This window comes from Martelella endophytica, assembly GCF_000960975.1.
GTDB lineage: Bacteria > Pseudomonadota > Alphaproteobacteria > Rhizobiales > Rhizobiaceae > Martelella > Martelella endophytica.
The window spans coordinates 1,030,001-1,086,691 of sequence record NZ_CP010803.1; the positions used below are offsets into that span (position 1 = coordinate 1,030,001).

Annotated in this window: 55 protein-coding genes (2 of these 55 only partly in view); 34 read left to right on the top strand and 21 right to left on the bottom strand. The window is 62.8% G+C overall.

All coding sequences use genetic code 11. The annotated features are described in order from the left end of the window. Positions 1–2,304: the 3' portion of an ATP-dependent helicase HrpB gene (hrpB, locus tag TM49_RS04705; protein WP_045679746.1), read on the top strand. The gene continues 150 nt to the left of window position 1, outside the view; the window shows 2,304 of its 2,454 coding nt (coding positions 151–2,454); the start codon falls outside the window, past its left edge; it ends in the stop codon at positions 2,302–2,304. Positions 2,305–2,358: 54 nt separating this feature from the next. Next, the gene (locus tag TM49_RS04710; RefSeq protein ID WP_045679747.1) at positions 2,359–3,633 is read left to right on the top strand and encodes an ActS/PrrB/RegB family redox-sensitive histidine kinase; all 1,275 of its coding nucleotides are present in this window, start codon (positions 2,359–2,361) and stop codon (positions 3,631–3,633) included. Positions 3,634–3,751: 118 nt separating this feature from the next. Here TM49_RS04710 and TM49_RS04715 read toward each other — a convergent pair whose 3' ends face one another. Then, complete coding sequence (locus tag TM49_RS04715) at positions 3,752–5,011, bottom strand: MFS transporter (protein WP_045679748.1); 1,260 nt, start codon at positions 5,009–5,011, stop codon at positions 3,752–3,754. A gap of 282 nt (positions 5,012–5,293) precedes the next feature. Here TM49_RS04715 and TM49_RS04720 point away from each other — a divergent pair, with 282 nt between their 5' ends. Further along, positions 5,294–5,884 carry an ActR/PrrA/RegA family redox response regulator transcription factor gene (locus TM49_RS04720; RefSeq protein ID WP_045679749.1) on the top strand — a complete coding sequence of 197 codons (591 nt, stop codon included), beginning with the start codon at positions 5,294–5,296 and terminating at the stop codon, positions 5,882–5,884. Positions 5,885–5,886: 2 nt separating this feature from the next. On the opposite strand, the gene TM49_RS04725 is transcribed toward TM49_RS04720, so the two are convergent. Continuing rightward, on the bottom strand, positions 5,887–6,375 hold the full coding sequence (locus TM49_RS04725; RefSeq protein ID WP_045679750.1) for an MmcB family DNA repair protein: 489 nt from the start codon (positions 6,373–6,375) through the stop codon (positions 5,887–5,889). A gap of 156 nt (positions 6,376–6,531) precedes the next feature. On the opposite strand from TM49_RS04725, the gene TM49_RS04730 reads away from it, so the two are divergent. After that, positions 6,532–7,176, top strand: a complete 645-nt coding sequence (locus TM49_RS04730) for a L,D-transpeptidase (protein WP_045679751.1) — start codon at positions 6,532–6,534, stop codon at positions 7,174–7,176. A 76-nt stretch (positions 7,177–7,252) separates the two neighbouring features. On the opposite strand, the gene TM49_RS04735 is transcribed toward TM49_RS04730, so the two are convergent. Continuing rightward, positions 7,253–8,026 carry a sulfite exporter TauE/SafE family protein gene (locus TM49_RS04735; RefSeq protein WP_045679752.1) on the bottom strand — a complete coding sequence of 258 codons (774 nt, stop codon included), beginning with the start codon at positions 8,024–8,026 and terminating at the stop codon, positions 7,253–7,255. A gap of 141 nt (positions 8,027–8,167) precedes the next feature. Here TM49_RS04735 and nspC point away from each other — a divergent pair, with 141 nt between their 5' ends. The 3 genes from nspC to coaBC all read left to right on the top strand — a co-directional run bounded on the left by nspC (position 8,168) and on the right by coaBC (position 11,899). Continuing rightward, positions 8,168–9,262 (top strand): carboxynorspermidine decarboxylase, encoded by a 1,095-nt coding sequence (gene nspC, locus TM49_RS04740; RefSeq protein ID WP_045679753.1) that lies wholly within the window; start codon positions 8,168–8,170, stop codon positions 9,260–9,262. An 88-nt stretch (positions 9,263–9,350) separates the two neighbouring features. Further along, positions 9,351–10,595, top strand: a complete 1,245-nt coding sequence (locus tag TM49_RS04745) for a saccharopine dehydrogenase family protein (RefSeq protein ID WP_045679754.1) — start codon at positions 9,351–9,353, stop codon at positions 10,593–10,595. Between the two features lie 104 nt (positions 10,596–10,699). Further along, positions 10,700–11,899: a bifunctional phosphopantothenoylcysteine decarboxylase/phosphopantothenate--cysteine ligase CoaBC gene (gene coaBC, locus TM49_RS04750; RefSeq protein WP_045679755.1), complete on the top strand. Its 1,200-nt coding sequence runs from the start codon at positions 10,700–10,702 to the stop codon at positions 11,897–11,899. Between the two features lie 12 nt (positions 11,900–11,911). Here the strand turns inward: coaBC and TM49_RS04755 are convergent, their stop codons facing one another. Then, positions 11,912–12,241 (bottom strand): chaperone modulator CbpM, encoded by a 330-nt coding sequence (locus TM49_RS04755; RefSeq protein WP_052699715.1) that lies wholly within the window; start codon positions 12,239–12,241, stop codon positions 11,912–11,914. Further along, complete coding sequence (locus tag TM49_RS04760; protein WP_045679756.1) at positions 12,241–13,191, bottom strand: DnaJ C-terminal domain-containing protein; 951 nt, start codon at positions 13,189–13,191, stop codon at positions 12,241–12,243. The genes TM49_RS04755 and TM49_RS04760 overlap by 1 nt, the downstream gene beginning before the upstream one ends. A gap of 184 nt (positions 13,192–13,375) precedes the next feature. Between TM49_RS04760 and TM49_RS04765 the strand changes: the two genes are divergently transcribed. The 6 genes from TM49_RS04765 (at position 13,376) to pyc (ending at position 22,654) form a co-directional block, all read left to right on the top strand. Continuing rightward, positions 13,376–13,576 (top strand): YgaP family membrane protein, encoded by a 201-nt coding sequence (locus TM49_RS04765; protein ID WP_045679757.1) that lies wholly within the window; start codon positions 13,376–13,378, stop codon positions 13,574–13,576. 14 nt (positions 13,577–13,590) lie between these two features. Then, positions 13,591–14,586, top strand: a complete 996-nt coding sequence (locus TM49_RS04770) for an efflux RND transporter periplasmic adaptor subunit (RefSeq protein WP_082074618.1) — start codon at positions 13,591–13,593, stop codon at positions 14,584–14,586. Next, positions 14,583–17,777 (top strand): efflux RND transporter permease subunit, encoded by a 3,195-nt coding sequence (locus TM49_RS04775; protein ID WP_045679758.1) that lies wholly within the window; start codon positions 14,583–14,585, stop codon positions 17,775–17,777. Before TM49_RS04770 ends, TM49_RS04775 begins: the two co-directional genes overlap by 4 nt. A 78-nt stretch (positions 17,778–17,855) precedes the next feature. Continuing rightward, entirely contained in the window at positions 17,856–18,125 is a 270-nt protein-coding gene (locus TM49_RS04780) for a YrhK family protein (RefSeq protein WP_045679759.1), read from the top strand. A 209-nt stretch (positions 18,126–18,334) separates the two neighbouring features. Beyond that, positions 18,335–19,090, top strand: coding sequence for a helix-turn-helix transcriptional regulator (locus tag TM49_RS04785; RefSeq protein ID WP_052699716.1), 756 nt, complete (start codon positions 18,335–18,337; stop codon positions 19,088–19,090). Between the two features lie 105 nt (positions 19,091–19,195). Beyond that, a complete protein-coding gene (gene pyc / locus TM49_RS04790) occupies positions 19,196–22,654 on the top strand; it encodes a pyruvate carboxylase (protein WP_045679760.1) in 3,459 nt (1,152 codons plus the stop codon). Positions 22,655–22,885: 231 nt separating this feature from the next. Here pyc and TM49_RS04795 read toward each other — a convergent pair whose 3' ends face one another. Together TM49_RS04795 and TM49_RS04800 are read right to left on the bottom strand one after the other, a co-directional pair. After that, positions 22,886–23,446 (bottom strand): DUF308 domain-containing protein, encoded by a 561-nt coding sequence (locus tag TM49_RS04795; protein ID WP_045679761.1) that lies wholly within the window; start codon positions 23,444–23,446, stop codon positions 22,886–22,888. Positions 23,447–23,616: 170 nt separating this feature from the next. Then, entirely contained in the window at positions 23,617–24,198 is a 582-nt protein-coding gene (locus TM49_RS04800) for a TetR/AcrR family transcriptional regulator (RefSeq protein ID WP_045679762.1), read from the bottom strand. A gap of 173 nt (positions 24,199–24,371) precedes the next feature. On the opposite strand from TM49_RS04800, the gene TM49_RS04805 reads away from it, so the two are divergent. The 4 genes from TM49_RS04805 to ispG are packed head-to-tail and all read left to right on the top strand — an operon-like array spanning position 24,372 to position 28,056. Beyond that, positions 24,372–25,157, top strand: a complete 786-nt coding sequence (locus tag TM49_RS04805; protein WP_045679763.1) for a DeoR/GlpR family DNA-binding transcription regulator — start codon at positions 24,372–24,374, stop codon at positions 25,155–25,157. After that, complete coding sequence (locus tag TM49_RS04810; RefSeq protein WP_045679764.1) at positions 25,154–25,546, top strand: VOC family protein; 393 nt, start codon at positions 25,154–25,156, stop codon at positions 25,544–25,546. Before TM49_RS04805 ends, TM49_RS04810 begins: the two co-directional genes overlap by 4 nt. Positions 25,547–25,558: 12 nt before the next feature. Then, positions 25,559–26,743, top strand: a complete 1,185-nt coding sequence (locus tag TM49_RS04815; protein WP_045679765.1) for an MFS transporter — start codon at positions 25,559–25,561, stop codon at positions 26,741–26,743. A gap of 53 nt (positions 26,744–26,796) precedes the next feature. Beyond that, positions 26,797–28,056: a flavodoxin-dependent (E)-4-hydroxy-3-methylbut-2-enyl-diphosphate synthase gene (ispG, locus tag TM49_RS04820; protein WP_045679766.1), complete on the top strand. Its 1,260-nt coding sequence runs from the start codon at positions 26,797–26,799 to the stop codon at positions 28,054–28,056. A 213-nt stretch (positions 28,057–28,269) separates the two neighbouring features. On the opposite strand, the gene TM49_RS04825 is transcribed toward ispG, so the two are convergent. Continuing rightward, complete coding sequence (locus TM49_RS04825; protein WP_045679767.1) at positions 28,270–29,397, bottom strand: NADH:flavin oxidoreductase; 1,128 nt, start codon at positions 29,395–29,397, stop codon at positions 28,270–28,272. Positions 29,398–29,511: 114 nt separating this feature from the next. Here TM49_RS04825 and TM49_RS04830 point away from each other — a divergent pair, with 114 nt between their 5' ends. Continuing rightward, positions 29,512–29,874, top strand: coding sequence for a winged helix-turn-helix transcriptional regulator (locus tag TM49_RS04830; RefSeq protein WP_045679768.1), 363 nt, complete (start codon positions 29,512–29,514; stop codon positions 29,872–29,874). 5 nt (positions 29,875–29,879) lie between these two features. On the opposite strand, the gene TM49_RS04835 is transcribed toward TM49_RS04830, so the two are convergent. Further along, complete coding sequence (locus TM49_RS04835; RefSeq protein WP_144409478.1) at positions 29,880–30,200, bottom strand: hypothetical protein; 321 nt, start codon at positions 30,198–30,200, stop codon at positions 29,880–29,882. 88 nt (positions 30,201–30,288) lie between these two features. Then, positions 30,289–30,990 (bottom strand): DUF1013 domain-containing protein, encoded by a 702-nt coding sequence (locus TM49_RS04840; RefSeq protein ID WP_045679770.1) that lies wholly within the window; start codon positions 30,988–30,990, stop codon positions 30,289–30,291. A gap of 201 nt (positions 30,991–31,191) precedes the next feature. Here TM49_RS04840 and acs point away from each other — a divergent pair, with 201 nt between their 5' ends. From acs to TM49_RS04870, 6 genes are all read left to right on the top strand, one after another. After that, a complete protein-coding gene (gene acs, locus TM49_RS04845; RefSeq protein WP_045679771.1) occupies positions 31,192–33,150 on the top strand; it encodes an acetate--CoA ligase in 1,959 nt (652 codons plus the stop codon). Between the two features lie 345 nt (positions 33,151–33,495). Further along, positions 33,496–33,879: a winged helix-turn-helix transcriptional regulator gene (locus tag TM49_RS04850; protein ID WP_045679772.1), complete on the top strand. Its 384-nt coding sequence runs from the start codon at positions 33,496–33,498 to the stop codon at positions 33,877–33,879. A gap of 84 nt (positions 33,880–33,963) precedes the next feature. Next, a complete protein-coding gene (locus TM49_RS04855) occupies positions 33,964–34,539 on the top strand; it encodes an NADPH-dependent FMN reductase (protein WP_045679773.1) in 576 nt (191 codons plus the stop codon). Positions 34,540–34,619: 80 nt separating this feature from the next. Then, entirely contained in the window at positions 34,620–35,396 is a 777-nt protein-coding gene (locus TM49_RS04860; protein ID WP_045684780.1) for a pyrroline-5-carboxylate reductase, read from the top strand. A gap of 21 nt (positions 35,397–35,417) precedes the next feature. Then, positions 35,418–36,050 carry a LysE family translocator gene (locus TM49_RS04865; RefSeq protein ID WP_045679774.1) on the top strand — a complete coding sequence of 211 codons (633 nt, stop codon included), beginning with the start codon at positions 35,418–35,420 and terminating at the stop codon, positions 36,048–36,050. 1 nt (position 36,051) lies between these two features. Then, positions 36,052–36,273 carry a DUF1413 domain-containing protein gene (locus tag TM49_RS04870; RefSeq protein ID WP_045679775.1) on the top strand — a complete coding sequence of 74 codons (222 nt, stop codon included), beginning with the start codon at positions 36,052–36,054 and terminating at the stop codon, positions 36,271–36,273. Between the two features lie 6 nt (positions 36,274–36,279). Here TM49_RS04870 and TM49_RS04875 read toward each other — a convergent pair whose 3' ends face one another. Then, on the bottom strand, positions 36,280–36,951 hold the full coding sequence (locus TM49_RS04875; RefSeq protein ID WP_045679776.1) for a YggS family pyridoxal phosphate-dependent enzyme: 672 nt from the start codon (positions 36,949–36,951) through the stop codon (positions 36,280–36,282). A 177-nt stretch (positions 36,952–37,128) separates the two neighbouring features. On the opposite strand from TM49_RS04875, the gene leuS reads away from it, so the two are divergent. Genes leuS through holA form a run of 3 tightly spaced genes read left to right on the top strand, consistent with a single transcriptional unit; the run spans position 37,129 to position 41,411 of the window. Next, on the top strand, positions 37,129–39,765 hold the full coding sequence (gene leuS / locus TM49_RS04880; RefSeq protein ID WP_045679777.1) for a leucine--tRNA ligase: 2,637 nt from the start codon (positions 37,129–37,131) through the stop codon (positions 39,763–39,765). Then, entirely contained in the window at positions 39,758–40,324 is a 567-nt protein-coding gene (gene lptE / locus TM49_RS04885) for an LPS assembly lipoprotein LptE (protein WP_244464798.1), read from the top strand. The genes leuS and lptE overlap by 8 nt, the downstream gene beginning before the upstream one ends. 40 nt (positions 40,325–40,364) lie before the next feature. Then, on the top strand, positions 40,365–41,411 hold the full coding sequence (holA, locus tag TM49_RS04890) for a DNA polymerase III subunit delta (RefSeq protein WP_045679779.1): 1,047 nt from the start codon (positions 40,365–40,367) through the stop codon (positions 41,409–41,411). A gap of 108 nt (positions 41,412–41,519) precedes the next feature. Here holA and TM49_RS04895 read toward each other — a convergent pair whose 3' ends face one another. The 8 genes from TM49_RS04895 to hemE all read right to left on the bottom strand — a co-directional run bounded on the left by TM49_RS04895 (position 41,520) and on the right by hemE (position 50,317). Next, positions 41,520–42,398, bottom strand: a complete 879-nt coding sequence (locus TM49_RS04895) for a ParB/RepB/Spo0J family partition protein (RefSeq protein WP_045679780.1) — start codon at positions 42,396–42,398, stop codon at positions 41,520–41,522. A 19-nt stretch (positions 42,399–42,417) separates the two neighbouring features. After that, a complete protein-coding gene (locus TM49_RS04900; RefSeq protein ID WP_045679781.1) occupies positions 42,418–43,209 on the bottom strand; it encodes a ParA family protein in 792 nt (263 codons plus the stop codon). 12 nt (positions 43,210–43,221) lie between these two features. Continuing rightward, entirely contained in the window at positions 43,222–43,845 is a 624-nt protein-coding gene (gene rsmG, locus TM49_RS04905) for a 16S rRNA (guanine(527)-N(7))-methyltransferase RsmG (protein WP_045679782.1), read from the bottom strand. 15 nt (positions 43,846–43,860) lie between these two features. Then, positions 43,861–45,723, bottom strand: coding sequence for a tRNA uridine-5-carboxymethylaminomethyl(34) synthesis enzyme MnmG (gene mnmG / locus TM49_RS04910; RefSeq protein WP_045679783.1), 1,863 nt, complete (start codon positions 45,721–45,723; stop codon positions 43,861–43,863). A 104-nt stretch (positions 45,724–45,827) separates the two neighbouring features. Continuing rightward, positions 45,828–47,147 (bottom strand): tRNA uridine-5-carboxymethylaminomethyl(34) synthesis GTPase MnmE, encoded by a 1,320-nt coding sequence (gene mnmE, locus TM49_RS04915; protein WP_045679784.1) that lies wholly within the window; start codon positions 47,145–47,147, stop codon positions 45,828–45,830. Positions 47,148–47,258: 111 nt separating this feature from the next. After that, positions 47,259–48,524 (bottom strand): transcription termination factor Rho, encoded by a 1,266-nt coding sequence (gene rho, locus TM49_RS04920; protein ID WP_144409479.1) that lies wholly within the window; start codon positions 48,522–48,524, stop codon positions 47,259–47,261. A 200-nt stretch (positions 48,525–48,724) separates the two neighbouring features. After that, complete coding sequence (gene hemJ / locus TM49_RS04925) at positions 48,725–49,261, bottom strand: protoporphyrinogen oxidase HemJ (protein ID WP_045679785.1); 537 nt, start codon at positions 49,259–49,261, stop codon at positions 48,725–48,727. A 33-nt stretch (positions 49,262–49,294) separates the two neighbouring features. Then, positions 49,295–50,317 carry a uroporphyrinogen decarboxylase gene (gene hemE / locus TM49_RS04930; RefSeq protein WP_045679786.1) on the bottom strand — a complete coding sequence of 341 codons (1,023 nt, stop codon included), beginning with the start codon at positions 50,315–50,317 and terminating at the stop codon, positions 49,295–49,297. A gap of 410 nt (positions 50,318–50,727) precedes the next feature. On the opposite strand from hemE, the gene TM49_RS04935 reads away from it, so the two are divergent. The 5 genes from TM49_RS04935 to dnaQ are packed head-to-tail and all read left to right on the top strand — an operon-like array spanning position 50,728 to position 54,315. Beyond that, positions 50,728–51,549 carry a pyruvate, water dikinase regulatory protein gene (locus TM49_RS04935; protein WP_045684784.1) on the top strand — a complete coding sequence of 274 codons (822 nt, stop codon included), beginning with the start codon at positions 50,728–50,730 and terminating at the stop codon, positions 51,547–51,549. 22 nt (positions 51,550–51,571) lie between these two features. Continuing rightward, on the top strand, positions 51,572–52,180 hold the full coding sequence (locus tag TM49_RS04940; protein ID WP_045684785.1) for a Maf family protein: 609 nt from the start codon (positions 51,572–51,574) through the stop codon (positions 52,178–52,180). Further along, a complete protein-coding gene (locus TM49_RS04945) occupies positions 52,173–53,021 on the top strand; it encodes a shikimate dehydrogenase (protein ID WP_045679787.1) in 849 nt (282 codons plus the stop codon). The genes TM49_RS04940 and TM49_RS04945 overlap by 8 nt, the downstream gene beginning before the upstream one ends. Further along, positions 53,018–53,611: a dephospho-CoA kinase gene (coaE, locus tag TM49_RS04950; RefSeq protein WP_144409480.1), complete on the top strand. Its 594-nt coding sequence runs from the start codon at positions 53,018–53,020 to the stop codon at positions 53,609–53,611. The genes TM49_RS04945 and coaE overlap by 4 nt, the downstream gene beginning before the upstream one ends. Continuing rightward, complete coding sequence (gene dnaQ, locus TM49_RS04955; RefSeq protein WP_045679788.1) at positions 53,608–54,315, top strand: DNA polymerase III subunit epsilon; 708 nt, start codon at positions 53,608–53,610, stop codon at positions 54,313–54,315. Before coaE ends, dnaQ begins: the two co-directional genes overlap by 4 nt. Before the next feature lie 86 nt (positions 54,316–54,401). Here the strand turns inward: dnaQ and secB are convergent, their stop codons facing one another. Continuing rightward, complete coding sequence (secB, locus tag TM49_RS04960) at positions 54,402–54,884, bottom strand: protein-export chaperone SecB (RefSeq protein ID WP_045679789.1); 483 nt, start codon at positions 54,882–54,884, stop codon at positions 54,402–54,404. A 138-nt stretch (positions 54,885–55,022) separates the two neighbouring features. After that, positions 55,023–55,550 (bottom strand): FxsA family protein, encoded by a 528-nt coding sequence (locus TM49_RS04965; protein ID WP_082074620.1) that lies wholly within the window; start codon positions 55,548–55,550, stop codon positions 55,023–55,025. Positions 55,551–55,686: 136 nt separating this feature from the next. On the opposite strand from TM49_RS04965, the gene TM49_RS04970 reads away from it, so the two are divergent. Together TM49_RS04970 and TM49_RS04975 are read left to right on the top strand one after the other, a co-directional pair. Continuing rightward, positions 55,687–56,388, top strand: a complete 702-nt coding sequence (locus TM49_RS04970; protein ID WP_045679791.1) for a Tim44/TimA family putative adaptor protein — start codon at positions 55,687–55,689, stop codon at positions 56,386–56,388. A 60-nt stretch (positions 56,389–56,448) separates the two neighbouring features. Continuing rightward, positions 56,449–56,691, top strand: partial view of a Smr/MutS family protein gene (locus TM49_RS04975; RefSeq protein WP_045679792.1) — the beginning only. It continues 318 nt past the right edge of the window; 243 of the gene's 561 nt are visible here — the first part of the coding sequence; its start codon is at positions 56,449–56,451; the stop codon falls past the right edge of the window.

Here is a 56,691-nt window from a genome sequence, read left to right on the forward strand (position 1 = left end):
AATGGCAGGATCATCCTGCTTGAACCGCGCCGGCTTGCCGCGAGCGCCGCAGCCTTCCGGATGGCATCGCTTCTCGGCGAGGAACCCGGCGGCACGGTCGGCTATCGCATGCGGCTCGACACGAGGGTCTCGGCAAGAACCCGTATCGAGGTGGTGACCGAAGGCGTGTTCGCGCGCATGGCGCTCGACGACCCGGAGCTTGCCGGCGTATCGACGGTCATCTTCGACGAGTTCCACGAGCGCTCGCTCGATGCCGATTTCGGGCTGGCGCTGGCGCTCGACATTCGCTCCGGCCTGCGCGAAGACCTGAAACTGCTGGTGATGTCGGCAACACTCGATGTCGGACGGATCGCCAGCCTTCTGGGCGATGCGCCGGTGATCGAGAGCGCCGGCCGCGCCTATCCGGTCGACATCCGCCACCGGCCGCGCACCCCGCAGGGCCGGATCGAGGACGATGTCGTCGCCGCCATCCTCGACATGCTGAAGGTGGAAGCCGGCTCGATCCTTGCCTTCCTGCCGGGGCAGGCCGAGATCCGCCGCACGGCGGAGCGGCTCGAGCACCGCATCGGCTCGGATGTGACGCTCGCGCCCCTTTACGGCAACCTGACCCGCGCCGAGCAGGACGCGGCGATCGCGCCGACCCAGCCCGGACGCCGAAAGGTCGTGCTCTCGACCGCGATTGCGGAAACCTCGATCACCATCGACGGTGTCACCATCGTCATCGACAGCGGGCTGCAGCGGCTGCCGGTGTTCGAGCCCGCGACCGGCATTACCCGGCTTGAGACGGTAAAGGTGTCGCGCGCCTCCGCCGACCAGCGAGCCGGCCGCGCCGGGCGAACGGCGCCGGGGATTGCGCTTCGGCTCTGGCACGAGGGGCAGACGGCGGCGCTTGCAGCCTTCACCCGGCCCGAAATCCTGGCAAGCGATCTTTCGGGCCTGGTTCTCGATCTCGCGCATTGGGGCGTCGCCGACCCCGGCCAGCTTGCCTTCCTCGATCCCCCGCCCGGCCCCGCGCTGGCCGAAGCGAAACGGCTGGTCGGCGCGCTTGGTGCACTCGACGACGATGGCCGGCTGACGCCGACGGGCGAGCGTATGCGCGGGCTTTCGCTGCCGCCGCGGCTCGCCGCCATGGTCATCCATGCCGCCGCAGCCGGGACGGCGCGTGATGCCGCAATGCTCGCCGTGCTGCTTTCCGAACAGGGGCTTGGCGGCAACGGCGCCGATCTTTCCGAGCGGCTGCGGCGCTTCCGCCACGAGCGCTCGCCCCGGGCGGACGCCGCGCGCGGACTTGCCGACCGCATCGCCAAGGCCGCCGGCGAAGCGGGTCGTTCGAACACGGCCACGGATGCCGGCGCGCTGCTCATCCATGCCTTTCCCGACCGGATCGCCATGGCGCGCGGCGGGCGCGGACGGTTCCTGATGGCAAACGGGCGGGGGGCGGAGGTGCCGGAAGACGACCCGCTGGCGGGCGAGCCCTTTCTGGTGATCGCCGATCTCACCGGCCAGGCGGCGCGCGGGCGCGTGCTCGCCGCCGCGCCCGTTTCACGTGGAACCATCGAGGCCGAACGCGGCGATCAGATCGAAACCGTCGAAGAATGCGTCTTCGATCGGGCAAGCCTTTCGGTGCGCGCCCGCACGGTCACACGGCTCGGCGCCCTGGTGCTCGCCGAACAGGCAGGCGTCCGGCCGAAGGGCGAAAGGGCGGCAACCGCACTCGCTGAGGGTCTGGCCACCCACGGGCTGTCGCTGATCGACATGCCGAAGGAGGCGGCGCATCTCATCGAGCGCATCGGCTTTCTCCATCGCAAACTTGGCGAACCCTGGCCGAATGTCAGCCCGGAGGGGTTGCTTTTGAGCCTCGACCGCTGGTTCACGCCGTTCCAGTCGGGCGTGACCGCGATTTCGGCGATTACGGCGAAAAGCCTCGTCAGCGGGATTCAGGCGCTTCTGCCCTACCCGCTTGCCGCCGATCTCGATCGGTTGGCGCCGACGCATTTCACCGCCCCCACAGGCGACCGCCTGCCGATCCGCTATGATGGCGACGAGCCGGTGCTGGCGATCCGGGTGCAGATGCTCTACGGGCTGAAGCGCCATCCGGTGATTGCCGGTGGCGTGCCGCTGCTCCTGGAGCTCACCTCACCCGCCGGCCGGCCGATCCAGACGACACGCGACCTCACCGGCTTCTGGGCCGGCTCGTGGAAGGATGTGCGCGCCGACATGCGCGGGCGCTATCCCAAGCATCTCTGGCCGGAGGACCCGGCCAATGCCGAGGCGACGCGGCGCGCCAAACCGCGCGGAACGTGATAGGGCTCAACGGCCACCAACAGGGAGCAAAGCGTGAAACCACCGGTCGCCGAAATGGTCGAGAAGGATCGCCGCCGCAGCCTCAGACTGCAGACGCTGGTGCGGCTCAGATGGCTTGCCGTCGCCGGCCAGACGGCAACGGCGCTTTATGTCGCCTTCGGGCTCGGCTTTCCGATGCCGATCATCCCCGTCTTCGCGCTGATCGCCGCACTTGCCTTCGGCAATCTGGTGCTCACGATCCGGTTTCCGGCGACCCAGCGGGTCGGCCCGCGCATCGCCTTCTCGCTTCTCTGCTTCGACCTGATGCAGCTCACCGCACTGCTCTACCTGACCGGCGGGCTGGCGAACCCGTTTGCGCCGCTGATTTCCGTTCCCGTGATCATCTCGTTCACCGCGCTGCCGCTGCATCACGCGATCGCGCTTCTGGCGCTGGCCGTCTCCGGCGTCTCGGCGCTGGCGCTCAGCCCGTTTCCGCTGCCCTGGCATATGGGGCTTTCGGTGGAGCTGGAACCGGTGCTGCAGTTCGGCGTCTGGATCGCGATCATCTCGATGCTGGCCTTTGCCGCCTTTTATGCCCGCCGCATCTCGCAGGAAGCGCAGCAGATATCCGATGCGCTTGCGGCCACCGAGCTGGTGCTGCAGCGCGAGCAGCATCTCTCGCAGCTCGACGGTCTAGCGGCAGCAGCCGCCCATGAGCTCGGCACGCCGCTTGCGACGATCGCGGTGGTGGCGAAGGAGATGGAACGCAGCCTTGCCGGCGATTCCGATTATGGCGAGGATGTGCAGCTCCTTGTCAGCCAGAGCCAGCGCTGCCGCGATATCCTCGCCCGCCTCACCTCGCTTTCCAAGGATGACGAGGCGCATATGCGCCGCCTGCCGCTGTCGTCGCTGATCGAGGAGGTTGCCGCCCCGCACCGGCCTTTCGTCGCTGAAATGAAGATCGATATTGCCGGCGAGCCAGGCGACGAACCGGTCGGCCAGCGCAATCCCGGCATCCTCTACGGGCTCGGCAATATCATCGAGAACGCCGTCGAACATGCGGCCCGCACCGTCACCGTCAGCGCCCGCTACAGCGAAACGCAGGTGACGATTACCATCGACGACGACGGTATCGGCTATACGCCGGAAATCCTGCCGCGCATCGGCGATCCCTTCGTCTCGCACCGGCAGAAAGGCGAGAGCCGCGCCGGAGGCCTCGGCCTCGGCCTGTTCATCGCCAAGACACTGCTCGAACGCTCAGGCGCGACGCTGACCTTCGAGAATGCCGGCGGCGCCCGCATCACCGTCACCTGGCCGCGCTGGCGGATGGAAACCGGATCAGAAGGCTGAAACGTTGACCTGAGGCTTCAAAGCATTTCCGCGTTTCATGGAAACGCAAAACGCCTTATCTCTTTGTTTTTTCGCAATTCCGGACGGTGAACCGCTATCCACTTCAGTTGGAATTGCTTCAGGCATCCTCCGCCGGCAGGGTTTGCGACAGGAAGATCGCAACCGTGGCAAGCGCGGCAAACAGCGCCAGCAGGAAACCGGGCGCCAGGGTGAAGCCGGTCTGCTGGATGATGAAGGTGGCAGCCAGCGGCGTCAGCCCGCCGACGAGCGCAAAGCCGATATTGTAGACGAAGGCGACGCCCGAATAGCGCACGTCCGTCGGGAAGATCGCGGTCAGCAGCACCGGCCCGAGCCCCCAGGCGAAGGCGCCGATGAGCGAGATCACGATCATCGCCGGCATCAGTTCGCCGACCCCCTGGTGGATCCACACATAGACCGGGATGGCCGCGATCGCGAGGGCGAGTGCGGCGATGAAGGCCGGCACCTTGATGCCGACGAAATCGGAGATCAGCCCGGCCAGCGGCATCGGCAGCGAGAAGAGGATGATGCCGACGAGAACCGCGGTCGAGACCTGATCCGGATCGTATTTGAGGAAATCGGTCAGGTAGGAGTTCATGTAGAGATAGAGCAGCGGAACGGTGGCCGCGCCGAGCCCGGTGACGAACAGGCCGATCCACACGGCGCGGCGATGGTCACGGAAAAGCGCCGCAAGCGGCACCTTGTGGGTGGCGGCCTCCAGCTCGGCGAAGGCAGGGCTTTCGGAAAGGCGCGCACGCAGGACGAAACCGGCAATCGCCACCAGCCCGCCGATGAAGAAGCCGATGCGCCAGCCATAGGACAGGACCGCGGCATCGGAAAGCAAAAGCTCGATTGCCCATTGCACCGCCTGGGCGGCGAGCATGCCGACATTGATGATCATGAACAGGAAGCCGCAGGCAAGGCCGCGGCGTTTCGGCATCGTCTCGGTGATCAGCGTCATCGCGCCGGGGATCTCGCCGCCGAGGCAGAGGCCCTGCACCATGCGCAGCGCCACGAGCGCGATGGTGGCGGAAATGCCCCAGCTGGCATAGCCCGGCATGAAGGCGATGAGGAAGGTGGCACCCGCCATGCCGGCGATCGACACCCTCAGCATCAGCTTGCGGCCGTAGCGATCGCCGAAATGGGAAAACAGGATGCCACCGATCGGGCGGACGAGATAGCCGGCGGCAAAGACGGCAAAGGCGGCAAGAAGTCGGGTTGCCGCGGCTTCGGAAGGAAAGAAGGTCTTGCCGATCTGCGAGGCGAACGAGGCATAGATCACAAAATCATAGAATTCGAGCCCGCCGCCCATGCTGCCGAGAAAGAGCGCGCGGTTGCGCTCGCTGGCCGTGACTGTCATCTGTTCCCCCTGGCATTCACGAAGTTGCGGCGATGACGTTGACCGATTGCGGCCGCCGAGGCAAGAGCAGACAAGGCGCGCCCGCGGGCGGGTTCCGCAGCCCCTGTGACCGTCCTGCGCCGCCGAAACGGCAGCCCTCACGCCTTCTTGTGTTCTTTCGAGGCGATTTGGGCGATTTCTTGCGATTTACGAAGGGGCTAGAGGGTTTACCCGGTGGCGGCGGGGAGTCATAAACGTCCGGACGAAAACAAATAAGCGGCGAAACCCGCAAAGAGCAGGATGATGAGCACACAGGAAACGACCGGTGCGGAGGAAAACCACGAGGTGACAGCGGAGGGTCTGCCGCCCGGCGACCTCAGCCTTTTGATTGTCGATGACGATGCGCCGTTGCTGCGCCGGCTGGCGCGGGCGATGGAAAGCCGTGGCTTCGATGTCGATACCGCCGCCTCCGTTGCCGAGGGCGTCGAGCGCGCCGGCGCCCGGCCGCCGAAATATGCGGTGATCGACCTGCGGCTCGAGGATGGCAGCGGGCTCGACGTCATCGCCGCGATCCGCAAGGCGCGCGACGACACGCGCATCGTGGTGCTCACCGGCTATGGCAATATCGCCACCGCCGTGACGGCCGTGAAGCTCGGCGCGCTCGATTATCTGGCAAAGCCAGCCGATGCCGACGATATCGTGCACGCGCTGACGCAGCAGCCTGGCGAGAAGGTATCCCTGCCCGAAAATCCGATGTCCGCCGACAGGGTCCGCTGGGAGCATATCCAGCGTGTCTACGAGATGTGCGATCGCAACGTCTCCGAAACCGCCCGCCGGCTCAACATGCACCGCCGCACGCTTCAGCGCATCCTGGCCAAGCGCGCGCCGAAATAGGCTCAGCTCTCGTTCTCGAACTTCTCCAGCGCCAGTTCCGCATCGGTCAGGCGCTGGCCGGCGAGCCGTGCGAAGGCGAGGGTCAGCATCTTCCGGCGTGCCGGCGGCAGCCTGTGCTCCGGCGCTCCGCGGATGACTTCGGCATGGTAACGATCGGCGAGGATCAGGCCGCAATCTTCCGGGAAGATGTCGAGCGGCACGCCCTGATGGGTGGCAAAGAACAGCCGGTCGCAGAAATCGCGATACTCCGGCCATTTCCGGTCCACCCGGAAATCCTCGATCGAGGTCTTGATCTCGATGACCCAGATTTCGCCCTTTTCCGAAATGCTGATGAGGTCGGCCCGCCGGCCGTTTCTGAGCGTCATCTCGCTGATGGCGGCGTGGCGCATATGGGTAAGCAGGTGCTGAACGCCGCGCCGCACCATCATGGCACGTTCCGACTGACGGCCGTCCGCCGTCGGGTTCCGACCGTGCAGTTCGACTATCGCCATGGGAACTTCCTTCGCTCGCAATGCATTATGTCATGATCGCGGCGACAAAGGGGCAATCAAATGTCCGGTTGTTGCCGCCCCGCAACCAATTGTTAAACATAAAATGATATATGCCAGATAAATTGTATCGACAGCAACGCCGCCGAAAGATCCTCCATGCTCATTAAGAACGCCCTGATTGCCATGTCACTGGTCAGCCTGATGGCTGCCGCCGGCTGCACGACCACCGACATGTCCTCTTCCAGCACCATGGCGCCGATCTCGGCCTATGCGGCTTATAACGACGACGGTTTCGACCTCCCACGCGTGCCGATCACGCAGGTCGATGACAAGTACCGCCGCCAGATCATCAATTACACCACCGACGAGGCCCCCGGTACCATCATCGTCGATACCAAGGACCGGCTGCTTTACTACGTGCTGGAGGACGGCAAGGCCGTTCGCTACGGCATCGGCGTTGGCCGCGACGGCTTCCGCTGGTCGGGCGATGCCTATGTCGGCCGCCGCGCCGAATGGCCGACCTGGTATCCGCCGTCAGCCATGGTCAAGCGCCAGCCGGAGCTGAAGGAATTCGCCGGCGGCATGCCGCCCGGCATCATGAACCCGCTCGGCGCCCGCGCCCTCTACCTCTACAAGAACGGCAACGACACGATGTTCCGCATCCACGGCAACCCGGACTGGACCTCGATCGGCCAGGCGGTGTCTTCCGGATGCATTCGCATGATCAACCAGGATATCATCGACCTTTATGCCCGCGTCGACCCCGACAAGCGCACCAAGGTGATCGTGCTTCCGGGTTGAGACCGGCGCAGCTTCGACAATCTGAAGGGCGGCTCCCGCGGAGCCGCCTTTTTTCATGCCGTCTTTCATATTCGTCTCACCGCCCGAACAGCGCATCGGTCGCCGGCAGGCCGGTGATGGCTGCGACCGCGATCAGCAGATAGGCGACGACGCGGAAGACCTCCGGCCGCGCCAGCGGAAAAAGCCGCATGCCGATGATGACGCCGAGAAGATAGGCGGGCTCGACGATCGCCACCAGTGGCAGGACCGAGAGATCGAGAAGGCCGCCGGCCGTGTAGGACAGGAACGAGACGATACCGCTCAGCGTGAAGAACAGCATGATATTGGCGCGGGCGATATGGTGTTCGCGGTCGGAACCGAGCCAGAGCGCGACGACCGGCGGCCCGGCGATCTGCGCCAGCCCGCCGAAGAAGCCTGCCACGGTTCCCGTTCCGACAAGAAGCGGCGCCGTCAGCCGTCCCCGGTAGCGCGCGCCCGAAACCAGAAGCAACAGCAGCAGGACAACGATCACCGAGATCGCCCAGCGCACCACGAGCGGATCGAGGCGGGCGAGCATCGCCGCGCCGGCCGGCACGGAAATCGAGGCACCGGCGACCATCAGCAGCACCTTGCGTTTCTCGCCGAGCCTGAAGGCCGAGGGCACGGTGGGCAGCGTGCCGATGAAATCGACCAGCATCAGCAGAGGTGCCGCGACCCGCGGCCCGATGACCAGGCTTGCAAGCGGCATGAAGATCATCGCCCCGCCAAAGCCGGAAAAGCCGCGCGCCATGCCCGCAACGCAGGCGAAAGCGGCAACGAGGGCAAGGGACGCCGGCGAATGCGCGGCAAAGGCTTCTGCGAAGAACGACATCGAGGATTCCGGGCGGGTCGTACCGCGCTTACCATATCGGACCGGCAAGTAAAATCGGCCGTATCGGTTGATTTTGCCGCCCGCTCGAATATGTAGACCCCGAAACGCGCCGTTGGCGCTTGCCCGGAAAAGGTCACGCCGATGCAGACCCCCTATTACCTCATCGACAAGAAGCGCCTGAAGGCGAACATGGAGAAGATCGCCTGGTTGCGCGAGGCCTCCGGCGCCAGGGCGCTGCTGGCGCTCAAATGCTTCGCCACCTGGTCGGTCTTCGACCTGATGAGTGAGTATATGGACGGCACGACCTCCTCGTCGCTTTATGAGGTCAAACTCGGCCACGAAAAATTCGGCGGCGAGACCCATGCCTATTCGGTTGCCTATGCCGAGGACGAGATCGACGAGGTCCTCGCCAATTGCGACAAGATCATCTTCAATTCGATCGGCCAGCTGACGCGCTTCGAAGCGCAATCGGCCGGCAAGATCCGCGGGCTCCGGGTCAATCCGCAGGTCTCGAGCTCCGATTTCGACCTTGCCGACCCGGCGCGGCCCTTCTCCCGCCTGGGCGAGCATGATCCGGCTGCAATCGAGACCGTGCTCGACCGCGTTTCCGGTTTCATGTTTCACAACAATTGCGAGAATGAGAGCTTCGAGCGGTTCGACGAGATGCTCGACGTCATCGAAACGCGTTTCGGCCATCTGCTGTCGCGGCTTGACTGGGTCAGCCTTGGCGGCGGTATCCACTTCACCGGCGAGGGCTATCCGCTGGAAACGCTGGCAGCACGGCTGAAGACCTTTTCCGAAAAATACGGCGTGCAGGTCTATCTCGAGCCCGGCGAGGCGGCCATCACCGGCGCGGCGACGCTGGAAGTGACCGTGCTCGATACGCTGAACAACGGCAAGGACCTCGCCATCGTCGACAGCTCGATCGAGGCGCACATGCTCGACCTGCTGATCTATCGCGAACGGGCGAAGCTTTCTCCCGACACCGGGCCGCACAAGGTGATGATCTGCGGAAAATCCTGCCTTGCTGGCGATATTTTCGGCGAATTCTCCTTCGAAGAGCCCGTCAAGGTCGGCGACCGCCTGTCGATCGAGAACGCGGCCGGTTATACCATGGTCAAGAAAAACTGGTTCAATGGCGTGAAGATGCCGGCGATCGCGCATCGCGAGGAGGATGGAACCATCCGCGCCATCCGCCAGTTCGGCTATGAAGACTATAAATCCAGCCTTTCCTAGGGGCTAAACACTCACGGAGCGGGACACCGCTCCAACCCTTGATTTCAGGCAGAGACAGAAACTGCCTAAAACCGGAGGCGTTGTCCTGATGAAAAAGAATGTCCTGATAATCGGCGCCGGCGGCGTCGCCCAGGTGGTGGCCCACAAATGCGCGCAGAACAACGATGTGCTGGGCGACATCCACATCGCCTCGCGCACGAAATCGAAATGCGATGCGATCATCGCCAGCGTTAACGACAAGAACGCGATGAAGCAGGCGGGCGTGCTCGAGGCCCATCAGCTCGACGCGCTCGACATTCCAGCGACCGTCGCGCTCATCAAGAGAACCGGCGTCGAGATCGTCATCAATGTCGGCACGGCCTTCCTCAACATGTCGGTGCTGGAGGCCTGCCTCGAGACGGGTGCCGCTTATATCGACACCGCGATCCACGAAGAGCCGAACAAGATCTGCGAGACGCCGCCCTGGTACGGAAACTACGAGTGGAAGCGCAAGGAGCGCTGCGCCGAGAAGGGCGTGACCGCGATCCTCGGCGCCGGTTTCGATCCGGGCGTCGTCAACGCCTATGCGCGGCTTGCCAAGGACGATTATGTCGACGACATCACCGATATCGACATCGTCGACATCAATGCCGGCAGCCACGGCAAGTATTTCGCCACCAATTTCGATCCGGAAATCAATTTCCGCGAGTTCACCGGCGTCGTCTATGCCTGGCAGAACAATGAATGGACGACGAACCAGATGTTCGAGATCGGCCATGAATTCGACCTACCTGTCGTCGGCAAGCAGAAGGCCTACATGTCCGGCCATGACGAGATTCACTCTCTGGCCAAGAACATGGGCTCGCCCAATGTCCGCTTCTGGATGGGGTTCGGCGACCATTACATCAACGTCTTCACCGTGCTCAAAAGCCTCGGCCTGCTGTCCGAACAGCCGGTGAAACTGGCGGAAGGCCAGGAAGTCGTGCCGCTGAAAGTGGTCAAGGCCGTACTGCCCGATCCCTCCTCGCTCGCCCCCAACTATACCGGCAAGACCTGCATCGGCGATTTCGTCAAGGGCACGAAGAACGGCGAACCGGCGGACGTGTTCATCTACAACGTCTCCGACCACAAGGACGCTTATAACGAAGTCGGCAGCCAGGGCATTTCCTACACCGCCGGCGTCCCCCCGGTCGCGGCCGCCATGCTGGTGGCTTCGGGCGAATGGGACGCGAAGACCATGGTCAATGTCGAGGAGCTGAACCCCAAGCCCTTCCTCCACATCCTCAACCACATCGGCCTGCCGACCCGGGTGAAGGACAAGGATGGCGACCGGGCGCTCGATTTTTCGAAGTAGGTCGCTCGTCACGAGGTTACGAAACCCCGCCCGTCAAACGGCGGGGTTTTTCTTTGCCCGCTTCGTGCTAAAACCCGTGACAACCAAACAGGCGGGCCTGAGCGATGGCGCTGAAAGACAAACGCATTCTCCTGATCATTGCCGGTGGCATCGCCGCCTACAAGAGCCTCGACCTGATCCGCAGGCTGAAGGAGCGCGGCGCCGTCGTTACCCCGGTGATGACGTCAGCCGCACAGCAGTTCGTCACGCCGCTTGCCGTCGGCGCACTTTCGGGCGGGACGGTTTTCACCGATCTGTTTTCCCGTGCGGACGAGCACGATGTCGGCCATATCCGGCTTTCCCGTGAGAACGACCTGATCGTGGTCGCCCCGGCGACCGCCAATCTGATGGCGAAGATGGCGGCGGGGCTTGCCGACGATCTGGCAAGCGCCGTGCTGCTTGCCCGCGACTGCCCGGTTTTGCTGGCGCCTGCCATGAACCCGAAGATGTGGTCTGCCGCGCCGACGCAACGCAATCTGCAGACACTTGCCGCTGACGGCGTCATGACCATCGGCCCCGCGCGCGGCGAGATGGCCGAAAGCGACGAGGCCGGTGTCGGCAGGATGGTCGAGCCGATGGAGATCGTCACCGCTGTCGAGGCCTTTTTCGATGAAGCGCCAAAGCCGCTTGCCGGCAAGCGCGCCGTGATCACCTCCGGCCCGACCCATGAAGCGATTGATCCGGTACGCTATATCGCCAACCGCTCCTCGGGCCGGCAGGGGCATGCGATTGCTGCGGCGCTTGCCCGGCTCGGTGCCGAGGTGACGCTGGTTTCCGGCCCGGTGACGATTGCCGATCCGGCAGGCGTCAACGTGGTGCATGTCGAAAGCGCCCGCGAGATGCTTTCTGCCGTCGAAGCCGCACTTCCCGCCGATATCGCCGTCATGGTCGCGGCCGTTGCCGATTGGCGTGCCGCCGATAGCGCCGACCAGAAGATGAAGAAGAAGCCCGGCGAGGCCCCCCCGCCGCTGCAGCTTGTCGAAAACCCCGATATCCTGAAGACCATCGGCCATCACGCCAACCGCCCTCGCCTCGTCGTCGGTTTTGCCGCCGAGACCCGCGATGTCGCGGCCTATGCCGCTGACAAGCTCGCCCGCAAGGGCGCCGACCTGATCGTCGCCAACGACGTGTCGAAGGAAGGCGTCATGGGCGGTGTCCGCAACCAGGTGATGCTGGTGACGAAGGATGGCGCGGAGGCCTGGCCCGACATGGACAAGGCCGAGGTCGCGGAAAAGCTGGCGGCGTGGATCGCGAAGCGGTTCTGAAGCAAGAGCCTGCTACCGCACCTCCCGGATCCGCGCGAGAACCGCTTCGCGAAGCTTCGGCTCAAGCCCGCTCAGTGCCGAATCCAGCGCCTTCATGCGCCGGCGCAAGGTGCTGACCTCGTCGAGAAGGTCGAGGATCACCGGCACCGCCTCGTCGTTGACAGCCATGTCCTCGGTCAGCTCGACGATCAGCGAAAGGCGGGCAATGTCGGTTTCGTCGAAGGCCGGGCCGCGTTCGCTGCGGCGCGGTTTTACCCAGGCTTCGGTCACGCAGATGGAAAGGCGCTCGGCGTTCAACCGGCGCACCCGCGTCAGGACTTCGGTTTCTGTCAGGGTCACCATCACTGATTTCCTTTCCAGCCGGCCCGCGGATCATAGGCGTGCTGCGACCGCCATTCGCGGATGGCCTTTTCCAGCGCCTCGTCGGGCTGTGACGGCAGGACGAGCTTGACCGTGACCAGCAGGTCGCCGGCGCCACCGCCCTTTTTCGGCGCGCCCTTGCCCTTCAGCCGCATCGTCCGACCGGAACTTGTGTTCGGCGGAACCTTCAGATTGACCCGACCGGTGATGGTCGGCACCGCGACGGTCGCGCCGAGCACGGCCTCATCAATCGACACCGGAAGCTCCATCTTCAGGTCATCGCCGTCGCGCGCGAACACCGGATCAGGGGCCACGGTGACACGCACATGGGCATCGCCCGGCGGACCGCCATTGACGCCCGGCTCACCCTTGCCGGCAAGCCTCAGCGTCGTGCCGTCGGTGATCCCGGCCGGAATGGTGAGTTCGATGCGGCCGCTGTCGGGCAGGCCGACCGTCTTCTTGCCGCCGGTCAGCGCCTCGCGAAAGCCGACGGTCAACTGGAACTGGACGTCGCGACCGCGCATCTTCATCTGCCCTCCGCGCGCAAAACCGCCGCCTGAGAAGCCGCCGCCGCGCGCATGGCCAAAGGCCTGCGAAAAGAAGTCGCCAAGGTCGTCAAAGCTGCCGTCGAAACCATAGCGCTCCGACGGGTCGGCCTCGGCGTGGCTGCGGTAATATTGCCGCTGCGGCCGCTCCTGCTGGTTGGCGTCGATCTCGCCGGCATCGAAGCGCTTGCGCTTCTCCGGATCGCCGAGAAGGTCGTAGGCCGCGGTCACGCGGCTGAATTCATCGGCCTTGGCCTTGTCGCCCGGATGCAGGTCCGGATGCAGCTTTTTGGCAAGCTGGCGATAGGCCTTCTTGATCTCGGCTTCGGAAGCAGTCTTCGAAACGCCGAGGACATCATAAGGGTCTCTCACTTGGTCTTGAACCATGGTCGTCCTGAAAGCTGACATGTGTTGAATGATTTGCCTTGGAGATAGGAATTAATTCCCGTTGCTTCCAGTACCGCGCCGGTTTGTCGCGCTGTTTTTGCCATGTGCCGGTAGCAACATGCCTTGCCAAGCGCGAATAACCTACATATATACGCAGTATCGTATATTTAGCGAGGAAATCGTCATGTCTCTCGATCGTATGGTTCTGGCCTTTGCCGGAGTGATGGTTCTGGTTTCGGTGCTTCTGACGGTCTTCGTCAGCATCTACTGGCTCTGGCTGACCGCCTTTATCGGCTTCAACCTGCTGCAGTCGGCCTTCACCGGCTTCTGCCCGGCGGCCATCGTGTTCCGCAAGCTCGGGATCAAGCCCGGCAACGCCTTCTGAAAGCGAGATTTCCGATGCGACATGCTCTGACGAAGACCGGCGCGATGCTGCTTGCCGCGCTCGCCTTCACCGGCACGGGCCGGGCCGCGAGCCTGACCGCCGCCCCCGTCACCGTGCCCGAATGGAAGGCGGTCTATGGCGAGGTCGAGGCGCGCGACACCGTGCCGGCGCGGGCACGCATCGGCGGCACACTCGAAACGCTGACGGTGGCCGAAGGCGACAGCGTCAGCGAAGGCGATGTCATCGGCACGATCCACGACGACAAGCTCGACTTCCAGGTGAAGGCCTATGAGGCCGAACTCAAGGGGCTGCAATCCTCGCTCGAAAATGCCCGCTCCGAGCTCGAGCGTGGCGAAAGCCTCAATCAGCGCGGCGTGATGAGCAATCAGCAGCTCGACACGCTGAAAACGCAGGTGGATGTCGTCGTCAACAATATCGCGGCAACCACCGCCAATATGGAGGTCGTGCGCCAGCAGATGCGCGAGGGCGATATTCTGGCGCCGGCTTCCGGTCGGGTGCTGAGCGTGCCGGTGGTCGAAGGCTCCGTCATCCTTCCGGGCGAGACGGTTGCGACCGTCGGTTCCGGCGGCTTTTATCTCAGGCTCGCCATCCCCGCCCGCCACGCTGCCTATCTGAACGAGGGCGACGAGATCGACATCAGCCGTCCTGAGGCCAACGGGGAGACCAGCGCAACCGGCAGGATCGCCAAACTCTATCCCGAACTCGAAAACAACCGCCTCATCGCCGATGTCGCCGTCGAGGGGCTGACACCGCGCTATGTCGGCGAGCGATACCTCGTGCGCGTGCCGATCGGCGAGCGGCAGGCGCTGATGCTGCCGGCCGACGCCGTCACCACCCGAAACGGCCTCGACTTCATCACCGTGACCCTTGCGGGCGGTGAAAACCGCGAAAAGACCGTGGTTACCGGCGCACGGGAGACCCTTGGCGGGACCACGATGATCGAGGTGCTGACCGGGCTTCAGCCCGGCGAAACGGTGGTCGTGCCATGAAAAAGCATCCTCTCGGCATTGCCGGCGGACTGACGAAAACCTTCATCACCTCGCCGCTGACGCCACTCTTCCTCCTGGCGGCGCTGGCGCTCGGCCTCGTCGCGCTGTGGACGCTGCCGCGCGAGGAGGAACCGCAGATTTCCGTGCCGATGGTCGATATCATCGTTCAGGCGCCGGGACTGAAGGCGGAAGACGCCGTCAAGCTCGTCTCCGAACCGCTCGAGACGATCATCAAGGGCATTAACGACGTCGAACATGTCTATTCGCAGACATCCGACAACCAGGTCATGGTCACGGCCCGCTTCAAGGTCGGCACGCCGGCGGACAGCGCGGTTCTGCGCGTCCACGACAAGGTCATGGCCAATATCAGCGCCATTCCCGTCGGCATTCCCGAACCGCTGATCGTCGGCCGCACCATCGATGATGTCGCGATCGTCGCCCTGACGCTGACGCCGGACCCGGCAAAGGGGGCCGGGCTGACGGCGAGCGACCTTTCACGGGTTGCCCGCGAGATGCAGACCGAACTGACCCGCATCGACGATGTCGGCACCACCTATCTCGTCGGCGATACCGGCTCGGCGATCCGCGTCGAGCCCGATCCGGAGCGGCTGGCGCTTTACGGCGTGACGCTGAAGGCGCTGACCGGCAAGGTGACCGCCGCCAATCGAGCCTTCCCGACCGGCACCGTGCGCGACGGCGGACTGCAGATCGGCGTGATGGCCGGTGAAACGCTGTCGACACCCGCCGAAATCGGCAATCTTCTGCTGACAACGGCGGATGGCCGGCCGGTCTATGTCCGCGATGTTGCGGATATCGCCTTCATTCCCGACGACACGGAAGCCGTCAGCTCCGCCGTCACGCTTGGCGCCGACGGCACGATGAACCGCGTCCCGGCCGTGAGCCTTGCCATCGCCAAGCGCGCCGGCGCCAATGCGGTGACTGTGGCCGATGCCGTCCTTCATCGCACCGAGGCGCTGAAGGGTACGGTCATACCGGATTCGATGACGGTTTCCGTCACCCGCGATTATGGCGAGACGGCAAACGAGAAGGCCAACGAACTGCTGTTCCATCTCGGCCTGGCAACCGTGTCGATCATCGTGCTTGTCGGCATCGCCATCGGTCTTCGGGAAGCGCTGGTCGTCGCCATCGTCATTCCGGTGACCATCCTGATGACGCTCGCCGCTGCCAATCTGATGGGCTATACGCTGAACCGCGTTTCGCTGTTCGCGCTGATCTTCTCGATCGGCATCCTGGTCGACGACGCGATCGTCGTGATCGAGAACATTGCCCGCCACTGGGCGATGCCAGGCGAGCGCTCGCGCGTTGAGGCGGCGATCGAAGCGGTTGCCGAGGTCGGCAACCCGACCATTGTCGCAACACTGACGGTGGTGGCGGCGCTGCTGCCGATGATGTTCGTCTCCGGCATGATGGGCCCGTATATGAGCCCGATCCCCGCCGTTGCCTCCGCCGCGATGATCTTTTCCTTCTTCGTCGCGGTGATGGTGACGCCGTGGCTGATGGTGAAGATCGCCGGCAAGGCAAAGCTGCACGCCGACGGCGACCATGGTTCGGGCGGCAGGCTCGGTCGGGCCTATGCGGCCGTTGCCCGGCCGATCCTGAAGACCAAGGCGCGGTCCTGGACCTTCATCGCCATCGTCGTCATCGCCACTTTCGGCTCGCTCAGCCTGTTCTACACCAAGCATGTGACGGTCAAGCTCCTGCCCTTCGACAACAAGTCGGAACTGATGGTGACTGTCGATCTGCCGGAAGGTTCATCCGTCGAGGCGACCGACGCCGTCACGCAGGCCGTCGCAGACGTTGTGCTGAAGACGCCGGAGGTCACCTCGGTCCAGACCCATGCCGGCACCGCCGCCCCGTTCAACTTCAACGGACTGGTTCGCCACTACTATATGCGTCAGTCGCCGGAGCTCGGCGATGTCGAGATCAATCTCACACCGAAGGGCGAGCGCGACCGAACCAGCCACGAAATCGCGCTTGATCTGCGGGACAAGATCCTCGCGGCAGTCGAGGTGCCGGAGGGTACCTCGCTGAAGGTGGTCGAGCCGCCGCCCGGCCCGCCGGTAATGGCGACGCTGCTTGCCGAGATCTACGGCCCGGATGCCGAGACCCGCCGCGCAGTCGCCGCGAAGGTCAAGGAGGCCTTCCGCGCAGTGCCCTTCGTGGTCGATGTCGATGACAGTTATGGCGAAACCGCGAAGCGGCTCCGGGTGACGATCGCCGGCGACGATCTCGAATTCTACGGCGTCGACGAGAATGACGTGTTCGACACGCTTCAAGGCCTGAACAGCACCACCACGGTCGGCTATTCCCACCGCGGCGGCGGCCGGCCACCGATTCCGATCGAGATCGGCCGCACGGCCAACGATCGAGTGCTGGACGAACGCTTCCTGGCAACGCCCGTGGCCGCCGCCGATGCGACGTCATCGGTCGTCGAGCTCGGCGATGTCGTGACCGTCTCCGAGGAAGAGACCTCGCACACGATCTTCCGCCATAACGGCCACTATGCCGACATGGTGACGGCCGAGCTCGCCGGCGATTTCGAAGCGCCGCTCTATGGCATGCTCGCCGTTCAGGACGCGATCGATGCGATGGACTGGGGCGATCTGCCGAAGCCCGTGATCAAGCTGCACGGCCAGCCGGAGGACGAGGCGACACCGGTGCTTCTGTGGGACGGCGAATGGGAGGTGACCTGGGTGACCTTCCGCGACATGGGCGCCGCCTTCATGGTCGCGCTGATCGGCATCTATATTCTGGTTGTCGCCCAGTTCGGCTCGTTCAAGCTGCCGCTCGTCATCCTGACGCCGGTGCCGCTGACCTTCATCGGCATCATGGCGGGCCACTGGCTGTTCGGCGCGCCGTTCACCGCGACCTCGATGATCGGCTTCATCGCGCTTGCCGGCATCATCGTGCGCAACTCGATCCTGCTGGTCGATTTCATCCGCCACACGCAAAGTGCGAACGTCCCGCTGACCGAAACGCTGGTGACCGCCGGTGCGATCCGCTTCAAGCCGATCTTGCTGACGGCACTGGCGGCAATCATCGGTGCCGCCGTCATCCTCGCCGATCCGATCTTCCAGGGGCTTGCGATCTCGCTGCTCTTCGGCCTGATCTCCTCGACGCTGCTGACGGTGCTGGTGATCCCGGCGATCTACCGGGTGTTCCGCAGCTGATTGCGGCTTTTCTCCTGCTGCGGGTGGCCACGCCACCCGCATGCCGCCTATGCTCGGGCGCAGCAAGCAGGAGATCACATGAAGCTTTTCAGTACCGAACGCGCCAACCAGTCCCCTCGCCACCGCCGGATCTATGCCATTTACGAGCTGTTTCACACATCGGCCGACCTCGCCGCGGCGGTGCTGTTCATCATCGGCTCGGCGCTGTTCTTCTTTGACAGCCTCACCTATGCCGGAACATGGTGCTTTCTGGTCGGTTCGATCTTTTTCGCCGTCAAGCCGGGGCTGCGGTTTGCCCGTGAACTGCACTTTTATCTGATTGGCGATCTCGCGGATCTGACCACCTGAAAAGTGGTGAATCGCAAACATGTAAACAGGCGCTAACCCTGATATTGCCTTTACTCGTTTTCCGCGCAATATTGTGGCATTATCAAGTTGGAGGTCGTTCGGGCCGGGAGCGCAAGCGTTGATGCGGCAGTGTTTTGCTTCTCCCTCATTCCCTTCGAGGCCACCGCCATTGCCCGAACGCCGCCGCCGCTTCAGGAAACGATGCTCCTTTGAACAAGATCAATGTGGTGCTCGAATCGCTCGTGATGATCCACGAGTTCGAAACCCTTCCCGACATCCGCTCCTCCATGGAGAAGGTGGCGCAACGCTATGGCTTTCTCTATTTCGGTCTTTTCGAACGCAAGATCGCCGAAGGTGGTGCCGATGTTCACTGGCATGCTCTGCTGCGGCGTCACCCCACAAAAAAGGAAGCCCCGCCCGGCCCCGTCGCCGGAGGTCTGCTCGACGATAGCTGGGCCTCGCTCGCCGTCGCCCACAAGCCCTTCCACTGGGAGGACGCGCTTGCCGCCGCCGACGGAAATCCGGTCATCTCTCGTAAATTGCAGGGCATGATCTCCAGCGCCGAGGCAAACGGCATCGGCCATGGCGTCACCGTGCCGATCTTCGCCAGGACCGGGCTTGCCGGCATGCTGTCGGTTGCCCGCGACAGGCCGATCGACCTCTCGCCCCTGGAAATGGCGATGTTCGAGACCCTTGCGGCAAACCTGCTGCGGCGATGCCAGGCGCTGGTGCAGCGCGGCAATGGCGCGCCGGAGGAAGGTTTTCCCGTGCCGGAACTGTCGAGCCGCGAATTTGCCATTCTGCAAAGCCTGGCTGACGGATTGACCTCGATCGAGGCCGGCAAGGCACTCGGCCTCTCCAACCACACTGTCGACTGGTATGTCAGCGGTCTTCAGGAAAAGCTGCGGGCAAGAAATCGGCAAAACCTGATAGCGTTGGCTTTCCGGCTTGGACTCGTATCCTGATTGATGCAAACTCTTTTGTGGCCGTAGCCGGTTTGCGCTCATCCCCGAGTTTGGCTATGAAAAACCATTGCGTTATTTCCCGTCTATTTCCTGAGGAGGCGTTCCTTGCCGATTTCGAAGATTCTTGTCGCCAATCGCTCCGAAATTGCGATCCGCGTGTTTCGCGCTGCAAACGAACTCGACATAAAGACGGTCGCGATCTGGGCGGAGGAAGACAAGCTGGCGCTGCACCGGTTCAAGGCCGATGAGAGCTACCAGGTCGGTCGCGGTCCGCACCTCGATCGCGACATGGGCCCGATCGAAAGCTATCTTTCGATCGAGGAGGTGATCCGTGTCGCCAAGCTTTCCGGTGCCGATGCGATCCATCCCGGCTACGGCCTGCTGTCGGAAAGTCCTGAATTCGTCGATGCCTGCGAGGCCGCCGGCATCACCTTCATCGGCCCCAAGGCCGAAACCATGCGCCGGCTCGGCAACAAGGTCGCCGCCCGCAACCTCGCCATGGAAGTCGGCGTGCCGGTCGTTCCCGCGACCGATCCGCTGCCCGAAGACATGGCCGAGGTCGAGAAGATGGCCGAGGCGATCGGCTATCCGGTGATGCTGAAGGCCTCCTGGGGCGGCGGCGGCCGCGGCATGCGCGTTATCCGCGCCAAGGAAGACCTCGCCCGCGAGGTGACCGAAGCCAAGCGCGAGGCCAAGGCCGCCTTCGGCAAGGACGAGGTCTACCTCGAAAAGCTGGTCGAGCGTGCCCGCCACGTCGAAAGCCAGATCCTCGGCGACACCCACGGCAATGTCGTGCACCTGTTCGAGCGCGACTGTTCGATCCAGCGTCGCAACCAGAAGGTCGTCGAGCGCGCGCCCGCGCCTTATCTTTCCGAGGAACAGCGCCAGGAACTCGCCGAATATTCGCTGAAGATCGGCCGGGCCACCAACTACATCGGCGCCGGCACCGTCGAGTACCTGATGGATGCCGACACCGGGAAGTTCTACTTCATCGAGGTGAACCCGCGCATCCAGGTCGAGCATACGGTGACCGAAGTCGTCACCGGCATCGACATCGTCAAGGCGCAGATCCACATTCTCGACGGCTTTGCCATCGGCACCGAGGAATCCGGCGTTCCGCCGCAGGAAGAGATCAGGCTGCGCGGCCATGCGCTGCAGTGCCGGATCACCACCGAGGATCCGGAGCACAACTTCATTCCCGATTACGGCCGCATCACCGCCTATCGCGGCGCGACCGGTTTCGGCATCCGGCTTGACGGCGGCACCGCGTATTCCGGCGCCGTCATCACCCGCTATTACGACCCGCTTCTGGAAAAGGTCACCGCCTGGGCGCCCTCGCCACAGGAGGCCGCCCGCCGCATGGACCGCGCGCTGCGCGAATTCCGCATCCGTGGTGTCGCGACCAACCTCACCTTCCTCGAGGCGATCATCACCCATCCGAAGTTCATGGAGTACAGCTACACCACGCGTTTCATCGACGAGACGCCGGAGTTGTTCGACCAGGTGAGACGCGCCGACCGCGCCACCAAGCTTTTGACCTATCTTGCAGACGTCACCGTCAACGGCCATCCGGAAGTGAAGGGCCGTCCGGCACCGTCCGACGAGATTGCCGCACCGGTGATCCCGTTCATCGAGGGCGACCCGATGCCGGGCACCAAACAGCTTCTCGACGAGATGGGTCCGGAAAAATTCGCCAAATGGATGCGCCATGAAAAGCGCGTGCTGATGACCGACACGACCATGCGCGACGGCCACCAGTCGCTGCTGGCGACCCGCATGCGCACCCACGACATCGTGTCGATCGCAGGCACCTATGCCCGGGCGCTGCCCGAACTGCTGTCGCTCGAATGCTGGGGCGGCGCGACCTTCGACGTCTCGATGCGCTTTCTCACCGAAGATCCGTGGGAGCGCCTTGCCAAGGTGCGCGAGGCGGTGCCGAACCTGCTGCTGCAGATGCTGCTGCGCGGCGCAAACGGCGTCGGCTACACCAATTATCCCGACAATGTGGTGAAGTACTTCGTGCGCCAGGCGGCCAGGGGCGGCATCGACCTGTTCCGCGTATTCGACTGCCTGAACTGGGTGGAGAACATGCGCGTGTCGATGGATGCCGTGCTCGAGGAAGGCAAGCTCTGCGAGGCGACGATCTGCTACACCGGCGACATCATGAACGCCAAGCGGCCGCAGTATGACCTGAAGTACTATACCGAGCTTGCCAAGGAGCTGGAAGCGGCCGGCGCCCACATCATCGCGGTCAAGGATATGGCCGGCCTCCTGAAACCGGCGGCGGCGAAGATGCTGTTCACGGCGCTGCGCGATGCGACCGAACTGCCGATCCACTTCCATACCCACGACACGTCCGGCATCGCAGCCGCGACCGTGCTGTCGTCCATTGATGCCGGCGTCGATGCCGTCGATGCGGCCATGGACGCCTTCTCCGGCAACACCTCGCAGCCCTGCCTCGGCTCGATCGTCGAGGCGCTGAAGGGCCACGACCGCGATCCGGGTCTTGATACCGGCTATATCCGCCGCATCTCGTTCTACTGGGAGGCCGTGCGCCACCAGTATGCCGCCTTCGAGAGCGACCTGAAGGGCCCCGCCTCGGAGGTCTATCTTCACGAAATGCCCGGCGGCCAGTTCACCAACCTCAAGGAACAGGCCCGTTCGCTCGGTCTGGAGACGCGCTGGCACCAGGTGGCGCAGGCCTATGCCGATGCCAACCAGATGTTCGGCGATATCGTCAAGGTGACGCCGTCTTCCAAGGTTGTCGGCGACATGGCGCTGATGATGGTGAGCCAGGACCTGACGGTCGCTGACGTCGAAAACCCGGCCAAGGACATGTCCTTCCCGGATTCGGTCGTCTCCATGCTGAAGGGCGATCTCGGCCAGCCACCGGCCGGATGGCCGGAAGGTCTGCAGAAGAAGGTGCTGAAGGGCGAGAAGCCCTACACCGTGCGCCCCGGATCCCTGCTGGAAGAAGCCGACCTCGAAGCGCTGCGCAAGGAAGCGGAGGAAAAGCTCGGCCGCGAGATCGACGATTTCGAGCTCGCCTCCTACCTGATGTATCCGAAGGTGTTCATCGACTATGCCATCGCCAACGAGACCTACGGTCCCGTTTCCGTCCTGCCGACGCCCGCCTATTTCTACGGGCTGGACGAAGGCGACGAGCTGATGGCCGACATCGAGCGCGGCAAGACGCTGGTCATCCAGAACCAGGCGATCACCAGCGCCGACGAGAAGGGCATGGTCACCGTGTTCTTCGAGCTGAACGGCGCGCCGCGCACCATCAAGGTGCCGGACCGGGCGCATGGGGCCGGCGCCGGTGTCAACCAGAAGGTCGATCCAACCAACCTGAACCAGGTCGGCGCCCCGATGCCGGGCGTCATCTCCACGGTTGCCGTCTCGGCAGGCCAGCAGGTTTCCGTCGGCGACGTGCTGGTCTCCATCGAGGCGATGAAGATGGAAACCGCGCTCCATGCCGACCGCGATGGCGTGATCAGGGAAGTCCATGTCAAGGCCGGCGACCAGATCGACGCCAAGGACCTTCTGGTGGTCTACGAGGGCTGAGCCGCCATCGATGGGTAATGACAAAGGCGGGGTCGAAGTGCCCCGCCTCTTTTTTTGACAAACCTTTCCCCAAACTCGGCGTCATCCTCGGGCTTGCCCCGAGGATCCAGGCAGTGTGGCAAGGGCTTGTGGGGAGGCCGGCGGCGGGATCGCCATACGCCTCCAAGGGTTTGTCAACGTTCTGAGGCGGGGTCGAACGACCCCGCCTTTTTGTTTGAGCAGAAGGCGGCTTCAGGCGGCGCGCTGGCGGCGGGCCATGGCGACCGACAGCCAGATGGCCGAGACCAGGAAGTAGAACGCGCCGACGCCGGCATAGCCCGCGACATCGCCGATCGACGGCATTTCGGGTTTCTGCGCCATGACGATGAACAACACGCCGGCGAGCGCCGACTGCCCGCCGCTCAGCACCATCACCCACTGCGCGCCGTAGCGCTTCCAGCGATGGACGGCCGTGGCAAGCTGCAGCAGGCCGGCGAAGAAGGCCCAGGCGCCGAAGACGGCGAGCACCGCATTCATGCTCCGGCCAAGCGCGATCGCGACGGCGAGCGTCGTCACGGCACTGACGGCGACGTTGATGGCCTGGGTGCGGTTCCTGCCAAGACCGCCGCTACGGGCGGCATCGAAATAGTTGGCGATGCCATCCCATGCGGGATAGACGAGCAGCAGCACGACGGCGAGCTGCATCGAATGCGCGCCGATCGTCAGCGCCAGCAGCACCCAGATCACGGAAAATCCGGCACGAACCGCGTAATAGCCGCGCAGCCAGCGCTCTTCATTGTTGTTTGTGGTCATTTTATCATCCTTCTAGTAGGTAGTTTATCAGGGCAAGATAAGACATCGCTTGACCTCACGGGGAGCGCAACTTGCCGCCCGCGCGAGCTCTTCCAGGCGAACACGCCGCCCGGCATTCGGTGATATGACATGCACTAAGGGTGCAGCCCTCCATCACGGGACAGGCCGCTTCATCCCGTCTCGACACGCACCATCAGCGTGCGGGCAATGGCGTGGAAGATGGCGACATCGCCATAGGCGCGGGCCGACAGCATGGCGCCATGAACTGTTGCCATGAAGGCTTCGGCCTCGACGGCTGCAGTGTCCTGCAGCCGCAGTTCGCCCGCTCCGACACCGCGTTCCAGTACGCCGGCGATCCAGCCAGACAGCATGCGGAAATAGGCCGAGACCTCGCGCGCGACCTCACTCGGCAATGCCGGAAGCTCGCAGCCGAGAAGGGCGGCGACGCAGAATGGCTGGCTGGCATCGCCGATGCACCGCTCCCAATAGCGCAGATAGGCGCGAAGCTGGCCGGCCGGCGAGGTCACCTCGACTTCCAGCGCCTGCAGCCCCGCCATGGTCTCGCCGCGATATTTCTCGACGAGGACGCGCACCAGCTCGGCCTTGGTCGGGAAATGGTGATGGATGCTTGCCTTGCGGATACCCACCACATTGGCGATATCGGCATAGCTGAAACCGTTATATCCGCCCTCGGTAATGAGCTTGCGGGCGGTGATCAGAACGTCATCTGCTGTCGAGGTCATGTTTGCCATAAGCGCTATCTACCTATCGATAGGTAGAGTGTCAAGTCTGTTTCTTGAAATGGCGCAAACGACGCCTGTTTCCATGACGCCTTCAAGCGCTGAGGTAAACATCAAAACTACAGGCTTGCATGCCGGTTTAAAGCGCTTTATGCACAGTTGTGCACGTTTTTCCGAGAGCCCGCATGAACGACTATCTCATCCGCGAACGGCAGGACATTATCCTGAAGCGCCTCAAGGCCTCTGGCCGGGTGCTGGCGGCCGAGCTCGCGACCGAATTCGCGGTCTCCGAAGATACCATCCGCCGCGACCTGCGCGCGATGGCGGCGCGCGGGCTTTGCGAGCGCGTTTATGGCGGCGCGCTTTCGGTGACGCCGGGGAGCGGCGACCTGAAGGCGCGGACAGCGACCATCGGCGATGAAAAGCGCGCCCTTGCCCGCCTCGTTGCCGGCGAGATTGCCGCCGGCATAAGCGTCTTCCTCGATGCCGCCTCCACCAATATTGCCGTCGCCCAAGCCCTGCCCCAAGGGCTCGATGCGACCGTGATCACCAATTCCCCGGCGATTGCCGCAGCGCTCGACGGCCGTCACGATGTTTCGGTGATCGTGATCGGCGGTCTCATCCACCGCGATGTCGGCGGCGCAATCGGCGCGCGGGCGCTGGAGGAACTCTCGGAATTCCACCTCGACCTTTGCGTGCTCGGCGCCTGCGCCGTCGATATCGAGGCCGGGCTCACCTGCTTTCACTACGAAGATGCGCTGTTCAAGCGCAAGGCGGCCGCCCGGGCCAGGCGCGTGGTTGCCGCGATGACGGCCGAGAAGTTTTCGACCCGCGCCCCCTGCGCCATCGTCGACCTCGCCATGCTCGATGCGCTCGCCGTCAGCGACAGGCTCGACGCCGGTGCCCGTCAGGCGCTGGCCGCAAGCGGCGTGAGGTTCCTGGCTGCCCGCCAGGGCGAGGTTATGCCATGACCACCGCCCGCATCGCCCACATCGCGCTATGGACGCGGGATATCGAACGGCTTTGCGCCTTCTATACCGGTGTCTTCGGCCTTGCGGCAGGCCCGCCCTATGAAAGCGCACGCCGGCCGGGCTTCCTCTCCCGTTTTCTTGCCTTTGCCGACGGCACCGCCATCGAGCTGATGCAGGCTCCCTGGCTGGAAGACGGGTTCGGCGCGGACGCGCGTGTCGGCTATGCCCATATCGCGATCGGCCTCGGCAGCGAAGCGGCGGTCGACGCGCTGTCCGCAAGGGCACAAAGCCAGGGCTTCCTGCACGGTTCGCCGCGGCACACCGGCGACGGCTTTTATGAGGCGGTACTCACCGACCCCGACGGCAATCTGATTGAAATCACTGTTTGAAAAGTTATTCCCATGACCGAAACCGCACTTCCTGATCGTTCACGCCGCCGCTACATGTCGCGCCCGCGTCTTGCGGTCTCGCTGCTGTTCCTGATGAATGGCTTCTTCACCGGCTCCTGGGCGCCGAAGATTCCGGAATTTGCCGAGCGGCTGTCGCTGTCGGAAGGCCAGCTCGGCCTGATGATCCTGACCTTCGGCCTCGGCTCGATCATCGCCATGCCGGCGACCGGCTTCTTTCTCGCCCGTTTCGGTTCGACCGGCACGGTCAAGGTTGCCGCACTGATGTTTCTGCCGGCGCTGCTGTTGATCTCGATCGTGCCGGTCGTGCCGCTCGCGGTGCTGGTGATGTTCTATTTCGGCGCGATGATGGCGATGATGGATGTCTCGATGAACGGCAACACGGTTGCCGTCGAGAAGGCGGAAGGCCGAGCCATCATGTCGTCCTGCCACGCCTTCTGGAGTCTTGGCGGGCTGATCGGCGCCTCGATCGGCGGATTCCTGATCGCAACGCTCGGCACGCTTGGCCATGCGGTCGTCGCCACCGTCATCGCCGCTGTCCTGCTCGCGCTCTCGTTTCCACGCCTGCAGCCGGATGCGCCGGCCATGGATGAAAAGCGCGAGAAGATCCGCCTGCCGCTGACGCCGCTGCCCTGGCTGATCGGCATCATGGCGTTGTTCTCGATGATTCCGGAAGGCGCCATCATGGACTGGAGCGCGCTCTATCTGCGCGACGAACGGATGGTTTCGATCGCCTGGTCCGGTTTCGGCTTTGCCGCCTTCCAGATGACGATGACGACGATGCGGTTTGCCGGCGACCATATCCGCGACCGTTTCGGGGCGGTCCGGACGCTGCGCTTCTGTGCCGCCATGTCGGTCGCCGGCCTGCTGCTTGCCGGCCTCTCGTCCGAGACCGCGCTGATCATCATCGGCTTCGCCATTGCCGGCATCGGCATTTCCAACATGATCCCGATTGCCTTTTCCGCCGCCGGCAACCTGCCCGGCATGGCGCCCGGCATCGGCCTGTCGGTGACGACGACGCTCGGCTATTCCGGTATCCTGATCGCACCGTCCGGCATCGGTTTCCTGGCCGAACATATCGGTTTCGCGCCGATTTTCGCAGGCCTGTCACTTCTGCATGTCATCGTCTTCCTGCTTGCGCCGCTCGCCCGCTATGCCGACCGTCAGCCTGACAGTTGACAAGCCGCGCGCGTTGTACCACCTGAAGGGCATTGATTAAGCCGGAGAAGACCATGACGCTCGCCGCGCCCCGTAATTTCGATCCCCTGCCCCGCCGCGCCTCCGTTGCCGTGGATGTCGGCGGCGTGATTGTCGGCGGTGGCGCGCCGGTCGTCGTGCAGTCGATGACCAATACGGATACGGCCGATATCGATGCGACCGTCGCCCAGGTCGCCGCCCTTTCGAAGGCGGGCTCGGAACTGGTGCGCATCACTGTCGACCGCGATGAGGCGGCCGCCGCCGTGCCAAAAATCCGCGAGCGGCTTCTGCGGCTTGGCATGGATGTGCCGCTTGTCGGCGATTTTCACTATATCGGGCACAAGCTTCTGGCCGATCACCCGGCCTGCGCCGAGGCGCTTGCGAAGTACCGCATCAATCCCGGCAATGTCGGCTTCAAGGACAAGAAGGACAAGCAGTTCGCCGAAATCGTCGAAATGGCGATCCGCTACGACAAGCCCGTGCGCATCGGCGTCAACTGGGGCTCGCTCGACCAGGAACTCTTGACCCGGCTGATGGATGAGAATGCGGAGGCCGGTTCGCCGCTTTCCGCCCGCGATGTTACCCGCGAAGCCATCGTACAGTCAGCACTGCTTTCCGCCGAACTCGCCGAGGAGATCGGCCTTCCGAGGAACCGCATCATCCTGTCGGCCAAGGTTTCTCAGGTTCAGGACCTGATCGCCGTCTATTCGATGCTTTCAGAACGTTCCGATCATGCGCTGCATCTCGGCCTTACCGAGGCCGGCATGGGCACCAAGGGCATTGTCGCATCGTCAGCCTCGATGGGCTATGTGCTGCAGCACGGCATCGGCGACACGATCCGCGTGTCGCTGACGCCGGAGCCCGGCGGCGACCGCACACGCGAGGTGCAGGTGGCGCAGGAGCTGCTGCAGGTGATGGGTTTCCGCCAGTTCGTTCCGGTGGTCGCCGCATGTCCCGGCTGCGGCCGCACGACCTCGACCGTGTTCCAGGAACTGGCCTCGAAGATCCAGTCAGACATCCGCAAGAACATGCCGGTCTGGCGCGAGAAGTATCCGGGCGTGGAAGCGCTGAACGTCGCGGTGATGGGCTGCATCGTCAACGGCCCGGGCGAAAGCAAGCACGCCGATATCGGCATCTCGCTGCCCGGCACCGGCGAAACCCCCGCCGCCCCGGTCTTCATCGATGGAAAGAAGGCCAAGACGTTGCGCGGCCCCAACATCGCCGCCGATTTCGAGCTGATGGTTGCCGACTATATCGAAAACCGCTTCGGCAACGGCCGGCAGGCCGCGGAATAGGGTTGGCGGCAGTCCCGTTTGGCCTGCAGATCATCAATCTCTCCCCTTGAGGGAGAGATGCCCCGACAGGGGCAGAGAGGGGTGAACCCTCTCCGAGAGCACGCAGATTGCGGCTTATGCCGATACCCCTCTCTGTCGCTTTTGCGACATCTCCCCCTCAAGGGGGGAGATCGTTAGTGGTAACATACTCGAACTCAGGCGCTTTTGCCCCTTCTAGACCAGCGAGCCGAGCGCTTCACGTGAGAACGACTTGAGCTTGTCGCCCTCTCCGGCTTCAACCTTTCTGACCCAGTTGGGATCGCTGATGAGCGCGCGGCCGACGGCGATGAGGTCGAATTCCTCGCGCTCCAGGCGCCCGGTCAGATCGTCGAGTTCCGTGGCCGAGGCCGAGGTCTCGCCGCCGCCGAAGGAGCCGAGGAAATCGACGCCCTTCAGGCCGACCGAACCGACCGAGATCGTCGGAACGCCGGTGATCTTCTTCGCCCAACCGGCGAAGTTGAGGCCCTTCTGGCCATCGATTTCCGGGAATTCCGGCTCCCAGAAGCGACGCTGCGAGCAATGCAGGATATCGGCGCCGGCATCGACCAGCGGCTCCAGCCATTCGGCCATTTCGTCCGGCGTCGTGGCGATCCTGGCGTTGTAGTCCTGCTGCTTCCACTGGCTGAGGCGGATGATGACCGGCATGTCGTCGGAGACCGCTTCGCGGACCGCCTTCACCACTTCGGCGCCGAAGCGAGCGCGCTCGGCGATCGCCGGTCCGCCCCAGTGATCTTCGCGCAGGTTGAGCGCCGACCAGAAGAACTGGTCGATCAGGTAGCCATGGGCGCCGTGGATCTCGACGACGTCGAAGCCGAGCCGCTCGGCATCGGCGGCCGCCTTGGCGTAAGCGGCGATCGTATCGGCGATATCCTCCTCGCTCATCGCCCGGCCGCGCTTCTCGCCCGGCTTGACGAAGCCCGACGGGCTTTCCGTCTCGTTCGGGTCCGGATAGTTGGGATCGTTGATGGTGTTGGCCACGTGCCAGATCTGCGGACCCATCTTGCCGCCGGCGGCATGGACGGTGTCGATGACGTTCTTCCAGCCGGCAAGCGCCTTGTCGCCATGGAAATTCGGGATCGCCGGATGGTTCTTAGACGTCGGACGGTCGATCACCGTACCTTCGGAAAGGATGAGGCCGACATCGCCCTCGGCGCGGCGGCGGTAGTACTCCGCGACATTTTGGCCCGGCACGCCTTCCGGTGAGAAACTGCGCGTCATCGGCGCCATCACGATGCGGTTCTTCAGTTCGAGCTTCTTGAACGTGAACGGGCGGAACAGCGCCGCGTTTGCGGATTGGGACATTCTTCTTTCCTTATTGCGAAACCTGGGAGGATCGTTTGATGGTATAGGTATAAATCGTGGACTTAGTGTCAATAAGGCACTATCAATTTCCTAGGTATAGGAGAGGAAACCGCCATGGACCAGCAATTGACCCCGATTCAGGCCTGCTCGAGCCGCGAGATTCTGGAAGAGATTTCCGGGAAGTGGTCGGTGATGGCGCTCACCGTGCTGGCCTATGGACCCTGCCGTTTCAACGCGCTGAAGCGGTCTTTAGAAGGTATCAGCCAGAAGGCGCTGACCGATACGCTGAGGCGCCTGGAGCGCAACGGCCTCGTCGAGCGCCACGTGCTCGCCACCTCGCCGGTGGGCGTCGAATACGAACTGACGGAGCTTGGCCTGTCGGCCAAGTCGCTCTACTGCGCACTCCACCAGTGGACCGCCGAGAACCGCACCACCATTCACGAGGCGCGCGAGCGTTTCGACGGGCGCTCAACGTAACACGCTCAGCCGAAAAGCAGACGACACGCCGGATAGATCGCCAGAACGAACGAGAAATATCCAAGCAGCACGAAACTCGCCGCGTTCAACACAATTGTCGCTAAAGAGACCCGCGGATGGGCCCGGACATAGATGAGATTGATCGCCTGAAGCGCGAGAAAGCATAAAACGAGTGCGTATAAAGGTGTACGGGTCGTGAAGATGTGAAATGCGCCGAGAAAGTAGGGCAAAAGCAGATTGGCGACCGTCCAGCAGACAATCAGCCTGAGATAGCGATCCTTTTTGACGCTCTCCGGCAAGGTCGATATACCCGCTATGATTGCCAAACGCAGTCATCTTCGCGCATATCATCGAAAAAACAAGAGGGGGCTTGCGCCCCCTCGAAAATGTCGTCGTAACCGAGAAAGAACCGGCTTAGCGGTTATCCTCGTCGTCCTCGCCATCCTCGTCCTTGGCGGCGTTGCCGAGCGAGGCGAAGCGGGAGAAGACTTCGTCGGCGGACATTTCGCGCTCGGAGCGCTCGTCCTGGTAGCCGGTGTCGGCCGGCGCGGCGAGCGTGGCGTTGTCCATCTCGTCGGCGGACGGCAGCGGACGGTCCTTGGCGGACTTTTCGACTTCGAGGTCGAGGTCGATCTGGCTGCACAGACCAAGCGTGACCGGATCCATCGGCGTCAGGTTGGCGGCGTTCCAGTGGGTGCGGTTGCGGATCTGCTCGATGGTCGACTTGGTGGTGCCGACGAGGCGCGAGACCTGCGCGTCCTTCAGTTCCGGATGGTTGCGCACCAGCCAGAGGATGGCGTTCGGACGGTCCTGACGCTTGGAAACCGGCGTGTAGCGCGGGCCCTTGCGCTTGGATTCCGGCACGCGCACCTTCGGTTCGGAAATCTTCAGCTTGTGGTTCGGATTGCCTTCGGCGCGGGCGATCTCGTCGCGCGAGAGCTGGCCGGTGGAGATCGGGTCGAGGCCCTTGATGCCCTGGGCGGATTCACCGTCCGCGATCGCCTTCACCTCGAGCGGGTGAAGCTTGCAGAATTCGGCAATCTGATCGAACGACAGGGCCGTGTTGTCCACGAGCCATACGGCTGTCGCCTTCGGCATAAGCAGCTTCTGTGCCATGGGTATAATCCTTCTATCGTCCGCGCCGGTGTCGCGGTCCGTGGGTCTGTTGCCACAATTTCCGGGAAAACATGGGCGTCCATATAATGCCAAAGTCACCTAAATGCAATTGAACTCGAAAGAATTGACGAATGTCTTATTGAGTTCATCTTTTGAGACTGTATGAATGAGGACCAATGGAGGAACGGCAGGAGGAGTTCGATGTCGGACAAGCTGTATCCGGTGCTCAAACCGGCAAAAACGCGCGCTTTGATCGACGCCGCGAAATATGAAAAATGGTACCAGGAAAGCGTCGAGGAGCCGGAGATCTTCTGGGATCGCCACGGCCGGCGCATCGACTGGTTCAAGCCCTACACCAAGATCAAGAATACGTCCTTCACCGGCCGCGTGTCGATCAAGTGGTTCGAGGATGGGCAGACGAATGTTTCCTACAACTGCATCGACCGTCACCTGAAGACGCATGGCGAACAGACCGCCATCATCTGGGAGGGCGACAACCCCTATATCGACAAGAAGATCACCTATAACCAGCTCTACGATCAGGTCTGCCGCATGGCGAACGTGCTGAAGAAGCACGGCGTGAAGAAGGGCGACCGGGTGACGATCTACATGCCGATGGTGCCGGAGGCAGCTTATGCGATGCTCGCCTGCGCGCGCATCGGCGCCATCCATTCCGTCGTCTTCGCCGGCTTCTCCCCCGAAGCGCTTGCCGGCCGCATCGTCGACTGCGAATCGACCTTCGTGATCACCTGCGACCAGGGTGTGCGCGGCGGCAAGCCGATCCAGCTGAAGGAAAATGTCGACCTCGCGATCGATATCGCCGCCAAGCAGTATGTTCTGGTCAACCACGTGCTCTGCGTGCGCCGCACCGGCGGCAAGGTCGGCTGGGCGCGCGGGCGTGATCTGTGGCATCACGAGGAAATCAAGACGGTGAAGGGCGATTGCCCGCCAGTGAAGATGAAGGCGGAGGATCCGCTGTTCATCCTTTACACCTCGGGTTCGACGGGCAAGCCCAAGGGCGTGCTGCACACCACCGGCGGCTATCTCGTCTGGGCCTCGATGACCCACGAATACGTGTTCGACTATAAGGAGGGAGACATCTACTGGTGCGCCGCCGATGTCGGCTGGGTCACCGGACATTCCTACATCGTCTACGGCCCGCTCGCCAATTGCGCGACGACGCTGATGTTCGAGGGCGTGCCGAATTTCCCCGATGCCGGCCGCTTCTGGGAAGTGGTCGACAAGCACCAGGTCAATATCCTCTACACCGCCCCGACCGCCATCCGCGCGCTGATGGGCGCTGGCGACGATCTGGTGAAGAAGTCATCGCGTGAAAGCCTGCGCCTGCTCGGCTCGGTCGGCGAGCCGATCAATCCGGAAGCCTGGGAGTGGTATTACCGCGTCGTCGGCGAGGAACGCTGCCCGATCATGGACACGTGGTGGCAGACGGAGACCGGCGGCTTCATGATCACGCCGCTGCCGGGCGTCACCGACCTGAAACCGGGCTCGGCGACGAAGCCCTTCTTCGGCGTCAAGCCGCAGCTTGTCGACAACGAGGGCCATGTGCTGGACGGTGTTGCCGATGGCAATCTGTGCATCACCGACAGCTGGCCCGGCCAGGCACGCAGCGTCTATGGCGACCACAACCGCTTCATCCAGACCTATTTCTCCACCTACAAGGGGAAATACTTCACCGGTGACGGCTGCCGCCGCGACGAGGACGGCTATTACTGGATCACCGGCCGCGTCGACGACGTGCTGAACGTCTCCGGCCACCGTCTCGGCACTGCGGAGATCGAAAGCGCGCTCGTCTCCCACCACTTCGTCTCGGAGGCCGCCGTCGTCGGCTATCCGCATCCGGTGAAGGGACAGGGCATCTACTGCTATGTCAGCCTGATGAGCGAGCACGAGGGCGACGAGGCGCTCCGCCAGGAGCTGATCAAGTGGGTGCGCGCCGAGATCGGCCCGATCGCCACGCCCGACAAGATCCAGTTCGCCTCCGGCCTGCCGAAAACCCGCTCCGGCAAGATCATGCGCCGCATCCTGCGCAAGATCGCCGAGGACGATTTCGGCTCGCTCGGCGACACCTCGACACTCGCTGACCCCGCCGTGGTTGACGACCTGATCGAGAACCGGCAGAACAAGGCAAAGGCGGCATAGGGTAGGAACGGGCCGACCCTTTGAGGGTACGGCTGTCCAATCACTCTGAATTGGAACGCGGGCGCTTCATCCGATAATCTCCCCCCTTGAGGGGGAGATGTCGCCTACGCGACAGAGAGCGGTAATGGGCATAGGCCGCAAGCTCTGAACTTACGGAGAGGTTTCACCCCTCCCTGCCCCTGCCGGGGCATCTCTCCCTCTTGGGAAGAGATTGTTTTGGACGGGGTTTCGACGGCGCTCGACCGAGACGACCTGAACTGCCCGCAAGCGAACAAGTGGTGCGGAATTTGAATTCCGTCTTCCGTTCCGGTAACCTGCGCACCTATCGTAACTGGAGCGCCTGCCATGCATCCTGATCACCTGCCGGAAGACTGCCGCCCGATCGGCAACCTGCTGTCGCGCATCGGCGACAAGTGGACCATTCTGGTGATGCGTGTTCTGGAGAGAAACGAGGCGATCCGTTTCAAGGAACTGCACCGCGCCGTTGGCGGCATTTCCCAGCGCATGCTGACCGTGACGCTGAGGAATCTCGAGCGCGACGGGCTTGTCATCCGCACCGTCTATCCGACCATTCCACCGCGCGTCGAATATGCGCTGTCGGAACGCGGGGCCGGGCTGCAGGAAGCGATGATGCCGCTGTTCACCTGGACGCGGGAAAACGCCAAAGACATCTACCAGTCGCAGATCGCCTTCGATCTGGCCAAGGAAGACCCGGTTACCGCAAGGTAAGCGGCGTACGAAAAAGTGCCGTCTTGCGGAGATTTCCGCTTACGATTACCTCCCTGGTTACTGTTCATAACCAAGGAGTTTTCCATGACCAGGCCCAAGATCGGCATCATCGTCGGATCGACCCGCGAAGGGCGGTTCGCCGACCATCCGCTGAACTGGTATCGCGACATCATCAAGGATCGCGACGACGCCGATTTCGAGGTCGTCGACCTGCGCGACTATCCGATGCCGTTCTTCGAGGAGAAGATGTCGCCGGCATGGGTGCCGCCGGAAAACGAGGTCGCGCGCCGCTGGGGCGAGAAGATCGCAAGCCTCGACGGCTATGTCTTCACCGTCGCCGAGTATAATCACAGCGTCACCGGCGTCTTGAAGAACGCGCTCGACTACGCCTACAAGGAATTCAACCGCAAGCCGGCAACCTTCATCGGCTATGGCGGCACCGGCGGCGCCCGTGCCGTCGAGCAGCTGCGGCTGATCCTGGCGGAGCTGCAGGTGGCATCCCTCAAGCACAATGTCCATATCGGCATGGCCGAACTGCTCGGCATTCTGCGCGAGGGCAAGACCATGGCCGATTTCCCCTATCTGATCGACAGCGCCACGGCGATGACCGACGATCTCCTGTGGTGGACGAAAGCGCTGAAGACCGCGCGCGACGCCTGAACGCGGGTTTCTTTCCGTCCCACCGTTTCCAAACAGGTCATGGCTTTCTATGCTGCCGCAAACAGCACATGAGGAATGCCATGACCATCGGATTCATCGGAACCGGCGAAATCACCAAGGCAGTCGTCACCGGCCTTTCGACGGCTGAGGGCGAAAAGCCCGTCATCCTGCTTTCGCCGCGCAATGCCGACATCGCCGCCGAACTTGCCGCGACGTTCGACAATGTAGCAGTTGCCGGCAGCAACCAGGCGGTCATTGATGAGGCGGATACCGTCTGCCTGGCGCTCCGGCCCCAGGATGCCGAAGCGATCCTTGAGGGGCTCAATTTCGGCACCGCCCGTCACGTCATCAGCTTCATGGCGACCTTCGGCGTCGAGCGCCTGAAGAAACTGGTGGCACCGGCAATGCGGGTGACGCTTGCCACGCCGCTTCCCGCCGTCGCCTTCCATGGCGGCCCGACGCCGATCTTCCCGCCGGATGAGGATGTGGTGGCGATGTTTGCCCCGCTCGGCACGCCGGTCGCTGTCGAGACCGAGGATGAATATCAGGCGCTCTGCGTCGCCACCGCAACGCTCGCCGGCGCCTTTGCCTATTACGAGACCATTTCCGACTGGCTGGAGGCGAAGTCCGTGCCCGCCGACAAGGCGCGTGCCTTCTCCGGCGCCGTGTTCTATGCGCTGGCCGCAACGGCCCGCAACGCGCCGGACGACAGCTTCGCAACGCTGACCGGCCACTCTGCCACCCGCGGTGGCACCAATGAGCAGGTGCTGAAGAACCTGAAGGATGACGGCGCCTATCAGGCGCTGTGGAAGGCTCTTGACGGAATCTGGGATCGGTTCGAAGCTGGCAAATCCTGAACGCGCGCAAAGGAGCGCCGCATGCCCCTAACCGAGCTTGTTCCCACCCTCGGCCTTGCCTGGCTTGCCTATTTCATCGCCGTGGTGAGCCCTGGCCCTGCCACGCTGGCGATTGCCGGCACGGCCATGGCTGGCGATCGCCGGCGGGCCATCGCCCTTGCCAATGGCGTGCTGACCGGCTCGTTCTGCTGGGCGCTTCTTGCCGGCACGGGCATGGCGGCGGTGGTGACGAAGCTGGCTTACGGCCTCGTGGTGCTCAAATGCCTGGGCGGCCTCTATCTCCTCTTCCTTGCCTGGAAGAGCTTCCGCAGCGCGATGCGGACGGAGGTGCTGGAAACCGCCGTTTCCGCATCGGCCAGTCTTGCGACAAACTACCGCCGCGGGCTGCTGATCCATCTCACCAATCCGAAGGCGATCTTCGCGTGGGTGTCGCTGGTTTCCATCGGTCTGCCGGCCGGAGCCGATCCGCAGGTGATCGCGGTCTTCATCGCCGGCGCGCTCGTCATTGGCTTCTTGACCTTCAATGGCCTTGCCGTGCTGTTCTCCTCAAGCCTCGTCGTGCGCGGCTATCGCCGGGCCCGCCGCGGCATCGAGGGCGTCATGGCCGCCTTCTTCGCCTTTGCCGGCTTCAAGCTGCTGACGACGCGTTTCTGACATGCTGGATGAAGACGAAATCGCAAACCGACTGCTGGCGCTCGAGCATGGCGAATTTCACTTTCCGACGCTCTATGGCAAAGGTTGGAACCGCCTCTATATCGGCGACAAGGTGAAGATCGGCCGGGAATTCCTGAATGCCGTGCGCAAGGGCAAATTCCCCGGCATCGAAGACACCGGCCGCAAGAAGGGCGGCGGCCGGGTCTATCTCAAGCGCGGCTGACCGCCATCAGGCCGAGTAGTCTCTTGCGCCGAAGATCGCCGAGCCGACCCGCACGCTGGTCGCACCGAAGGCGACGGCGATTTCATAATCGCCGGACATGCCCATGGAAAGCTTCGGCACGCTGTTTTCGGTGGCAAGCTCCGAGAGCAGCGCGAAGTACGGACCGGGGTTTTCGCCGGCCGGCGGAATGCACATCAGGCCTTCGATCTGAAGGCCGAGCTCCTCGCGGCAGAGCTTCAGGAAGGCCGCCGTCTCGCGCGGGTCGATACCCGCCTTCTGCGGCTCGTTTCCGGTGTTGACCTGGACATAAAGCCGCGGCGCCCTGCCCTGCTTTTCGATCTCCTTGGCCAGCGCGCGGGCGATCTTCTCGCGGTCGACGCTCTCGATGACGTCGAAAAGCTTCACCGCATCTTCGGCCTTGTTGGATTGCAGCGGACCGATGAGATGCAGCTCGATATCGGCCGTCTCCTGCTTCAGCGCCGGCCACTTCTTCTGCGCTTCCTGCACCCGGTTCTCGCCGAACACACGCTGGCCGGCTTCGATCGCAGGACGGATCGCATCGGCCTCGTGGGTCTTGGAAACGGCCACCAGCGTCACCGCCCCTTCGGGCCGTTCAACGGCATGTTCCGCCGCCCGTAACTTGCCCAGAACCTCTTGCAGATTTTCGCTGACACCCATGCACTCGCACCTTCCTCTTTGTTTGCGGCGCCACCATATGGCAAAGGCGCGGCGCACCGCAACGCCGCAAAGCCTTTGCAGCGCCCTTTATCGACCCCGATTTACTTGACGCTGAAGCGCTTTCATGGTGAAGCTCACCGCCAAAATCGATAAAGAAAATGACCGAGTAAAACCGATATGGCCTCCGAACGATACAACCCGCGTAAAGTCGAACCCGAGTGGCAGAAAAAGTGGAACGATGACAACGTCTTCGTGACCGACAATGCCGACCCGCGCGAGACCTACTACGTGCTTGAAATGTTTCCCTATCCTTCGGGGCGCATTCATATCGGCCATGTCCGCAACTATGCCATGGGCGATGTCGTGGCGCGCTACAAGCGGGCGCGCGGCTTCAACGTGCTGCACCCGATGGGCTGGGACGCCTTCGGCATGCCGGCTGAAAACGCGGCGATGCAGAACAAGGTTCATCCCAAGGACTGGACCTACGAAAACATCGCGACGATGCGCAACCAGCTGAAATCCATGGGCCTGTCGCTCGACTGGACCCGCGAATTCGCGACCTGCGATGTCGAATACTACCAGCGCCAGCAGCACCTGTTCCTCGACATGCTGGAAAAGAACCTGGTCTACCGCAAGCAGTCGAAGGTCAACTGGGACCCGGTCGACATGACCGTGCTCGCCAATGAGCAGGTGATCGAAGGCCGCGGCTGGCGTTCCGGCGCTCTGGTTGAACAGCGCGAACTGGTGCAGTGGTTCTTCAAGATCACCGATTTTGCCCAGGACCTGCTGGACGCACTCGACACGCTCGACCACTGGCCGGAAAAGGTCCGGCTGATGCAGAAGAACTGGATCGGCCGCTCCGAAGGCCTGTTGATCCGCTGGGACATCGCCGATGGCGCCGGCAAGGCGGGCGACCAGGAAGAGCTGCAGGTCTATACCACCCGCCCGGACACGATCTTCGGCGCCTCGTTCATGGCGATCTCCGCCGACCATCCGCTGGCGCGCGAAGCCGCCAAGCACGACGACAAGGTTGCCGCCTTCTGCGCGGAAACCCGGCATACCGGCACCTCGCTGGCAGCACTTGAAACAGCGGAAAAGAAGGGCATTGACACCGGCATCCGCGTGCGCCATCCCTTCGACGAGAGCTGGGAGCTGCCGGTCTACGTCGCCAATTTCGTGCTGATGGACTATGGCACGGGCGCGATCTTCGGTTGCCCGGCCGGCGACCAGCGCGACCTCGACTTCGCCCGCAAATACGGCCTGCCCGTCACACCCATTGTGATGCCGAAGGGCGGCGATGCGGCGACCTTCGAAATCGGCGACGAGGCCTATACCGATGACGGCGTGATGATCAATTCGCGCTTCCTCGACGGCATGGGAACGGACGAAGCCTTTGAAACCATTGCCGGCAAGCTGGAAGCCGAGATCGTGCGCGGTGCACCGCGCGGCGAACGCAAGGTCAATTTCCGCCTGCGCGACTGGGGCATTTCCCGCCAGCGCTACTGGGGCTGCCCGATCCCCGTGATCCACTGCGACGACTGCGGCGTGGTGCCCGTGCCGAAGGCCGACCTGCCGGTGAAGCTGCCGGACGACATCGACTTCGAAAAGCCCGGCAACCCGCTCGACCGCCACCCGACCTGGCGCAACGTCGCCTGCCCGCATTGCGGCAAGCCGGCCCGGCGCGAGACCGACACGATGGACACCTTCGTCGACTCGAGCTGGTATTACACCCGCTTCACCGCACCGCACGAGGATGCACCGACCGATCCGGCGATCGCCGACCGCTGGCTGCCCGTCGATCAGTATATCGGCGGCATCGAGCACGCGATCCTGCATCTGCTCTATTCGCGCTTCTTCACCCGGGCGATGAAGGCGACCGGACATGTCAGCCATGACGAGCCGTTCAAGGGCCTGTTTACACAGGGCATGGTGGTGCACGAAACCTATCGCGCCGGCGGCAGCGGTCCGAATGGCCGTTGGGTCTCGCCGACCGAGATCCGCATCGAGGAAAATGACGGGACCCGCAAGGCCTTCCTCATCGACACCGACGAGGAAATCACGATCGGCTCCATCGAAAAGATGTCGAAGTCGAAGAAGAACGTCATCGATCCCGACGATATTCTTTCGACCTATGGTGCTGATACCGCACGCTTTTTCGTTCTCTCCGACAGTCCACCGGATCGCGATGTCGTCTGGACGGAGGCCGGCGTACAAGGCACGTTCCGTTTCGTGCAGCGCATCTGGCGGCTGATTTCCGAGGCCGCCCCTGCGCTCGCCGCTGCCGAGGCAAAGCCCGGAACCGGGGGTAAGGCGCTCGAAATCTCGCGCGCCGCCCACAAGACGCTGAAAGCCGTTGCCGGCGACATCGAGGCACTGGCCTTCAACAAGGCGATCGCGCGCATCTACGAACTCGTCAATGTGCTGGCCGCGCCGCTGACCGAAGCGGCCAAGGGCAAGGCGGATGCCGAGACACTGGGCGCCCTCAAGGAAGCCAGCCTGTTCCTGACCCATTGTTTTGCACCGATGATGCCGCATCTTGCCGAAGAGTGCTGGCAGGTGCTGGGCGGGACGGGTATGCTCGCCATGGCCGCCTGGCCGGCTTACGATGCCGCGCTGACCGCCGATAACGAGATTACCCTGCCGGTGCAGGTGAACGGCAAGAAGCGCGCCGAGCTGACGGTGGCGCGCGATGCCGATCCCGAAAGCATCAAGGCCGCGGTGATGGAACTGGAAGCGGTGGTCCGGGCGCTGGATGGCAAGGCCCCGAAGAAGATCATCGTCGTGCCGCAAAGGATCGTGAACATTGTTGTCTGATCGCCTTTTCCGCGCCGCTCTGCCGGCCGCCGCCCTTGCGGCGGTCCTGGCGCTCTCCTCCTGCCAGGTGCGCCCGCTCTATGGCGGTGTCCAGGGTGCGGCACTGAACGCCAAGATGCACGAGCTCGCCTTCAACACGCCGTCGACGCCCGTGGCGCAGGCCGTGCTGAACGAGCTGATCTTCCTGACCGGCGGCGGCAAGGGCGAAAGCCTCGATCCGAAATATGATGTGAGTGTCACCGCCTATGCCGTGACGACCGATGTTCTGGTGAATGATTCGTCCGACACCGCGGATGCCGGCCGTACGATCGTGACCGCCGACTTCTCCGTGCGTCGCCGCTCCGACAGCAAGCTGCTGGCCTCCGGTCAGCGTCGCGCCACCGCGCTCGTCGATTTCCCCTCGCAGGAGTTCGCCAAGCAGCGGGCAATCCGCGACGCCGAGCGGCGCGCCGCCCGCGAGGTGGCGGAAATCATCAACGCCGATATCGCCATCGCCCTCAACACCGAGCCGCCGGAGGAGCTTCCGCCGGCGCCCGGAACCGATAAGCCGTTGAAATAGCGTCGGTTTCACCGGCGCCCTCCACCAGGGCCGGATCGCGATGACCGAGATAAAGTCCTACCAGTTCGATGCCTTCCTGCGCCAGGATGCCGGCAAATACCGCGCATTCCTGGTCTATGGACCCGATCGCGGCCTGGTCAGCGAGCGCGCCTCGCTGATAGCCAAGGGCACAAGGGTGGCGCTCGACGACCCGTTTTCGGTAATGAAGCTCGATATCGGCGATGTCGATGGCGACGCCGGGCGGATCATGGACGAAATGAACGCCATCGGCCTCTTCGGCGGCGAGCGACTCGTCTGGGTACGCGCGGGCGGCAACGACAAGGTGCTCGCCGACGTGCTGAAAATGCTCGCCGAAACACCCCCGCAAAGCGCCTTTCTCATTATCGAGGCCAGCGAGCTGCGCAAGGGCACCGCCATGCGCAAGGCTGCGGAGGGCGCCCGGAGCATCGCCGCGATCCCCTGTTATGCCGATGACACACGCGCGCTCAACGGTCTCGTCGATGAGGCCCTGGGCAGTGCAAACCTGCGGATCACGCCCCCGGCTCGCCAACTCCTTCTCTCCCTCATCGGCGGCGACCGGCTGGCAACCCGCAACGAGATCGAAAAGCTCGTCCTGTTTGCCCGCGGCCTTGATGTCATCGATGAGGAACATGTTGCCACCGTGATCGGCGACGCTAGCGCCATTTCGGCCGATGATGCGGTGGATGCGGTGCTGGCCGGCGATATTGCCGCACTTCGCCATGCCATGGCCAAGATCGCGCAGTCGAAAACACCGATTTTCCTGATCCTCAACGGCTGCCTGCGGCAGTTTCACATGCTCGACCTGATGCGTGCCGATATCGAAGGCAAGCGTCAGAGCGTGAGCCAGGTGATGCAGAGCCATGGCCGCGGCATTTTCTTCAAGCGCAAACCATTGTTCGAAAAGGCACTTTCGGCCTGGAACGGGGACGCGACCGCGCGTGCGCTGCGAATGCTTTCCGATGCCGTGTTGAAGACCCGGCAATATCCTGCACTCGAGGAAAGTATCGCCATGCAGACGCTTCTGGCGCTGGCGCTGCGCTCCAACAGGGGTGTGATGCGCGGATAGTTCTCGGCAGGGCAGATGCTCAACCGTCGTCTCTATCGGCTATAACCTCTCGCAAGCGCCTGATAAACGAACCAAAAATTGTACCATATCAATTTTCGGTTACATCCTTCAGGGCGTGCGGTCGAGCCTGCGGCAAAGGTCATCGAGCTGGTCGAGCGTGGAATAGGCGATCTTCAGCTGACCGCCTCCGGTCTTGTGATCGATGGTCACCGAAAGACCAAGACGATCGGAGAGCGAGCGTTCCAGTGCCAGCGTATCGGCATCCTTTTCCTTCGCCGGCCGCGATGGCCTGACGCCTTCAATGGCGCGCTGGGCGAGCTTTTCAGCATCGCGAACCGACATGCCCCGCTCGACGACGGTACGTGCCAGCGCCTCCGGATCGGGCGTCGATATCAGCGCGCGCGCATGGCCGGCCGACAGGTCTCCCTGTGCCAGCATGTCGCGCACGCCTTCGGGCAGCTTCAAAAGACGCAGGCTGTTCGCAACGTGGCTTCGGCTCTTGCCGATGATCTCGCCAAGATCGTTCTGCGTATAGCCATGCTCCGCCATCAGCAGTTCGTAGCCATTGGCTTCTTCCAACGGATTGAGATCGGCGCGCTGGACATTCTCGACGATCGCGATTTCCAGCGCAGTGCGGTCGTCGACGTCGCGGATCAGTACCGGCACTTCCGAAAGCCCGGCAAGCTGCGCAGCGCGCCAGCGGCGCTCGCCCGCGATGATCTCGAAGCGCTGATCGCCGATCGTGCGCACCACCACCGGCTGGACAATGCCATGCTGGCGGATGGACGCAGCGAGATCGCGCAGATCCTCTTCCTCGAAATGGCGGCGCGGATTGCGGGGATTGCGGCTGATGAATTCGATCGGCACGCGCCGATCGGCAGCCATGACGGGGCTTGCTACGGCTTCCTCAGGAGTGGCCTTGTCAATATCACCGATCAGGGCCGCGAGGCCGCGGCCGAGGCGCCGTTTGGATGTGTCTTCACTCATGTCATGCACCACCTTGGAATCACGCTGCCGCTAAGGCCCGCTCGCGCTGGATGATCTCGGAGGCGAGCTGGATATAGGCCTGGCTGCCCTGGCACTTGAGATCATACAGAATGACCGGCTTGCCGAAGGACGGTGCCTCCGAAACCCGAACATTGCGCGGGATCAGCGTCTTGTAGACCTTGTCGCCCATATATTCGCGCACATCCGAAACCACCTGCTGGGCAAGATTGTTGCGGGAATCATACATGGTCAGCACCACACCCTGGATTTCGAGGCGCGGATTGATGGTGCTGCGAACCTCCTTGACCGTGTCGAGAAGCTGGCCGAGCCCCTCAAGCGCAAAAAACTCGCACTGCAGCGGCACCAGGATCGCCTGGGCGGCGCCCATCGCATTCATCGTCAACAGGTTGAAGGATGGCGGGCAGTCGCAGAAGACGTACCGGTATTCGCCGACTTCCGGCTGCTGCAAGGCATCGCGCAGCTTGAAGACGCGGCGGGGATCGGAGGCGATTTCAAGCTCGAAGCCGAGAAGATCGAGCGTCGACGGAACGATATCGAGATTGGGCACGGCCGTATGGACCGCGGCCTCCTGCACCGTCTTTTCCCCGACAAGAACATCATAGGCGGAATGCACGCGCTGATCGCGCTCTATACCGAGGCCGGTCGATGCATTGCCCTGCGGGTCGAGGTCGATGATCAGCACCTTTTCGCCGATCGCCGCCAATGCTGTCGCGAGATTGATGGCCGTTGTGGTCTTTCCGACGCCGCCCTTCTGGTTGGCGACCGTGATGATACGCGTTTTGTTAACCATGATACGATCCGGTTACGGTGCTTTTCGACGCGCGAGGCCGGATATTTCGAGGATCACGGAGCCGGGCTCGACCTTGCTGTCATGTTTTACCAGATCGAACGACCAAAGGTCACGCGCTTTGTCGATCTCCTGCTGATAATCCCGACCCTTGTGGAAAAAGGCGGTGAAATCAGCGCGTTTTGCAAACCACGGTTCAGCGTAGGTGAACAGCAGATCGAGCGCTGCGAGCGCCCTTGCCGACATCACCTCAGCGTCCGCAATAGCGTCCAGCGCCGATTCGGCGCGCAGGGCATGGACGCTGGCGCGCGCGCCCGTCTCGCGGATGGCGGTGCGCAGAAACGATGCCTTCTTGTTGTTGCTCTCGACCAGATGCACCCAGCCTTCGCCGATCTCCGCCAGGAAGATTGCGGTGACGATGCCGGGAAAACCGCCGCCACTGCCCAGATCGACCCAGGTTTTCGATCCCGGGGCGCACTGGAAAATCTGGGCGCTGTCGGCGATATGCCGATCCCACATCTGCTGGCGGGTCGAGGGCGCGACGAGATTGATCGATCTAGCCCACTTCTCGAAATGGCTGACGAAGGTCTCGAGGCGATCCTGTGTTTCACGTGAAACAGTCTGACCGTTGATCTTCATGGAAGCACTCCGATATCAGGCTGCGCGCAGCCGCACGAGCAGCAGAGACAGCGCCGCAGGCGTCATGCCATCGACGCGAGCCGCATGGGCGATCGTCGCCGGCCGCGCCGCAGCAAGCTTGCCCTTCAGCTCATTGGAAAGACCGGGCAAGCCGCTGTAGTCGAAATCACCGGGGATCGCCCTCCCCTCGTCGCGCTGCACCTGGGCAATATCTATCGCCTGCCGATCCATATAGACCGCATAGGCGGCCTCGATCTCGACCGCCGCGCGCACCCTGGTATCGATGGCAGCAAGCTCCGGCCAGACAGCCGAAAGCAACGACAAGTCCATTTCCGGATAGGCGAGAAGATCATAGGCAGAGCGCCGCTGGCCATCCTGATTGAGCTTCAGCCCATAGGCCCTCGCCTCGTTCGGCGTCAGGGACCGGGACCGCAACATTGCCCGCGTCTCATCAAGCGTGTTGGCGAATGCGGTAAATTTCCGCCGTCGCTCTTCCGAAGCCACACCCAGTTCCAGGGAAAGCGGTGTCAGCCGTTCATCCGCATTGTCGGCACGCAGCGTCAACCGGTATTCGGCGCGCGACGTGAACATGCGGTAGGGCTCGGCGACGCCACGCGTGGTAAGGTCGTCGATCATCACACCGATATAGGAGGTGGTGCGCGAGAACACGGTCGGAGCCGAACCGCCGGCCAAGCGTGCCGCATTAAGCCCGGCAACCAATCCCTGCGCGCCCGCCTCCTCATAACCGGTCGTGCCATTGATCTGGCCGGCCAGGAACAGGCCACCCAGCTTCTTCAGCTCGAGCGAAGCGGAAAGCTCACGCGGATCAACGTGGTCATATTCAATCGCATAGCCAGGCTGCAGGATCGTGACCCTTTCCAGACCTGGGATGGCGTGGATGAAGGCGTCCTGAACCTCTTCCGGAAGCGACGTGGAAATGCCATTCGGATAGACGGTATGGTCGTCCAAACCCTCCGGCTCGAGGAAGATCTGATGACCATCGCGATCGCCAAAGCGCATGATCTTGTCTTCAACCGAGGGACAGTAGCGCGGCCCCACGCCCTCGATCTGGCCGGAATACATCGCGGAAAGACCGATGTTGCGGCGAATGATCTCATGGACCTCCGGCGTCGTACGGGTGATGCCGCAGTCAATCTGAGGGTTGCGGATCGTTTCGGTCAGAAAGGAAAATGGAACAGGCTCATCATCGGCCTTCTGCCGATCGAGCGCGGCCCAGTCGATGGTGCGACCATCGAGCCGCGCCGGCGTGCCGGTCTTCAACCGGCCGAGCTTGAGGCCGAGCTTGCCGAGGGTGGCCGAAAGCCCGGTGGAAGGCGCCTCCCCGACCCGACCCGCCGGGATCTTGCGATTGCCGATATGGATCAGCCCGCGCAGGAACGTCCCCGTGGTCAGCACCGCCGCACCGCAGGCAAACCGCCGCCCATCGCCGGTGATGACGGCCGTCACCCGGTGCAGACCGACCTCGCCCTCTTCCGTCTCAAGGTCGAAGACATCGCCTTCGATGATATCGAGATTGTCGAATTCCGACAGCGCCGCCTGCATCGCCTCGCGATAAAGCCGCCGGTCGGCCTGGCTGCGCGGACCGCGAACGGCTGGCCCCTTGCGCCGGTTGAGCAGGCGATACTGGATGGCGGCCGCATCGGCGACCCGGCCCATCAACCCGTCCATTGCGTCGATCTCGCGCACAAGATGGCCCTTGCCAAGCCCGCCAATCGCGGGATTGCACGACATCACGCCGATGGTCTCGCGCTTGTGGGTGATGAGCGCCGTGCGGGCGCCGGCCCGGGCCGCAATCGCGGCAGCCTCCGACCCAGCATGGCCGCCGCCGATAACGATGACATCATAGGAAAGAGACATAAAGTGCTCCGGCTCTGGGCTCGACGACGTCTCGGAGCCCGGGTCTGGGTTTTGCCGTCTGATCGGCGGCGAGTCAAGAATGTTTCACGTGAAACACGGCCAGCCTACTTGCCAACACAGAAGGAGGAGAAGATCACGTCGAGCAGGTCTTCCACATCGACACGCCCGGTGATCCGGCCGAGCGATTGCGCTGCCGCGCGCAGGGCTTCCGAAGGGAATTCCGGGGAGAGTGTCCGTGCAGCAAGTGCCGCCTCCAGATGCGTCAGCGCCTCACGCAGGTAACCCCGCTGCCGCTCGCGAACGGGCAGGCTCAGCGACAGGCCGCCAAGCCTGACGGCTAGCCGATCGCCGATCGCAGCGATCAAACGGTCGAGCCCCTCCCCCGTCTTCGCCGATAGCACAAGATCATAGCCGCCGGTCTCTCCCGAAACCATGTCGACCTTTGTGCCGATACGGAGACAGTCACGATCGGTCAGTTCCGACGCTTCAGACATTTGTTCGGAGAGATCGTTCAGCAGAAGCACCAGCTCCGCCTTCTCGGCCAGCGCGCGCGCGCGACGGACGCCCTCGGCTTCAACAACATCTTCCGTCTCGCGCAGGCCGGCCGTATCGTAAAGCCGAACGGCATAACCACCGATATCGAGCTGTACCTCGAGAATGTCGCGTGTCGTGCCGGCGACATCGGTGACAATGGCAATGTCGCGCCGCGCCAAAGCATTGAGAAGGCTTGATTTTCCGGCGTTTGGCGGACCGGCGATAACCACCTGGTAACCATCCCGGATGATTTCTGCGGCCTGCCCGCCTTCCAGATGCGAGCGAATGGCTTCCGTGGTCGCGGCAACGCCATCCCAGATGGTGGCCGAGACGGAGCCCGGAATGTCCTCCTCATCGGAGAAATCGAGCTCGGCCTCGATCATCGCCCGAGCATGGGTGAGTTCCCGCGCCCAGCCTTCGTAGAGTCCCGAAAGCGCACCGCCCGCCTGTTCCATGGCCAGTCGCCGCTGCATCTCGGTTTCGGCGACGATCATGTCGGAAAGGCCCTCTGCCTCGACCAGATCGAGCTTGCCGTTCTCGAACGCCCGCCGGGTGAATTCGCCAGCTTCCGCATGGCGCATGCCGGGCATGGCTGAAAGCCGATCGAGCATGGCCCGCACCACGGCGCGGCCACCATGCAGATGAAACTCGACACAGTCCTCGCCGGTGAAGGAGGCCGGGGCCCGAAAGGCGAGAACCAGACCGGTATCGATCGCACCACCCTCGGCATCCGCAAGCCGCATCAGTCGCGCCCGGCGCGGCTGCGGAACCGCGCCGGCAATGGCCTGGCATGCCGCAAACGCTTCCGGTCCCGAAATCCGCACGACGGCAACGCCTGCGGGCAAGGCGCCGCTGGAAAGGGCGTAGATCGTGTCGAGATCAGAAGACATTTCGATAACCTGAGCTATTTCAATGTTTTGGATGGCAGGTTCCAGAAACGGAAAATCTCCCCACAGGGGGGAGATTGACCTTGGACTTCAGTGTTTTCAACCCGAACAGCGTCAGGTGTTCATCGAGTCGAAGAACTCCGCATTGTTCTTCGTCTGCTTCAGCTTGTCGATCAGGAACTCGATACCATCGGTCGTGCCCATCGGGGCGAGGATACGGCGAAGGACGAAAATCTTCTGCAGGTCCTGACGCGGAACCAGAAGGTCTTCCTTACGCGTACCGGACTTGAGGATATCCATGGCCGGGAAGATGCGCTTGTCGGCGACCTTGCGGTCGAGCACGATTTCCGAGTTGCCGGTACCCTTGAACTCTTCGAAGATGACTTCGTCCATGCGGCTGCCGGTATCGATCAGCGCGGTCGCGATGATGGTCAGCGAACCGCCTTCCTCGATGTTGCGGGCCGCACCGAAGAAGCGCTTCGGCCGCTGCAGGGCGTTGGCGTCGACACCACCGGTCAGCACCTTGCCGGAAGACGGCACGACGGTGTTGTAGGCACGGCCGAGACGGGTGATCGAGTCAAGGAGGATGACGACATCGCGGCCATGTTCGACAAGGCGCTTCGCCTTCTCGATGACCATTTCGGCAACCTGGACGTGGCGGGCAGCCGGCTCGTCAAAGGTGGAGGAAACGACCTCGCCCTTCACCGAACGCTGCATGTCGGTCACTTCCTCGGGGCGCTCGTCGATGAGCAGCACGATCAGGAAGCATTCCGGATGGTTGGCGGTGATCGAATGGGCGATGTTCTGCAGGAGAACCGTCTTACCCGTGCGCGGCGGCGCGACGATCAGGCCACGCTGGCCCTTGCCGAGCGGCGCCACCAGATCGATGACGCGCGGCGACAGATCCTTCGACGTCGGATTGTCGAGCTCCATGTTGAAGCGCTCGTCCGGATAAAGCGGCGTCAGATTGTCGAAGTGGACCTTGTGGCGGATCTTTTCCGGATCGTCGGAATTGATCGTGTTGACCTTCAGCAGCGCGAAATAGCGCTCGCCCTCCTTCGGCCCGCGGATCGGTCCTTCGACCGTATCACCGGTCTTGAGCGCGAAACGGCGGATCTGCGAAGGGGAAATATAGATATCGTCCGGACCCGGAAGATAGTTGGCGTTGGCCGAGCGCAGGAAGCCGAAGCCATCCTGCAGCACTTCCACGACGCCCTCGCCGATGATCTCGACTTCCTGTGTGGCGAGCACTTTCAGGATGGCAAACATCAGTTCCTGCTTGCGCATCGTGCTCGCGCCTTCAACCTCGAGAGATTCGGCAAAGGCAAGGAGATCGGTCGGCGTTTTGCTCTTCAGTTCCTGGAGCTTCATTTGCGACATGAAGAAAACCGTAAATGTGTGGTGATGATAGAAAGGCTGGTTGCGCTGGTAGAGCGAGGCCAAGTCGGATTGGCGCAGGGGAGTACTTTCGCACAGCCTTTTTGGATGAGTTGGCCGGAAGATACTGATTTGCCGTCGCGGTTACAAGAGCAAATCGCAACTTTTACCGCAGAAAAACGGTCAAACCCTTCATCATTCGATTAAAACGGCTTCAGGATGACCATGATCACGGCGATCACCATCAGCACCGTCGGCACCTCGTTGAAGATGCGCCAATGCCGCGGCGTGGTGTTGCGCTTGTCGGCCGCGAAGTCCTTCATCGCCTTGCTGAAATAGCCGTGGACACCCGACATCAGGAACACGGCAAGAATCTTCACGTGAAGCCAGCCGCCGCCGAAACGGAAGCCGTCCCAGGCAAGGTAGAGGCCGAAAATCCAGGTGAGGATCATCGCCGGGTTCATGATGATCTTCATCAGCCGGTATTCCATCACCTTGAAGGTCTCCGATTTTTCGGAACCCGGTTCTGAATCGGCGTGATAGACGAAAAGCCGCGGCATGTAGAACATGCCGGCCATCCAGGCGATCACGGCAATCACATGGAAGGCCTTGGCCCAATTGTAGAAACCATTACGGTCGAAGACGAACAAGCCAAGACAGATGAACAGAAAGACGAGCAGAACCGTCAGCGCGCGGCTGGCCGATTTCTTGCCGGCTGCCTTGCCTGTTTCATTACCCATGGTTTCCTCCAATTATTATTTTAAAACAATGATTTATAATCCGCGCACCTGGTTCACCAGCGCCGCGACGGTTTCCGGATCGGCCTCCGGCGTAATGCCATGGCCGAGATTGAAGATGAACGGACCGCCGGAAAGCGCCTCCAGAATCTGATCGATCTTGATGCGCATGGCATCGCCGCCGGCGATCACGGCCAGCGGATCGAGATTGCCCTGCACGGCGCCTTCCTTCTGCAGCTCACGCGCAAAGGAAAGCGGCACACTCCAGTCGAGGCCGATGGCGTTGGCGTCGGTCGCCTGCCTGTAGGTGGCAAGATTGGCACCGGCGCCCTTGGCGAAGGCGATTATCTTCGCATCCGGCCGTGCGGCGCGCACCTTGTCGACAATGCGCCTCACCGGTCCAGCGGCGAAATCGGCGAAATCGCCCTCACCCAGCACGCCGGCCCAGCTGTCGAAGATCTGCACCGCATCGGCGCCGGCCTCCAGCTGGCGGATCAGATAGTCGGCCGAAAGGTCGGCGAGGATATCGAGGAGCTTCAGGAAGTCGGCCCGATGCCGATAGGCAAACAATCGCGCGGGGGCCTGATCGGGCGTGCCGCGGCCGGCAATCATGTAGGTCGCGACCGTCCAGGGTGCCCCGCAGAAGCCAAGCAGCGTGGTTTCCGCCGGAAGCTCGCGTTTCAGCCGTCGCACCGTCTCGATCACCGGGTCGAGCCTTGCTGCCTCATAGGCCTTCAGCAGGCCGTCAACGGCATCCTCGCCGATCGGCTCCATGCGTGGGCCTTCACCCTTTTCAAAGCGAACACCGCGCTTCAGCGCATCGGGGATGACCAGTATGTCCGAAAACAGGATGGCTGCATCAAAGCCATAACGGCGGATCGGCTGGAGTGTGACCTCGGTGGCAAAGTCCGGATTGTAGCAAAGGTCGAGAAACCCGCCGGCCTTTTCGCGTACCGCCCGATACTCGGGCAGGTATCGCCCTGCCTGGCGCATCAGCCAAAGCGGTGGCGGGGTGATGGTTTCACCGTCAAGCACGCGCATCAGTGCTCGTTTCGCCATATCCCCAGCCCTTTCCAATAATGAATCTTTCTTATTCTGGATTCCTTTTATTTCTTAGAGTCTGTGACGATCAAGGATTAAAGGTTTTGCCGCGACGATGAGTCTTTTCCACCGTTTGCGCAAACCGGCCGGCAACGGAAATCCGCCGAACTGGAGAATTCCGGGGACGATTGCGGATTCAAATTTGGATTCAAGGCGCTGAATGGATTGCGCATCTGCAGCGAGCCTGTGCATAACCACTGGAAAGTTCTGTGCGGGGATGGCTTTCTCCCCGTTTTCAACAAGCAGGCCGGATCGTCTTGCCGAAAACAGGACATGTGGAAAAACCGGAAGGCTTCCCACAGGCAAATTCGGGCGCCGTTCCGGCATCCCGGGTTGTCCAGTGTTATGAACAGGAGGCGAAGGACATCGTGGAAAACCGCAAAAACTTCTTCCACCTCCATCTGGTCTCTGATTCGACCGGGGAAACTTTGATCTCGGCCGGCCGCGCGGTTTCGGCGCAATTCGGCGGTTACGAGCCGATCGAGCACGTCTATCCGCTGATCCGCAGCCGCAAGCAGTTGCTGCCGGTGCTGCGCGCGATCGACGAAGCGCCGGGCATCGTGCTCTACACCCTGGTAAACGAGGAGCTTTCGGCCCTGATCGACGAGATGTGCCGCGACATGGCGGTGCCCTGCGTCAACCTCCTGGAGCCTGTCGGCAAGGTGTTTCAGAGCTATCTCGGCACGGCCTCGCGCAGGCGCAGCGGCGCCCAGCACAGCCTGGACGAGGACTATTTCGCCCGCATCGAGGCGCTGAACTTCGCCATGGACCATGATGACGGCCAGATGCCGGAGAGCTATGACGAAGCCGATGTCGTCATCCTCGGCATCTCCCGCACGTCGAAGACACCGACATGCGTCTATCTTGCCAATCGCGGCATCAAGGCCGCCAATATTCCGATCGTGCCGGGGGCTGACTTGCCGCCGAGCCTCTACAAGGCGAAGAAACCGCTGATCGTCTGCCTGATCGCCTCGACCGGACGGATTTCGCAGGTGCGCGAGTTCCGCGAATTCGGCAGCGGCGGCGATCACGGCAAGAACGAATATACCGATCGGGCGGTGATCGCCGAGGAACTGAAATATGCCCGCAGCCTCGCCGCCCAGAACGACTGGCCGCTGCTCGACGTCACCCGCCGCTCGATCGAGGAGACGGCGGCCGCGATCCTTGCCTTGAAGGACCAGCTCAAATAAGGAGCGGATGAGGAGCATGCCCATGCAGAAGACTGCCGCAAAGCTGATACTCGCCTCCACCAGTCCCTCGCGACAGGCCCTGATGAAGAATGCCGGGCTCGCCTTCGCGGCGATGCGGCCAGAGGTCGACGAGCGTGCCGTCGAGGCGCCCTATCTGAAGATCGGAGCGACGCCCGCCTTCCTCGCTTCCCTCCTCGCGCGGGAAAAGGCGCTCGCCATCTCCCGCAAGGCACCGGATGCCTTTGTCATCGGTGGCGACCAGGTCATGGCCTTTGCCGGCAAGCCCTGGTCGAAGCCGGAAAGCCGGGAGGAGGCGAAGGCGCATCTTCGTCGCCTTTCCAGCCGGACCCACGAACTGATCAGCGCGGTCTCGATCGCCCGCAACGGTGACGTGCTTTATGCCGGCAGCGAGACCGCAACGTTGCACATGCGCCCTCTCAACGATGCCTTCATTGACGCCTATTTGGCGGATATTCCGGACGCGGTACTGTTTTCCTCCGGCACCTATCAGCTCGAAGGCGCCGGGGTGCGGCTGTTTTCGAAGATCGAAGGCGATTTCTTCACCATTCTGGGGCTGCCGATGCTGATGCTGCTTGGCGCGCTCCGCGAACTTGGAGCCATTGATGACTGAACCCTTGCGGCGCGCCTGCGTCATCGGCCACCCCGTCTCCCAGTCGCGCTCCCCGCTGGTGCACGGCTATTGGCTGAAAAAATACGACATTGCCGGCGATTATATCCGCAAGGATGTGGCCCCGGACGAGATCGGCGCTTTCATCGAAGGCCTGCGTTCGGGAGAAGCGGGCTTCGTCGGCTGCAACGTCACCATTCCCCACAAGGTCGCTGCCTTCGAACTTGCCGACCGGCCGGATGCGCTTGCAACGGCGCTCGGCGCGGCGAACACGCTCTGGGTCCGCGACGGTCTTGTCCATGCTAGCAACACCGATGCCATGGGCTTTTCCGGCAATCTCGATGCCGAGGCACCGGGCTGGGACAAGGTGGAAAAGGCCGTCATACTCGGCGCCGGCGGCGGTGCGCGTTCCATCGTGGAGGCGCTGGTGAACCGGGGGATTGCCGAAATCCACCTGATCAACCGCACCCTCGCCCGCGCCGAGGAACTCGCCGAACGGTTCGGGCCTGAGGTGAAGGCTGCCGGCATGGATGCGCTTTCTGGTGCGATGGAGGGGGCCGGCCTTTTCGTCAACTCCACTTCGCTCGGCATGAAGGGCGGCGCGGTGCCGGAATTCGATTTCTCGATACTGGCAAGGGGCGCGCTGGTCACCGACATCGTCTATGTACCGCTTGAAACGCCGATCCTGAAGCAGGCGCGCGAACAGGGTTTTGCAACGGTGGATGGCCTTGGCATGCTGCTGCATCAGGCGGTGCCGGGTTTTGAAAAATGGTTCGGCCAACGGCCGGAGGTGGACAGCGCGCTTCGGGCCGAAATTCTTGCGGATCTGGAGGTTGGCGCTTGAAGATCATCGGCCTCACCGGCTCCATCGGCATGGGCAAATCGACGACTGCCGGCTTTTTCGCCGCGGCCGGCATTCCCGTGCACGACGCCGATGCGGCCGTGCATGCGCTCTATCGCGGTCGCGCCGTTGCCCCCGTCGAGGCAGCGTTTCCCGGCGTGACGGTCGATGGCGCGATCGATCGGGCACGTCTTTCTCGCGCACTTTCCGGAAAGCCGGAGAACTTTCGCAGGCTCGAGGCGATCGTCCATCCGCTGGTGTTTGAGGAGCGGCAGTCCTTCCTCGAAAAGGCCGCGGCCGATGGCGCCGATATCGCGGTGCTCGACACGCCGCTTCTGTTTGAAACCGGCAGCGAGAAGGATGTCGACATCGTCGTGGTCGTCACCTGCGATCCGGCGATCCAGAGGGAGCGCGTGCTGTCGCGTCCGGAAATGACGGTGGAAAAGTTCGAGGGGATCCTGAAACGGCAGCTTCCCGATGGCGAAAAACGCGCCCGGGCTGATTATATTGTCGATACCGGACATGGGCTAGATGATGCGCGCCAGGCGGTTTTTGCCATCATCGCCGACATCCGCGGCAAGGGACAGTCATGAAAGTTACACGCGATATCATCTTCGATACCGAAACCACGGGCATGGACAAGAACGACGACCGGCTGATCGAGATCGGCGGCGTCGAACTGATCGACCACTTCCCGACAGGGCGGACCTTTCACGTCTATATCAACCCGGATGGCAAGACCGTTCACCCCGAGGCGCTGCAGGTTCACGGCATCACGGACGAATTCCTGAAGGACAAGCCGGTGTTTTCGGCCGTTGCCGACGAGCTCCTTGAATTCTTCGAAGGCGCGCGCTGGATCGCCCACAATGCGAGCTTCGACATGGGCTTCATCAATGTCGAGCTCGGACGGCTGGGCAAGCCGCCGATCCCCGACGACATGGTGGTCGATACGCTGGCGCTTGCCCGGCGCAAGCATCCGATGGGTCCGAACAGCCTCGACGCGCTCTGCAAGCGCTATTCGATCGACAATGCCCACCGTACCAAGCACGGCGCGCTGCTCGACGCGGAACTGCTCGCCGAAGTCTATATCGAAATGTCCGGCGGACGGCAGGCGGCTTTCCGTCTGGTCAATGCCGGCACCTATGATGCCTATGACAGCGACGGCAATATCCGCCAGCTGCCGCCGCTCGTGCGCCCCCGCCCGCTTGCCCCGCGCGTCCATCCCGAAGAGGTCGCCGCGCATGAGGCGATGGTGGCGAAGATCGGCGACAACGCTTTGTGGAACAGGGTGAAGTAGCCGCTCGCACGAAGCGCCTTCATCAGCCTCAAAAACAAAACCCGGCCAAACGACCGGGTTTTTCATTTCTGCAAGGTGCTTGCCGATCAGTTGGCCGGCTGCTGGACCTTGGCGCGGGCCTGTTCCTCGGCCATGCGGCGCTGGAACATCTGGGCGAAATCGATCGGATCGACCAGAAGCGGCGGGAAGCCACCGTTGCGGGTGGCGTCGGCCACGACCTGGCGGGCGAAGGGGAAGAGCAGCCGCGGGCATTCGATGAACAGCATCGGCAGCACGTGTTCCTTCGGGAAATTCGCAACGCGGAAGACGCCGCCATAGAGCAGTTCGCAGAGGAACAGCGGCTTGTCGCCCGACTTGGCTTCTGCCTTCAGTGAAAGCAGCACATCGTAGTTGTCGTCGCCGAGCGGATTGGCGTTGACGTTGACGCTGATATTGATCGCCGGCTGGTTGTCGCGCTTCTGCAGCGAGGCCGGAGCAGCCGGGTTTTCGAAGGAGAGATCCTTGATGTACTGGGTCAGAATGCTCAGCGAAGGGCTTTCCTTCTTTTCTGCGCCGTTTTCTTCAGCCATGTCGCGTCCTCTTGAAAAATCAATGTGGATGCCAGTTAGCACTTGCCGGGGAAACGCACAACCCTCGCAACCGGCCGAAAGCCGGTGGTTGCACGTTGAAAAAACCTTGCGTGTCCGGGGATAAGGGCGTGGTTGAGGCTACGACTTCTTGTCGTCGTCGAGCCGCTTGTCGTCCCGATCTGCCCAGGGCGAGTTCGGGTCCGGATCGGAGGAGAAATCCGAAGCGTCGAGATCGACCACGTTCGGGCGCTTGCCGCCCGGCCGTTGGGGGCCACGGGGGGCCGCGCCGCCGCCAAAGAAGGACGAGCGGCTGGAGACCACGACCATGTTGTTGCGGAAATGCTTCCACACCAGATCGCGCACCGGCGGAATGAACAGCAGCAGGCCGAGGATATCAGTGACGAAGCCCGGGATCAGAAGCAGGATGCCGGCCAGCACGATCATGGCGCCATGGATCATCTCCCGGCCCGGATCGCCGCCATCACTGGCGGCTGTGTTCAGTCGCTGCAGCACGCCGAACCCCTGCACACGCAGCAGAATGGCGCCGATCACGGCGGTGAGCATGATCAGCCCCAGCGTCGGAAACAGGCCGATCGCCCGGCCGACGACGATGAAGCCGGCGATTTCGATGAACGGGAAGAGGATGATCGCGATCAGAAAAGGCAAAATAGCGTCCTGTCCGGCTTGTCTTTCGTTTTCTTCATCGTGAAGGTGCGCGATGAAAGTGTTACATTTGAATCATGGCCCTGTGAAGTCTATATGGGGGTCTGAGGCAATACGGCAAACGGCAATAGGGAACCCGATGGGCACGAGTGATCTGATTACCCTTTTCTTTCTGGTGGCCGCGGTGGTGATTTTCTTTCAGCTCCGCAGTGTTCTCGGCCGCCGCACCGGCAATGAGAAGCCGCGCTACGAGCAGCCGGCCGTGCGCTCGCGCGCGGATGTGCAGGAAACCGGGAAGAACGAGGGCAACGTCATCACCCTGCCGGGTGTCGAGAAGGAGCGCGAGGAAGCGCGCCTTGCCGCCGTCGATCGCGTTGCCGCCCCCGGCACGCCGATCAATACCGGCCTGCGCGCGATCGTCGAGGCCGATCCGCAGTTCGATCCCGAGACCTTCCTGAAGGGCGCGCGCTCGGCCTATGAAATGATCGTCATGGCCTTTGCCGATGGCGACCGCAAGACGCTGAAGAACCTGCTCTCCAAGGAAGTCTATGAGGGTTTCAACGCCGCCATGAGCGAGCGCGAGGCCCGCGGCGAGACGGTGAAGGCCAATTTCGTCGGCGTCGAGAAGGCCGAGATCACCGATGCCGAGATCGAGAAGTCGGAAGCCAAGGTCACGCTGCGGATCGTCAGCCAGATGATCTCGGCGACCTATGGCCGCGATGGCGGCCTCGTCGAGGGCGATCCGGAAGAAATCGCCGAGGTCCGGGATCTCTGGACCTTCGCCCGCGACACGCGCTCGCGCGATCCGAACTGGAAACTCATCGCGACCGCCTCCGAATAACGGGCCGCCGCCTTACGCAACCATGCGGGCCCGGCAGGCCCTGACGGGAGTTTCATTCGCATGAGCCGCCGGAAGCTCTCATCGGAAGAGCGGGAACTGTGGAACAAGGTCGCCCGCACGGCGCGACCGCTCCCCGGCAGGAAGCCCGAAAAGCCCGAGAGGCCGGCCGAAAGCTTTCAGGAGCTGATGAACGGCATTTCCAAACCGGCGAAAAAGGACGATACCCGAAAGGCGAGCGTCTCTCCGCTGGCATTGCCAAAGCTGAAGCCGCCGGCGGAGCGAGAGCACCACCCGCTCGAACGC

Coding starts and splice junctions, on each gene's coding strand:
- TM49_RS04760 (WP_045679756.1), bottom strand. CDS start 13,191: ATGGTTCAAGACCAAGTGAGAGACCCTTATGATGTCCTCGGCGTTTCG.
- holA (WP_045679779.1), top strand. CDS start 40,365: ATGACCGAGATAAAGTCCTACCAGTTCGATGCCTTCCTGCGCCAGGAT.
- TM49_RS04795 (WP_045679761.1), bottom strand. CDS start 23,446: ATGACCACAAACAACAATGAAGAGCGCTGGCTGCGCGGCTATTACGCG.
- mnmE (WP_045679784.1), bottom strand. CDS start 47,147: ATGTCTTCTGATCTCGACACGATCTACGCCCTTTCCAGCGGCGCCTTG.
- TM49_RS04730 (WP_045679751.1), top strand. CDS start 6,532: ATGCTCATTAAGAACGCCCTGATTGCCATGTCACTGGTCAGCCTGATG.
- TM49_RS04775 (WP_045679758.1), top strand. CDS start 14,583: ATGAAAAAGCATCCTCTCGGCATTGCCGGCGGACTGACGAAAACCTTC.
- TM49_RS04815 (WP_045679765.1), top strand. CDS start 25,559: ATGACCGAAACCGCACTTCCTGATCGTTCACGCCGCCGCTACATGTCG.
- TM49_RS04900 (WP_045679781.1), bottom strand. CDS start 43,209: ATGGTTAACAAAACGCGTATCATCACGGTCGCCAACCAGAAGGGCGGC.
- leuS (WP_045679777.1), top strand. CDS start 37,129: ATGGCCTCCGAACGATACAACCCGCGTAAAGTCGAACCCGAGTGGCAG.
- TM49_RS04735 (WP_045679752.1), bottom strand. CDS start 8,026: ATGTCGTTCTTCGCAGAAGCCTTTGCCGCGCATTCGCCGGCGTCCCTT.
- rsmG (WP_045679782.1), bottom strand. CDS start 43,845: ATGAAGATCAACGGTCAGACTGTTTCACGTGAAACACAGGATCGCCTC.
- secB (WP_045679789.1), bottom strand. CDS start 54,884: ATGGCTGAAGAAAACGGCGCAGAAAAGAAGGAAAGCCCTTCGCTGAGC.
- coaBC (WP_045679755.1), top strand. CDS start 10,700: ATGGCGCTGAAAGACAAACGCATTCTCCTGATCATTGCCGGTGGCATC.
- TM49_RS04780 (WP_045679759.1), top strand. CDS start 17,856: ATGAAGCTTTTCAGTACCGAACGCGCCAACCAGTCCCCTCGCCACCGC.
- TM49_RS04970 (WP_045679791.1), top strand. CDS start 55,687: ATGGGCACGAGTGATCTGATTACCCTTTTCTTTCTGGTGGCCGCGGTG.
- rho (WP_144409479.1), bottom strand. CDS start 48,524: ATGTCGCAAATGAAGCTCCAGGAACTGAAGAGCAAAACGCCGACCGAT.
- TM49_RS04865 (WP_045679774.1), top strand. CDS start 35,418: ATGCCCCTAACCGAGCTTGTTCCCACCCTCGGCCTTGCCTGGCTTGCC.
- hemJ (WP_045679785.1), bottom strand. CDS start 49,261: ATGGGTAATGAAACAGGCAAGGCAGCCGGCAAGAAATCGGCCAGCCGC.
- TM49_RS04725 (WP_045679750.1), bottom strand. CDS start 6,375: ATGGCGATAGTCGAACTGCACGGTCGGAACCCGACGGCGGACGGCCGT.
- TM49_RS04720 (WP_045679749.1), top strand. CDS start 5,294: ATGAGCACACAGGAAACGACCGGTGCGGAGGAAAACCACGAGGTGACA.
- TM49_RS04745 (WP_045679754.1), top strand. CDS start 9,351: ATGAAAAAGAATGTCCTGATAATCGGCGCCGGCGGCGTCGCCCAGGTG.
- TM49_RS04855 (WP_045679773.1), top strand. CDS start 33,964: ATGACCAGGCCCAAGATCGGCATCATCGTCGGATCGACCCGCGAAGGG.
- TM49_RS04710 (WP_045679747.1), top strand. CDS start 2,359: ATGGTCGAGAAGGATCGCCGCCGCAGCCTCAGACTGCAGACGCTGGTG.
- TM49_RS04875 (WP_045679776.1), bottom strand. CDS start 36,951: ATGGGTGTCAGCGAAAATCTGCAAGAGGTTCTGGGCAAGTTACGGGCG.
- TM49_RS04840 (WP_045679770.1), bottom strand. CDS start 30,990: ATGGCACAGAAGCTGCTTATGCCGAAGGCGACAGCCGTATGGCTCGTG.
- TM49_RS04810 (WP_045679764.1), top strand. CDS start 25,154: ATGACCACCGCCCGCATCGCCCACATCGCGCTATGGACGCGGGATATC.
- TM49_RS04850 (WP_045679772.1), top strand. CDS start 33,496: ATGCATCCTGATCACCTGCCGGAAGACTGCCGCCCGATCGGCAACCTG.
- TM49_RS04770 (WP_082074618.1), top strand. CDS start 13,591: ATGCGACATGCTCTGACGAAGACCGGCGCGATGCTGCTTGCCGCGCTC.
- TM49_RS04765 (WP_045679757.1), top strand. CDS start 13,376: ATGTCTCTCGATCGTATGGTTCTGGCCTTTGCCGGAGTGATGGTTCTG.
- TM49_RS04825 (WP_045679767.1), bottom strand. CDS start 29,397: ATGTCCCAATCCGCAAACGCGGCGCTGTTCCGCCCGTTCACGTTCAAG.
- nspC (WP_045679753.1), top strand. CDS start 8,168: ATGCAGACCCCCTATTACCTCATCGACAAGAAGCGCCTGAAGGCGAAC.
- mnmG (WP_045679783.1), bottom strand. CDS start 45,723: ATGTCTCTTTCCTATGATGTCATCGTTATCGGCGGCGGCCATGCTGGG.
- TM49_RS04800 (WP_045679762.1), bottom strand. CDS start 24,198: ATGGCAAACATGACCTCGACAGCAGATGACGTTCTGATCACCGCCCGC.
- TM49_RS04755 (WP_052699715.1), bottom strand. CDS start 12,241: ATGGTGACCCTGACAGAAACCGAAGTCCTGACGCGGGTGCGCCGGTTG.
- hemE (WP_045679786.1), bottom strand. CDS start 50,317: ATGGCGAAACGAGCACTGATGCGCGTGCTTGACGGTGAAACCATCACC.
- TM49_RS04830 (WP_045679768.1), top strand. CDS start 29,512: ATGGACCAGCAATTGACCCCGATTCAGGCCTGCTCGAGCCGCGAGATT.
- TM49_RS04715 (WP_045679748.1), bottom strand. CDS start 5,011: ATGACAGTCACGGCCAGCGAGCGCAACCGCGCGCTCTTTCTCGGCAGC.
- dnaQ (WP_045679788.1), top strand. CDS start 53,608: ATGAAAGTTACACGCGATATCATCTTCGATACCGAAACCACGGGCATG.
- TM49_RS04805 (WP_045679763.1), top strand. CDS start 24,372: ATGAACGACTATCTCATCCGCGAACGGCAGGACATTATCCTGAAGCGC.
- TM49_RS04870 (WP_045679775.1), top strand. CDS start 36,052: ATGCTGGATGAAGACGAAATCGCAAACCGACTGCTGGCGCTCGAGCAT.
- ispG (WP_045679766.1), top strand. CDS start 26,797: ATGACGCTCGCCGCGCCCCGTAATTTCGATCCCCTGCCCCGCCGCGCC.
- TM49_RS04945 (WP_045679787.1), top strand. CDS start 52,173: ATGACTGAACCCTTGCGGCGCGCCTGCGTCATCGGCCACCCCGTCTCC.
- acs (WP_045679771.1), top strand. CDS start 31,192: ATGTCGGACAAGCTGTATCCGGTGCTCAAACCGGCAAAAACGCGCGCT.
- TM49_RS04860 (WP_045684780.1), top strand. CDS start 34,620: ATGACCATCGGATTCATCGGAACCGGCGAAATCACCAAGGCAGTCGTC.
- TM49_RS04940 (WP_045684785.1), top strand. CDS start 51,572: ATGCAGAAGACTGCCGCAAAGCTGATACTCGCCTCCACCAGTCCCTCG.
- TM49_RS04895 (WP_045679780.1), bottom strand. CDS start 42,398: ATGAGTGAAGACACATCCAAACGGCGCCTCGGCCGCGGCCTCGCGGCC.